At 66.9% G+C, this 56,763-nt stretch carries 51 protein-coding genes (1 of these 51 only partly in view); 40 read left to right on the top strand and 11 right to left on the bottom strand.

The window, feature by feature from the left end:
• On the top strand, positions 1-190 hold the 3' portion of the coding sequence (locus tag ABE957_RS09500) for a 2-keto-4-pentenoate hydratase (protein WP_349758435.1). The gene continues 572 nt to the left of window position 1, outside the view; the window shows 190 of its 762 coding nt (coding positions 573-762); its start codon lies off the left edge, out of view; it ends in the stop codon at positions 188-190.
• A gap of 123 nt (positions 191-313) precedes the next feature.
• Here ABE957_RS09500 and cynS read toward each other — a convergent pair whose 3' ends face one another.
• Both cynS and ABE957_RS09490 read right to left on the bottom strand, forming a co-directional pair.
• Positions 314-784, bottom strand: coding sequence for a cyanase (gene cynS, locus ABE957_RS09495; protein ID WP_349758434.1), 471 nt, complete (start codon positions 782-784; stop codon positions 314-316).
• Between the two features lie 21 nt (positions 785-805).
• Positions 806-1,465 (bottom strand): carbonic anhydrase, encoded by a 660-nt coding sequence (locus tag ABE957_RS09490; RefSeq protein WP_349758433.1) that lies wholly within the window; start codon positions 1,463-1,465, stop codon positions 806-808.
• A gap of 112 nt (positions 1,466-1,577) precedes the next feature.
• Between ABE957_RS09490 and cynR the strand changes: the two genes are divergently transcribed.
• The 11 genes from cynR (at position 1,578) to ABE957_RS09435 (ending at position 13,628) form a co-directional block, all read left to right on the top strand.
• Positions 1,578-2,483, top strand: a complete 906-nt coding sequence (gene cynR, locus ABE957_RS09485) for a transcriptional regulator CynR (RefSeq protein WP_349758432.1) — start codon at positions 1,578-1,580, stop codon at positions 2,481-2,483.
• Between the two features lie 350 nt (positions 2,484-2,833).
• A complete protein-coding gene (gcl, locus tag ABE957_RS09480; protein WP_349758431.1) occupies positions 2,834-4,609 on the top strand; it encodes a glyoxylate carboligase in 1,776 nt (591 codons plus the stop codon).
• An 88-nt stretch (positions 4,610-4,697) separates the two neighbouring features.
• Positions 4,698-5,474, top strand: a complete 777-nt coding sequence (hyi, locus tag ABE957_RS09475; protein WP_349758430.1) for a hydroxypyruvate isomerase — start codon at positions 4,698-4,700, stop codon at positions 5,472-5,474.
• Positions 5,475-5,524: 50 nt separating this feature from the next.
• Entirely contained in the window at positions 5,525-6,412 is an 888-nt protein-coding gene (locus ABE957_RS09470) for a 2-hydroxy-3-oxopropionate reductase (RefSeq protein ID WP_349758429.1), read from the top strand.
• A gap of 202 nt (positions 6,413-6,614) precedes the next feature.
• Complete coding sequence (locus tag ABE957_RS09465; RefSeq protein WP_349758428.1) at positions 6,615-7,955, top strand: glycerate kinase type-2 family protein; 1,341 nt, start codon at positions 6,615-6,617, stop codon at positions 7,953-7,955.
• Positions 7,952-9,442: a pyruvate kinase gene (pyk, locus tag ABE957_RS09460; protein WP_349758426.1), complete on the top strand. Its 1,491-nt coding sequence runs from the start codon at positions 7,952-7,954 to the stop codon at positions 9,440-9,442. The genes ABE957_RS09465 and pyk overlap by 4 nt, the downstream gene beginning before the upstream one ends.
• Positions 9,443-9,526: 84 nt before the next feature.
• Positions 9,527-10,261, top strand: coding sequence for a GntR family transcriptional regulator (locus tag ABE957_RS09455; protein ID WP_349758424.1), 735 nt, complete (start codon positions 9,527-9,529; stop codon positions 10,259-10,261).
• A gap of 111 nt (positions 10,262-10,372) precedes the next feature.
• Positions 10,373-11,179, top strand: a complete 807-nt coding sequence (gene modA, locus ABE957_RS09450) for a molybdate ABC transporter substrate-binding protein (protein ID WP_349758423.1) — start codon at positions 10,373-10,375, stop codon at positions 11,177-11,179.
• Entirely contained in the window at positions 11,179-11,847 is a 669-nt protein-coding gene (gene modB, locus ABE957_RS09445; RefSeq protein ID WP_349758422.1) for a molybdate ABC transporter permease subunit, read from the top strand. The genes modA and modB overlap by 1 nt, the downstream gene beginning before the upstream one ends.
• Positions 11,840-13,075, top strand: a complete 1,236-nt coding sequence (locus tag ABE957_RS09440) for an ABC transporter ATP-binding protein (RefSeq protein WP_349758421.1) — start codon at positions 11,840-11,842, stop codon at positions 13,073-13,075. The genes modB and ABE957_RS09440 overlap by 8 nt, the downstream gene beginning before the upstream one ends.
• Before the next feature lie 10 nt (positions 13,076-13,085).
• Positions 13,086-13,628, top strand: a complete 543-nt coding sequence (locus ABE957_RS09435) for a DUF192 domain-containing protein (protein WP_349758420.1) — start codon at positions 13,086-13,088, stop codon at positions 13,626-13,628.
• On the opposite strand, the gene ABE957_RS09430 is transcribed toward ABE957_RS09435, so the two are convergent.
• Positions 13,629-14,489, bottom strand: coding sequence for a DMT family transporter (locus ABE957_RS09430; RefSeq protein WP_349758419.1), 861 nt, complete (start codon positions 14,487-14,489; stop codon positions 13,629-13,631).
• Positions 14,490-14,697: 208 nt separating this feature from the next.
• Here ABE957_RS09430 and ABE957_RS09425 point away from each other — a divergent pair, with 208 nt between their 5' ends.
• The 3 genes from ABE957_RS09425 (at position 14,698) to ABE957_RS09415 (ending at position 17,591) form a co-directional block, all read left to right on the top strand.
• A complete protein-coding gene (locus ABE957_RS09425; RefSeq protein WP_349758418.1) occupies positions 14,698-15,720 on the top strand; it encodes a DctP family TRAP transporter solute-binding subunit in 1,023 nt (340 codons plus the stop codon).
• 97 nt (positions 15,721-15,817) lie between these two features.
• The gene (locus ABE957_RS09420) at positions 15,818-16,294 is read left to right on the top strand and encodes a TRAP transporter small permease (protein WP_349758417.1); all 477 of its coding nucleotides are present in this window, start codon (positions 15,818-15,820) and stop codon (positions 16,292-16,294) included.
• Positions 16,284-17,591: a TRAP transporter large permease gene (locus tag ABE957_RS09415; RefSeq protein ID WP_349758416.1), complete on the top strand. Its 1,308-nt coding sequence runs from the start codon at positions 16,284-16,286 to the stop codon at positions 17,589-17,591. The genes ABE957_RS09420 and ABE957_RS09415 overlap by 11 nt, the downstream gene beginning before the upstream one ends.
• A 55-nt stretch (positions 17,592-17,646) precedes the next feature.
• Here ABE957_RS09415 and ABE957_RS09410 read toward each other — a convergent pair whose 3' ends face one another.
• Together ABE957_RS09410 and ABE957_RS09405 are read right to left on the bottom strand one after the other, a co-directional pair.
• Positions 17,647-18,186, bottom strand: a complete 540-nt coding sequence (locus tag ABE957_RS09410) for a macro domain-containing protein (protein WP_349758415.1) — start codon at positions 18,184-18,186, stop codon at positions 17,647-17,649.
• Positions 18,187-18,216: 30 nt separating this feature from the next.
• A complete protein-coding gene (locus ABE957_RS09405) occupies positions 18,217-19,041 on the bottom strand; it encodes a carbon-nitrogen hydrolase family protein (protein ID WP_349758414.1) in 825 nt (274 codons plus the stop codon).
• A gap of 289 nt (positions 19,042-19,330) precedes the next feature.
• On the opposite strand from ABE957_RS09405, the gene ABE957_RS09400 reads away from it, so the two are divergent.
• The 6 genes from ABE957_RS09400 to ABE957_RS09375 all read left to right on the top strand — a co-directional run bounded on the left by ABE957_RS09400 (position 19,331) and on the right by ABE957_RS09375 (position 27,505).
• Entirely contained in the window at positions 19,331-20,308 is a 978-nt protein-coding gene (locus ABE957_RS09400; protein WP_349758412.1) for a TAXI family TRAP transporter solute-binding subunit, read from the top strand.
• A gap of 125 nt (positions 20,309-20,433) precedes the next feature.
• On the top strand, positions 20,434-23,028 hold the full coding sequence (locus tag ABE957_RS09395; protein WP_349758411.1) for a TRAP transporter permease: 2,595 nt from the start codon (positions 20,434-20,436) through the stop codon (positions 23,026-23,028).
• A 13-nt stretch (positions 23,029-23,041) separates the two neighbouring features.
• Positions 23,042-23,470 carry a universal stress protein gene (locus tag ABE957_RS09390; protein WP_349758410.1) on the top strand — a complete coding sequence of 143 codons (429 nt, stop codon included), beginning with the start codon at positions 23,042-23,044 and terminating at the stop codon, positions 23,468-23,470.
• Positions 23,471-23,792: 322 nt separating this feature from the next.
• Positions 23,793-24,608 (top strand): DUF2189 domain-containing protein, encoded by an 816-nt coding sequence (locus ABE957_RS09385; RefSeq protein ID WP_349758409.1) that lies wholly within the window; start codon positions 23,793-23,795, stop codon positions 24,606-24,608.
• A 159-nt stretch (positions 24,609-24,767) separates the two neighbouring features.
• On the top strand, positions 24,768-25,331 hold the full coding sequence (locus ABE957_RS09380) for a putative pterin-binding protein (RefSeq protein WP_349758408.1): 564 nt from the start codon (positions 24,768-24,770) through the stop codon (positions 25,329-25,331).
• 23 nt (positions 25,332-25,354) lie between these two features.
• Positions 25,355-27,505, top strand: coding sequence for an ATP-binding protein (locus tag ABE957_RS09375; RefSeq protein ID WP_349758407.1), 2,151 nt, complete (start codon positions 25,355-25,357; stop codon positions 27,503-27,505).
• Between the two features lie 66 nt (positions 27,506-27,571).
• Here the strand turns inward: ABE957_RS09375 and ABE957_RS09370 are convergent, their stop codons facing one another.
• A complete protein-coding gene (locus ABE957_RS09370; RefSeq protein WP_349758406.1) occupies positions 27,572-28,072 on the bottom strand; it encodes a hypothetical protein in 501 nt (166 codons plus the stop codon).
• A 317-nt stretch (positions 28,073-28,389) separates the two neighbouring features.
• Between ABE957_RS09370 and nosP the strand changes: the two genes are divergently transcribed.
• Positions 28,390-29,529, top strand: a complete 1,140-nt coding sequence (nosP, locus tag ABE957_RS09365) for a nitric oxide-sensing protein NosP (protein WP_349758405.1) — start codon at positions 28,390-28,392, stop codon at positions 29,527-29,529.
• A complete protein-coding gene (locus tag ABE957_RS09360) occupies positions 29,459-30,859 on the top strand; it encodes an ATP-binding response regulator (protein ID WP_349758404.1) in 1,401 nt (466 codons plus the stop codon). The genes nosP and ABE957_RS09360 overlap by 71 nt, the downstream gene beginning before the upstream one ends.
• Here the strand turns inward: ABE957_RS09360 and ABE957_RS09355 are convergent.
• Positions 30,851-31,543, bottom strand: a complete 693-nt coding sequence (locus ABE957_RS09355; protein WP_349758403.1) for a response regulator — start codon at positions 31,541-31,543, stop codon at positions 30,851-30,853. The genes ABE957_RS09360 and ABE957_RS09355 overlap by 9 nt on opposite strands.
• Before the next feature lie 162 nt (positions 31,544-31,705).
• Here ABE957_RS09355 and adhP point away from each other — a divergent pair, with 162 nt between their 5' ends.
• The 3 genes from adhP to ABE957_RS09340 all read left to right on the top strand — a co-directional run bounded on the left by adhP (position 31,706) and on the right by ABE957_RS09340 (position 35,242).
• Positions 31,706-32,734, top strand: coding sequence for an alcohol dehydrogenase AdhP (gene adhP, locus ABE957_RS09350; RefSeq protein WP_349758402.1), 1,029 nt, complete (start codon positions 31,706-31,708; stop codon positions 32,732-32,734).
• 188 nt (positions 32,735-32,922) lie between these two features.
• Positions 32,923-34,443: an acetaldehyde dehydrogenase ExaC gene (gene exaC, locus ABE957_RS09345; protein WP_349758401.1), complete on the top strand. Its 1,521-nt coding sequence runs from the start codon at positions 32,923-32,925 to the stop codon at positions 34,441-34,443.
• 172 nt (positions 34,444-34,615) lie between these two features.
• Entirely contained in the window at positions 34,616-35,242 is a 627-nt protein-coding gene (locus ABE957_RS09340; RefSeq protein ID WP_349758400.1) for a methyltransferase domain-containing protein, read from the top strand.
• A gap of 9 nt (positions 35,243-35,251) precedes the next feature.
• On the opposite strand, the gene ABE957_RS09335 is transcribed toward ABE957_RS09340, so the two are convergent.
• Together ABE957_RS09335 and ABE957_RS09330 are read right to left on the bottom strand one after the other, a co-directional pair.
• Positions 35,252-36,193 carry a carbon-nitrogen hydrolase family protein gene (locus ABE957_RS09335; protein WP_349758399.1) on the bottom strand — a complete coding sequence of 314 codons (942 nt, stop codon included), beginning with the start codon at positions 36,191-36,193 and terminating at the stop codon, positions 35,252-35,254.
• 65 nt (positions 36,194-36,258) lie between these two features.
• The gene (locus tag ABE957_RS09330) at positions 36,259-37,641 is read right to left on the bottom strand and encodes an MFS transporter (RefSeq protein ID WP_349758398.1); all 1,383 of its coding nucleotides are present in this window, start codon (positions 37,639-37,641) and stop codon (positions 36,259-36,261) included.
• 140 nt (positions 37,642-37,781) lie between these two features.
• Here ABE957_RS09330 and gcvA point away from each other — a divergent pair, with 140 nt between their 5' ends.
• The 5 genes from gcvA (at position 37,782) to ABE957_RS09305 (ending at position 43,151) form a co-directional block, all read left to right on the top strand.
• A complete protein-coding gene (gcvA, locus tag ABE957_RS09325; RefSeq protein WP_349758397.1) occupies positions 37,782-38,684 on the top strand; it encodes a transcriptional regulator GcvA in 903 nt (300 codons plus the stop codon).
• A gap of 331 nt (positions 38,685-39,015) precedes the next feature.
• The gene (locus ABE957_RS09320) at positions 39,016-39,327 is read left to right on the top strand and encodes a hypothetical protein (protein ID WP_349758396.1); all 312 of its coding nucleotides are present in this window, start codon (positions 39,016-39,018) and stop codon (positions 39,325-39,327) included.
• A 20-nt stretch (positions 39,328-39,347) separates the two neighbouring features.
• Positions 39,348-40,556 (top strand): M24 family metallopeptidase, encoded by a 1,209-nt coding sequence (locus ABE957_RS09315; RefSeq protein WP_349758395.1) that lies wholly within the window; start codon positions 39,348-39,350, stop codon positions 40,554-40,556.
• A gap of 65 nt (positions 40,557-40,621) precedes the next feature.
• Positions 40,622-41,380 carry a creatininase gene (locus ABE957_RS09310; protein WP_349758394.1) on the top strand — a complete coding sequence of 253 codons (759 nt, stop codon included), beginning with the start codon at positions 40,622-40,624 and terminating at the stop codon, positions 41,378-41,380.
• An 82-nt stretch (positions 41,381-41,462) separates the two neighbouring features.
• Positions 41,463-43,151, top strand: coding sequence for a BCCT family transporter (locus tag ABE957_RS09305; protein WP_349758393.1), 1,689 nt, complete (start codon positions 41,463-41,465; stop codon positions 43,149-43,151).
• A 137-nt stretch (positions 43,152-43,288) separates the two neighbouring features.
• Here ABE957_RS09305 and ABE957_RS09300 read toward each other — a convergent pair whose 3' ends face one another.
• On the bottom strand, positions 43,289-44,152 hold the full coding sequence (locus tag ABE957_RS09300) for a LysR family transcriptional regulator (RefSeq protein WP_349758392.1): 864 nt from the start codon (positions 44,150-44,152) through the stop codon (positions 43,289-43,291).
• A gap of 257 nt (positions 44,153-44,409) precedes the next feature.
• Between ABE957_RS09300 and ABE957_RS09295 the strand changes: the two genes are divergently transcribed.
• The 9 genes from ABE957_RS09295 to ABE957_RS09255 all read left to right on the top strand — a co-directional run bounded on the left by ABE957_RS09295 (position 44,410) and on the right by ABE957_RS09255 (position 56,461).
• Entirely contained in the window at positions 44,410-45,873 is a 1,464-nt protein-coding gene (locus ABE957_RS09295) for a sodium:solute symporter family protein (RefSeq protein WP_349758391.1), read from the top strand.
• Between the two features lie 172 nt (positions 45,874-46,045).
• A complete protein-coding gene (locus ABE957_RS09290) occupies positions 46,046-47,068 on the top strand; it encodes a GlxA family transcriptional regulator (RefSeq protein WP_349758389.1) in 1,023 nt (340 codons plus the stop codon).
• A gap of 284 nt (positions 47,069-47,352) precedes the next feature.
• Entirely contained in the window at positions 47,353-48,672 is a 1,320-nt protein-coding gene (gene glyA / locus ABE957_RS09285; RefSeq protein WP_349758388.1) for a serine hydroxymethyltransferase, read from the top strand.
• Positions 48,673-48,710: 38 nt separating this feature from the next.
• Complete coding sequence (locus ABE957_RS09280) at positions 48,711-49,961, top strand: sarcosine oxidase subunit beta family protein (RefSeq protein WP_349758387.1); 1,251 nt, start codon at positions 48,711-48,713, stop codon at positions 49,959-49,961.
• Positions 49,962-49,972: 11 nt separating this feature from the next.
• The gene (locus ABE957_RS09275) at positions 49,973-50,347 is read left to right on the top strand and encodes a sarcosine oxidase subunit delta (protein WP_349758386.1); all 375 of its coding nucleotides are present in this window, start codon (positions 49,973-49,975) and stop codon (positions 50,345-50,347) included.
• The gene (locus ABE957_RS09270; protein ID WP_349758385.1) at positions 50,344-53,391 is read left to right on the top strand and encodes a sarcosine oxidase subunit alpha family protein; all 3,048 of its coding nucleotides are present in this window, start codon (positions 50,344-50,346) and stop codon (positions 53,389-53,391) included. Before ABE957_RS09275 ends, ABE957_RS09270 begins: the two co-directional genes overlap by 4 nt.
• Complete coding sequence (locus ABE957_RS09265; RefSeq protein WP_349758384.1) at positions 53,384-54,034, top strand: sarcosine oxidase subunit gamma; 651 nt, start codon at positions 53,384-53,386, stop codon at positions 54,032-54,034. The genes ABE957_RS09270 and ABE957_RS09265 overlap by 8 nt, the downstream gene beginning before the upstream one ends.
• Positions 54,035-54,077: 43 nt before the next feature.
• Positions 54,078-54,944 (top strand): formyltetrahydrofolate deformylase, encoded by an 867-nt coding sequence (purU, locus tag ABE957_RS09260; protein WP_349758383.1) that lies wholly within the window; start codon positions 54,078-54,080, stop codon positions 54,942-54,944.
• A gap of 137 nt (positions 54,945-55,081) precedes the next feature.
• Positions 55,082-56,461, top strand: coding sequence for an L-serine ammonia-lyase (locus ABE957_RS09255; RefSeq protein WP_349758382.1), 1,380 nt, complete (start codon positions 55,082-55,084; stop codon positions 56,459-56,461).
• Positions 56,462-56,675: 214 nt separating this feature from the next.
• Here ABE957_RS09255 and ABE957_RS09250 read toward each other — a convergent pair.
• The coding region (locus ABE957_RS09250; RefSeq protein WP_349758561.1) for an IS3 family transposase at positions 56,676-56,763 on the bottom strand (88 nt) is incomplete at its 5' end.

Genomic DNA, 56,763 nt, shown 5'->3' with positions numbered 1-56,763 from the left:
TCCTGGCGGCGACCCGGCGCGGCTGCTGGTGGAGATGATCAACGACCACATGGTGGCCACGGGGCAGGGCATCGCGGCCGGCGAGGTGATCACCACCGGCACCTTCAACGGCGTGGTGGAGATGCGCGCCGGCCAGCGGGCCCGGCTGGCCTTCGCCGGCATCGGCGAGGCCACGCTGGCCCTGGACTAGCCGGCGCTCGAGCCGACCCACTCTCTACTTGCCCGACGCAACGAACCGCGGCGCCTTCAGGCGCCGCGGTTCATTGCGTCCTCCTCACGACCCCTTGCGAGTCGCCGGGGAGGGGCCGGCCGCTCAGAACGGCTTGTAGGGCAGGAACTTGCCGTCCAGTGTGATCACCGCGCGCGACCCGCCCTCGGGATCCTCCACCTTCTTCACATCGAGCTTGAAGTTGATGGCGCTGATGATGCCGTCACCGAACTCCTCGTGCACCAGGGCCTTGAGGGTGGTGCCGTAGACCTGAATCATTTCGTAGAAGCGGTAGACGGTCGGATCGCTGGGGATCGCTTCCTCGAGGCTGCCGCGCAGCGGGATGGTCTGCAGCAGCGCCACGTCGTCGGCGTCGAGCTCGAGGGTCTTGCCCACGACCTCGGCGGCCTCGGCGGGCAGCGGGTGCTGGCCGAGCAGGGCGGCGGTGACGAAGGCCACGCTCAGTCCGGTGCCCTCGGTGATCTCGGCGAACGACAGGTCCTTCCTGGCCTTGGCGATCAGCGCGCGGTCGGTGAGTGCCTGACGAGCGGCTTGACGGTTCTGGGATTGCAGCATGGTGATGGCTCCTTGGATGGATCAGACAGCTGCGGGCAGCTGTTCGGGGGTGGCGCGGACCCGGGTGTGGTCCGCGAGGGGAACGAAGGTATTGGTGCGGCCGTCGAGGGCATCGATCTGGCCCGAGGCGATGTCGTAGACCCAGCCGTGCAGCGCCAGGCGCCCCTCATCGAGGGCGAAGCGCACCGAGGGGTGCGTCTTGAGGTTGGCCAGCTGGGCGATCACGTTCTCGCGGACCAGCGCATCGACGCGCTCGCGCTCGCTGGCGTAGTGGCGTGCCCGGTTGACGATCCGCGCGGAGTCGGCGTAGCGCAGCCACTTGTCGACGGCGGGCATGTGCTCCATGCACTGGCAGCTGGCGATGGCCGTCATGGCGCCGCAGTCGGAGTGGCCGCAGATCACGATGTCGGCCACGCCCAGGGCCGTCACGGCATACTCCACCGCGGCGGAGACGCCGCCGGGCTCCGGGCCGTAGGAGGGCACGATGTTGCCGGCGTTGCGGATCACGAACAGGTCGCCGGGCTCGCGCTGGGTGACCAGCTCCGGGACTAGGCGGCTGTCGGAGCAGGAGATGAACAGTGCCCGGGGCGACTGTCGGGAGGCCAGGTCCCGGAACAGGGCGGCGCGTTGCGGGAAGGCGTCGCGCTGGAAGGTCAAGAAACCGTCGATGATGTCCTGCATGGTGGGGGCTCCGTCTGCGCCGTTACGATGCAGCGCAATCTACGCCCGCCTACTAATAAGGTAAAAGACCGATATATAATGATGCACATAAGCACTCATTATGGGTTACGCCATGCTGCTGCGTCATATCCACTACTTCCTCGCCGTCGCCGAGCACCGGGGCTTCACCCGGGCGGCCGCCGCCCTGCACGTCTCTCAGCCGGCGCTTTCCCAGCAGATCAAGCAGCTCGAGGAGCGCCTGGGGGCGCCGCTGTTCGACCGCTCCGGACGCGCGATCCGCCTCACCGATGCTGGTGAGGTCTACGCGCGCTTCGCCCGTCTCGCCCTCCAGGATCTCGAGGCGGGACGTCGCGCCATCCACGACGTCGGCGACCTCAGCGAGGGCAGCCTGCGCCTCGCGATCACGCCGACCTTCACCGCCTACCTGGTGGGTCCGCTGCTCGCGGCGTTCCATGCGAGATATCCAGAGATCACGCTGAGCGTCAGCGAGATGTCCCAGGAGCGCATGGAGGAGCTGATCAACGACGACCGCATCGACGTGGGGATCGCCTTCGACGAGGTGCACTCCGCCGAGCTCGAGGCGACCGAGTTGCTCGTCGAGACGCTGACCCTGGGCGTGGGACGGGACCATCCGCTGGCGGGGCAGGCGCGCATGGCGCTCTCCCAGCTCGACGCCCAGCCGATGATCCTGCTCGACGACGAGTTCGCCACCCGCGAGCGCATCGATCGCTACTGTCGCCAGCACGGCGTCTATCCCCGGGTGATGATGGAGGCCAACTCGATCAGCGCGGTGGTCGAGATCGTGCGCCGAACGTCGCTTGCCACCCTGTTGCCGGAGCCGATCGTCCGGCAACACGACGACCTGCTGGCCCTGGCCCTCGAGCCGGCCTCTTTCTTTCGCACGGCCGTGCTGCTGCAGCGCCGGGGCGCCTATCAGACCGCCGCGGCGCGCGCCTTCGTCGATCTGGCCCTCGAGCACTGCCGGGACCTCGCACCGCCCCGGCCCGAACGGCCCTGAGAGCGCGTCGCTCCGGCGGCTTGCGGCGATTCGTCACCCCCTTCCGGCCTGTGCGGCGATCCTCCTGGCGGCGGCGCCAGGCGCCGTGCGGAAGGCCCGGGATTGCATACATATGCGCTGAACATTTCCCGCCATGGCGGCTCGCGACGCCGCGGGCGGGGTAGCGCGTGATGTTTTTTGCGGGAATTTTTTCCATTTGCACAAGCTTTTGATATGGAATGCTTTTTTTCGGCAAAAAAATAAGCTGGAAATGTTTTCCAGAAAATCTTGACGGACCCCGGGAGTGGCGCCTAGTCTCTGTATACAGAAATATTTTCCAAAGAATAAAACCCGCCACTGGAGGAATCGTCATGGCTCGCATGACCGCCGCGGAAGCTGCCGTTCACGTGCTGCGCAAGGAGGGCGTCGATGTCGCCTTCGGCTTGCCCGGCGCCGCCATCAACCCCTTCTACGCCGCGATGCGCAAGGTCGGGGGCGTCGACCACGTGCTGGCGCGCCATGTCGAGGGGGCCTCGCACATGGCCGAGGGCTATACCCGCACCCAGCCGGGCAACATCGGTGTGTGCATCGGTACCTCCGGCCCGGCCGGCACCGACATGATCACCGGGCTCTACTCCGCCTCGGCGGACTCCATCCCGATCCTGTGCATCACCGGCCAGGCACCGACCGGCAAGCTGCACAAGGAAGATTTCCAGGCGGTCGACATCCAGGCCATCGCCGGCCCGGTCACCAAGTGGGCTATCACCGTGCTGGAGGCCGCCCAGGTGCCGCGTGCCTTCCAGCAGGCCTTCCACCTGATGCGCAGCGCGCGTCCGGGCCCGGTGCTGCTCGACCTGCCCATCGACGTGCAGATGACCGAGATCGAGTTCGATCCGGACACCTATGAGCCGCTGCCGGTCTACAAGCCGGCCGCCAGCCGCGCCCAGGTGGAGAAGGCGCTGGGCATGCTCAACGAGGCCGACAAGCCGCTGCTGGTGGCCGGGGGCGGCATCATCAACGCCGATGCCGCCGACCTGCTCACCGAGTTCGCCGAGCTGACCGGGGTGCCGGTGATCCCGACCCTGATGGGCTGGGGCACCATTCCCGACGATCACCGCCTGATGGCGGGCATGGTCGGCCTGCAGACCTCGCACCGCTACGGCAACGCGACCATGCTCGAGTCCGACTTCGTGATGGGCATCGGCAACCGCTGGGCGAACCGCCACACCGGCACGCTCGAGACCTACACCAAGGATCGCAAGTTCGTTCACGTGGACATCGAGCCGACCCAGATCGGGCGCATCTTCGGCCCCGACTATGGCATCGTCTCCGACGCCAAGGCGGCGCTCGAGCTGTTCATCGAGGTGGCCCGCGAGTGGCAGGCCGAGGGCAAGCTCAAGGATCGCAGCGCCTGGGCCGAGGAGTGCCAGGAGCGCAAGCGCACCCTGCTGCGCAAGACCCACTTCGACGACGTGCCGGTCAAGCCGCAGCGCGTCTACGAGGAGATGAACAAGGCGTTCGGCAAGAACACCCGCTACGTCAGCACCATCGGCCTCTCGCAGATCGCCGGCGCGCAGTTCCTGCACGTCTACAAGCCGCGCCACTGGATCAACTGTGGCCAGGCGGGCCCGCTGGGCTGGACCATTCCGGCCGCCCTGGGCGTGCGTCGCGCCGATCCGGACACCGATATCGTCGCGCTCTCCGGCGACTATGATTTCCAGTTCATGATCGAGGAGCTGGCGGTCGGGGCGCAGTTCAACCTGCCCTACATCCACGTGGTGGTGAACAACTCCTACCTGGGACTGATCCGCCAGGCCCAGCGCGGCTTCGAGATGGACTACCAGGTGCAGCTCGCCTTCGAGAACATCAACTGCCCGGAGATCAACGGCTACGGCGTGGATCACGTCTCCGTGGTCGAGGGGCTGGGCTGCAAGGCGATCCGCGTCACCGAGCCCGACCAGATCGCGCCGGCCTTCGCCGAGGCCCGCGAGCTGATGAAGGAGCATCGCGTGCCGGTGGTGGTCGAGGTCATCCTCGAGAAGGTGACCAACATCTCCATGGGCACCGACCTGGGCGGCATCAACGAGTTCGAGGCGCTGGCCGAGAACGTCGCCGACGCCCCGAGCTCCATCGCCGCCCTGCGTTAAGGAGCGTTAGGCTCGCCGCCGGTGGGGACCGGCGGCGGGCGCTCCGGCAAGACCGCCGACACACACGAAAAGAGACAGGGAGATGCACATGGCCAAGTTTGCCGCCAATCTCAGCATGCTGTTCACCGAGGTCGACTTCCTCGACCGCTTCGAGGCCGCCGCCAAGGCCGGCTTCAAGGGCGTGGAGTACCTCTTCCCGTACGACTTCGAGGCCGCCGAGATCAGAAAGCGTCTCGATGACAACGGCCTGACCCAGGTGCTGTTCAACCTGCCGGCCGGCGACTGGGGCGCGGGCGAGCGCGGCATCGCCTGCCATCCGGACCGCGTCGAGGAGTTCCGTTCGGGCGTCGACAAGGCGATCGCCTACGCCAAGGTGCTGGGCAATACCCAGGTCAACTGCCTGGCCGGCATCCAGCCCGAGGGCGTCAGCGATGACCAGGCGCGCCAGACCCTCGTCGAGAACCTGCGCTTCGCCGCCGAGAAGCTCGCGGCCGAGGGCATCCTGCTGATCGCCGAGCCGATCAATACCCGCGACATCCCGGGCTTCTTCCTCAACCGCACCGCCCAGGCCCTGGCGCTGTTCGACGAGGTGGGCTCGAACAACCTCAAGCTGCAGTACGACATCTATCACATGCAGATCATGGAAGGGGATCTGGCCCCGACCATCGAGGCGAACCTCGCGCGCATCGCCCACGTGCAGTTGGCCGACAACCCGGGCCGCCACGAGCCGGGCACCGGCGAGATCAACTATCCCTTCCTGTTCGCGCACCTCGATCGCCTCGGCTACGACGGCTGGATCGGCTGCGAGTACAAGCCCCGGGCGGGCACCCAGGAAGGCCTGGGCTGGCTGGACGGCGTACGCTGAGCCGGACCCCGACATTCCACGACACGCATCTAGGTGACAGGAGAGATATTATGAGCAAGATCGGTTTTATTGGACTGGGCATCATGGGTCGTCCCATGGCGGGCCACCTGCTGGACGCCGGCCACGAGCTGACCACCGTCAAGCGCGGTACCCTGGACGAGACCCTGGCCTCCAAGGGCATGCAGGCGCTCGCTGATCCCAAGGCGGTCGCCGAGGCCTCTGAGGTGATCATCACCATGGTCCCGGACACCCCGGACGTCGAGACCGTGCTGTTCGGTGAGGGCGGCGTGATCGAGGGCCTCAAGCCCGGCACCCTGGTGATCGACATGAGCTCCATCGCGCCGATTCCCACCCAGGAGTTCGCCAAGCGCGTCAGCGAGGCCGGCGGCGAGTACGTCGACGCCCCGGTTTCCGGCGGCGAGGGCGGCGCCATCAACGCCGCGCTGACCATCATGGTCGGCGCCACCGAGGAGGGCTTCCAGCGCGCCACGCCGATCCTCGAGGTGATGGGCAAGACCATCACCCACATCGGTGGACACGGCGCCGGCCAGACCTGCAAGGTGGCCAACCAGATCGTCGTCGCCCTGACCATCGAGGCGGTCTCCGAGGGGCTGCTGTTCGCCTCCAAGGCCGGCGCCGACGTGGCCAAGGTGCGCGAGTCGCTGCTCGGCGGTCTTGCCCAGTCGAAGATCCTCGACGTTCACGGCGAGCGCATGATCAAGCGCACCTTCGATCCGGGCTTCAAGGTCAAGCTGCACCAGAAGGATCTCAACCTGGCGCTGGAAGGCGCGCGTACCCTCAACCTCTCGCTGCCCGGCACCGCCAACGCCCAGCAGCTGTTCCAGGCCTGTGCCGCGCACGATGGCGCCGACTGGGATCACGCCGGCATGGTCCGGGCCCTGGAGTCTCTGGCCAACCACGAGATCGGCCAGGACTGAGTAACGGCACGTCCATCGACAGGTCGTGAACTCTGCCCGTCGGCTGTCATAGTGGGCCGACGGGTGACAGGGAGGTGACTGCTCCCTGACGGCAGGCGTCGGGTCGTCGCCTGTCGGATCGCCGCTGGCGATCGTTGCCCGGTGGTGGGTTCCCCCTGAAGTACCCTCCCGTCACCGGGCCTTTTTCGTGAAGGAGACTCCCATGAACACACTCAGCCCCCAGGTCGCTCATGGCGCGCTCGAGTCGCCAGCTGCCTGGCTCAGGCAGCTGGCGGATACCGCGATCGCCGCCGTGCATCCCGATACCCTGCTGCCCGACCGGCTCCCCGAGCCGCCCCGCGGGCGCACCCTGGTGGTCGGCGCCGGCAAGGCCGCCGCCGCCATGGCCGCGGCCCTGGAGCGTAGCTGGCAGGCCCATCAGCCCGAGGCGCCGCTCGAGGGCCTGGTGGTGACCCGCTACGGGCATGGTCCACAAGGGAAGGGCCCCCAGGGACCGCAGAGCGAGTGCCGGCGCATCGAGGTCCTCGAGGCGTCGCATCCGATGCCCGACGACCTGAGCGAGCAGGCGGCGCGCCGCATGCTCGAGGCCGTGCAGGACCTGGGGGAAGATGACCTGGTGATCGCGCTGGTCTCCGGCGGCGGCTCGTCGCTGATGACCCTGCCGGCACCCGGCGTGAGCCTGGCCGAGAAGCAGGCGATCAACAAGGCGCTGCTGCGAAGCGGCGCGCCGATTCGCGAGATCAATACCGTGCGTCGCCACCTCTCCGCCATCAAGGGCGGACGCCTGGCGGCCGCCGCGCACCCGGCCCGGGTGCTGACCTGGCTGATCTCCGACGTGCCCGGCGACGAGGCCTCGCTGATCGCCTCCGGGCCGACGCTGCCCGACGCGAGCCGGCCGGCCGAGGCGCTGGCGATCCTCGAGCGCCACGCCATCGAGGTCTCCGACGGCGTGCGCCAGTGCCTGACGGGGCAGGCCACTCCGCCCCGGCCCGACGATGCCGGCTTCGCCCGGGACGAGAGCGAGATCCTCGCCCGTGCCCGGGACGCCCTGGCGGCCGCGCAGGCCGCCGCCGAGCACGACGGCATCGAGGTGCGCCTGCTCGGCGACGATCTCGAAGGGGAGGCCCGCGCGCTGGGCCGCGCCCAGGGCCGCATGGCGCTCTCCGCCCAGGACGGCCTCGAACGGCCGCTGCTGATCCTCTCCGGCGGCGAGACCAGCGTGACCGTCGAGGGCGACGGCCGCGGCGGGCGCAACGTCGAGTACCTGCTGGGGCTGTTCGCGACCCTCAAGGGCGCCCCCGGCATCCACGCCGTGGCCGTGGATACCGACGGCATCGATGGCTCCGAGGACAACGCCGGCGCGCACTGCTCCCCCGAGGATTGGGGCCGGGCGCAGGCGGCGGGACTCGATCCCGACGACTACCTGTCACGCAATGACGCGTATACTTTCTTCGAGGCCCTGGACGACCTGATCGTCACCGGGCCGACGCGCACCAATGTCAACGATTTTCGTGCCATCCTGGTACTGCCGAGGACCTCATGACGCTGCCGACCCACGCCCCGATTCACGCCCCCATCCGTCGCACCAAGATCGTCGCCACCCTGGGTCCCGCCAGCGACCGGGAGGGTGTGCTCGAAGCGATGCTTGCCGCCGGCGTCGACGTGGTGCGCCTCAACTTCTCCCACGGCACCGCCGACGATCACCGCCAGCGCCTGTCGCGGGTGCGCGAGATCGCCGCGCGCCTCGGGCGCAGCGTCGCCGCCCTGGGTGACCTGCAGGGCCCCAAGATCCGTATCGCCCGCTTCAAGGAGGGCGCGGTGACCCTCGAGGAAGGCCAGTCCTTCATCCTCGACATGGGCCTGGACGGCGACCAGGGCGACGCCACCCGGGTCGGCTGCGACTACAAGACCCTGGCCGACGACGTCGCCCCGGGCGATCGCCTGCTGCTCGACGACGGCCGGCTGGTGCTCGACGTCAATCGCGTGGTCGACCACCTGATCCACACCAGCGTGGTGGTGGGCGGCAAGCTCTCCAACAACAAGGGCATCAACAAGCAGGGCGGCGGCCTCTCTGCGCCGGCGCTGACCGACAAGGATCGCGCCGACCTCGCGACCGCCGTCAATATCGGCGTCGACTACCTGGCGATCTCCTTCCCGCGCAGCGCCGCCGACATGCTCGAGGCCCGCGAGCTGCTCGGCGAGGCGGGGGCCGAGATCGGCCTGGTGGCCAAGCTCGAGCGCGCGGAAGCCGTGGCCAGTGATGAGACCCTGGATGGCATCATCCGCGCCAGCGAGGCGGTGATGGTGGCGCGCGGCGATCTCGGCGTGGAGATCGGCGACGCCAAGCTGATCGGCACCCAGAAGCGCATCATCAAGCATGCCCGCACCCTGAACCGCGCGGTGATCACCGCCACCCAGATGATGGAGTCGATGATCGAATCGCCGCTGCCCACCCGGGCCGAGGTGTTCGACGTGGCCAACGCCGTGCTCGACGGCACCGACGCGGTGATGCTCTCCGCCGAGACCGCCGCCGGCGACTTCCCGGTGGAGACCATCGAGGCGATGAACCGGGTGTGCCTGGGCGCCGAGCGCGAGCGTCGCGCCCAGGAGTCCGGCCACCGCATCCACGAGGGCTTCAGCCGCATCGACGAGACCATCGCGCTCTCGGCGATGTACGCCGCCAACCACCTGGCCGGGGTGGCCGCCATCGCCTGCATGACCGCCTCGGGCTACACGCCGCTGATCGCCTCGCGGATCAGCTCGGGACTGCCGATCATCGGCCTGGCCCATAACCCGGTCGCCCAGCGGCGCATGGCGCTCTACCGCGGGGTGGTCTCGCTGCCCTTCGACACCAGCGAGATGAGTGCCTCCGAGCTCAACGACCGCGCCCTGGCGCTACTGGTCGGGCAGGGCATCGCCGTACCCGGCGATCACGTGATCCTCACCCGCGGCGATCACATGAACGCCCATGGCGGCACCAACACCCTGAAGATCCTCGACGTGGGGGCGGAACACCAGGCCGATGCGTGATTCTTGTATACGATAGGTGCGTCTGCTGTGGTCATTCCGGTGACGGGATGAGAAGCTGTCGGCAAACAACCTAGAGGAACGATCATGCACGAGGAGTGGCAGGAGGAGGTGCTGGCCGAGGTCAGGGCCGGGCGTCGCATCAGCGACCGGGATATCGTCGACCAGGTGCGACGCGCCGTGCTGATGCAGCGCCTGCCGCCGGGCACGCGTCTGCCGGAGGTGACGCTGGGCGAGGTGTTCGGGGTCAGCCGGTCGGTGGTGCGCAAGGCCCTCACCCGGCTCGCCTCCGAGCACGTGGTCGATCAGCGTCCCAACCAGGTGGCGCGAGTGCGGGCGCCGAGCATCGAGGAGACCCGCGAGACCTTCGCCGCCCGGCGCCTGGTCGAGGGCGAGGTCGCCGCGCTGTTGGCCGGCGGCCTCGACGCCGCCTCGGCGGCGCGTCTCGAGCAGGAGGTCGAGCGCGAAGTCGAGGCCCACGGGCGCGGCGACGAGCCGGCGCGCATCGAGCACTCCCTGGCCATCCACCACCTGCTGGCCGACCAGTCGCCCAATCGCGTGCTGGGCGCGATGCTCACCGACCTGATCCTGCGTACCTCCATCGTGATCGCCCTCTACAAGCGGCCGAGCCTCGGCTCCTGCTACCTGGAGGGGGATCACACCTCGCTGCTGGCCGCCCTGAAGGCGGGCGAGGGCGAGGCCGCCCGGGGCGCCATCCTGGAACACCTGGAGAGCCTCGAGGCGCTGCTGGACCTGAGCGCCCGGGAGACCCGCATCGACCTGATGGCGATCCTCGGCCAGGCCGGCGAGGTCGAGGCCTGATCCGGCCTTGATGCGCATCAAGGCGGGCGGCGCTCCGGCGCCGCCCGCCTTGTTCCCTCCGCGGACCTGGCCGACAATGCGGGCTCGTTGACTCGGGCTTTGGATCTCTTCATGACCGCTGTGCTCCGCCTCGCCCTGACCGCCTGGCTGCTGGCGATCGCCTCCCCGGCGATCGCGGGGCCGGCCACCGTGGCCGCCGCCTCCTCACTGCAATTCGCCTTCCCCGAACTGATCGAGCGCTTTCGTGCCCAGGGCGGCGCGCCGGTGCGCATCAACTACGGCGCCTCCGGCAACTTCCGGCGACAGATCGCCCAGGGCGCGCCCTTCGAGCTCTTTCTCTCGGCGGACGAGAAGAGCGTGCTGGCCCTCGACGAGGCGGGCTTCACCGAGGATGCCGGGGTGGTCTACGCGGTCGGCCGGCTGGCCTGGATCCAGCCCCCCGGGCGCGGCGCTCTGCCGAGCGAGGAGGACGCGCTCGCCGCCGTCGAGGCGGCCATCGCCACCCACCGGGCGGGGGAGGGGCGCCCGCGGGTGGCACTCGCCAATCCGGAGCACGCCCCCTACGGCATCGCCGCGCGCCAGGCGCTCCAGCAGGCCGGGCTCTGGGAGGGTTCGGCGCCGCTTCGCGTGATGGGCGAGAACGTCTCCCAGGCCGCGCGCTTCGCCCTGGCCGACGAGGCCCGCGGCGGGCTGGTGGCCTACTCGCTGGCCCTGGCCCCCACACTCGCCGAGCGGGCCGAGGTCGTGCTGATCCCCGCCGACCGGCACGCGCCGCTGCGCCAGCGCATGGCGCTGATGCCCGGCGCGGGCGAGTCGGCCCGCGCCCTCTACGCCTGGCTGCAGGGCGAGGAGGCGCGCGAGATCCTGGCGCGCTTCGGCTTCCAGCCGCCGACCCTGACCCAGACGGACGCGCGCTGATGGACTGGACGGCGCTCTCGGTCTCGCTGCGCCTGGCGGGGCTGACCTGCCTGCTGCTGCTGCCGGTGGGGCTGTGGCTGGGGCGTGCCCTGGCGTTGTCGCGCTTTCGCGGCCGCGCGCTCTGCGAGGCGCTGGTGGCGCTGCCGCTGGTGATGCCGCCCACGGTGCTGGGGTTCTACCTGATGCAGGCCTTCGGGGTGCAGGCGCCGTTCGGCGCCGTCTGGCAGTCGCTGACCGGCGGCGGGCTCAACTTCACCTTCACCGGCATCCTGCTCGCCTCGCTGGTCGCCAACCTGCCCTTCGCCGTGCAGCCGATCCAGCGCGCCTTCGAGACGATCCCCCCCAACCTGCGCGAGGCGGCCTGGTGCAGCGGCCTCTCGCCGAGCCAGACGCTCTGGCGCATCGAGCTGCCGCTGGTGTGGCCGGGGCTAATCTCGGCCCTGGCGCTGACCTTCGCCCACACCCTTGGCGAGTTCGGGGTGATCCTGATGGTCGGCGGCGCCATCGACGGCGAGACGCGCACCCTGGCCATCGCCATCTACGACCGGGTCCAGGCCTTCGACGAGGCGGGGGCGGCGGTGATGTCGGCCATGCTGCTGCTGGTCTCCTTCCTGACCATCGGCCTGGTCTACGGGCTGGCCGGGCGACGCAGGTGGCGCCGTGGCTGAGTCGACGCGAGGCGCCCAGCCGCAGGCGAACGGCGAGCGGCTGGCGGTCAGCCTGCACCAGCCCGGGCCGATCCCGCTGGCCGCCGACTTCCACTGCGAGGCCGGGGAGCTGCTGGCCCTGGTGGGGCCCTCGGGCAGCGGCAAGACCACCCTGCTGCGCGCCATCGCCGGGCTCTACCGGCCGGCGGGCGGCGTCATCCGCTGCGCCGGGGAGACCTGGTTCGAGGCCGCGGCGGGGCGCTCGCTGCGCCCCCAGCAGCGCCGCGTGGGGCTGGTGTTCCAGGACTATGCGCTCTTCCCGCACCTGACGGCACGGGGCAACGTCATGGTCGCGCTGGATCACCTGCCTGCCGCCGAGCGGCGCCTGGCCGCCGAGCAGTGGCTCGCCCGGGTACGTCTCGACGGGCTCGCCGACCGCCATCCCGCGGCGCTCTCCGGCGGCCAGCGTCAGCGTGTCGCCCTGGCCCGGGCCCTCGCGCGCAACCCGCGGGTGCTGCTGCTCGACGAACCCTTCTCGGCGGTAGACCAGGTCACCCGGCGGCGCCTGCAGCGGGAGCTGGCCCTGCTGCGCGACGAGATCCGCATTCCCATCGTGCTGGTCACCCACGACCTGGACGAGGCTGCCGCCCTGGCGGATCGGCTCTGCGTGCTGCATGCCGGCCGCAGCCTGCAGCAGGCGCCGGCCGAGGAGCTCTTCCGCCGCCCCGCGAGCCCTGCGGTGGCGCGGCTGCTCGATCGCCACAACGTCTTCGCGGGCCGCGTGGCGGACGACGCGTCCGGGCGCTGGCTGCAGTGGGGCCCCTGGCGGCTGGAGGTGACCCACGGCCTCGAGCGGCTCTCGCCGGGGCAGCGGGTCAACTGGTACCTGCCGCCGTCGGACGTGGTGCTGCACCGTCGCGGCCGTCCCTCGCGGGGCGAGCGCGAGAACCCCGTCCAGGGCCGAGTGGTGGAGATGGCGGTGCTGGGGGGCATCAGCTTCGTGGCGCTGGCCTTCGATCACTGCGACGATACCCTGCGCTTCGAGCTGCCCACCCATGCGGCGCGCCGCAACGGCCTGGCCCGGGGCGAGCGGGTGGGCGTCTCGCTGCTCGCCGCCGGGATCCACCTGATGCCCGAGGCCGGCGCGCCGTCCGTTGATGATGAGCCCGCCGATGATGAGCCCGTCGACGTTGAACCCATCGATGGTGAACCCGCCGACATCAAGCCCGCCGATCTTTCCGACCGCTGAGGAGCCCCCCATGAATGCCACCCGTCGCCAGCTGCTGCTGGGCCTGGCTCTGCTGCCCGCGGCCGGCCTGCTGCCGCGCCCGCTGCTCGCCGCCGAGCCCGATGCCGCCCCGTCTCTCGAGAGCGTGCCGCTGGTCATCCACGGCGCCCAGGGGCCGCAGCGCCTCGAGGTGGAGGTGGCACGAAGCATCCGCGAGCGCAGCCGCGGCCTGATGGAGCGCAACGATCTCGACGAGGGGACCGGCATGCTCTTCCTCTACGATCGGCGCCAGCCCTCGCGCAACGGCTTCTGGATGTATCGCACGCGGATCCCGCTGGACATCGCCTTCATCGATGAGGCCGGCCGCATCGCCGAGATCCACCAGATGACGCCCTGCACCGCCGATGCGCCCGGCGACTGCCCGGTGACCCGCCCCGGCGTGCCCTACCGCGCGGCCCTGGAGGTCAATGCCGGCGCCCTCGAGGCGATGGGCGTGGCGGCGGGGGACTGCGTCAGCTGGCCGGACGGCGGCGGGCTCTGCGCGGGCCAGGCCTCCGAGCCGACGACTCCCTGATCAAGGTGCCGGGCGGCGCGGGCCGAGGCGCAGCACGATCAGCGCCAGCCCGGCGATCACCAGCCCACCGCCGATGAGCTTGTGCGGGCCCAGGCCGTCGCCCATCAGCACCAGCCCCAGCAGCACCGCACCCACCGGCATCAGCAGGGTCAGCGGCACCACGCGGTTGACCGGATGGCGGCGCAGCAGGCCGTACCAGAGGCCGTAGGCCACGATGGAGGACATCACCGCGGTGTAGAACACCGCGCCCCAGCCGGCCCAGCTGGCCGCGGCGATGGCCTGCCACTGATGCTCCTCGAACCACCAGGAACCCAGGGCCACCTGGGGCGTGGCGAACAGTGCCACCCAACCGGCCAGTGCCATGGGCGAGACGTTGGGTCCCTGCTTGATCAGCAGCTGCGAGATGGCCCAGCCCAGGGCGCTGAGCAGCAGCAGGGCGGTGGGCAGCGGCGCCGGCAGCGTCGGGCCACCGGCCAGTACCGCGACCCCGGCGAAGGAGAGCGCCAGGCCGACCCCGCGACGCGGCTCCAGGCGCTCCTTGAGAAACACCACGGCGAGCAGGGTGGCGAAGGGGGTGCCCATCTGCACCAGCAGCGCGCCGGTGCCCGCCTCGGCCTGGCCCAGTCCGATGAACAGCAGGGCGAAGTGCAGGGTGCCGAAGGTCACCGAGAGCAGGGCCAGGAAGGGCAGCTGGTGGCGGGCCACCGGGTGGAACGGCACCAGCAGCGCCGCCACCAGGGCGAAGCGCAGCGTGGTCAGCAGCAGCGGGGGAAGCTCGACCACCCCCAGCTTGATGACGATGATGTTCAGCGCCCAGATGGCGATGACGGCGAGGCCCAGGGCCAGGTCACGAAGCGGCACGATGTCTCCTCGGGGAGGGTCGGCGAAAAGCCTGACAGCATAGCAACTCCGTTGAATGCGGGGACAGCCGGCGGGCTTGGCGTCCCTTGCATGACGCCGGGATGACAGGGCATCTTGAGGCTCGCGGTGTCGATGACGCCCTGCCCACAACGATGCCGGGGTGGCCGCCGACGGGCCGCCCCGCGCCCAGCACAACTAAGGACACGCCATGCCTTCATCACGCCCCGCGCGCAGAGGTGCCGCCGCCCTGGCCGGCGTCCTGCTCGTCAGCGCTGCCTTCTCCGTCTCCTCGTCCGTTCAGGCCCGCGAGCTCTCCGTCTCCACCGTGCTCTCCGACGCCTTCCCCTGGGGGCAGGCCGCCGAGAAGTGGGCCGAGCGGGTCGCCGAGCGCTCCGGCGGGGACCTGACCCTGCGGGTCTACCCCAACTCCCAGCTGGTCAGCGGCGACCAGACTCGCGAATTCTCGGCCATGCGCTCGGGACTGATCGATGCGGCCGTGGGCTCGACCATCAACTGGTCGCCCCAGGTGCCGGAACTGAACCTCTTCTCGCTGCCCTTCTTCATGCCCGACGTCGAGGCGGTCGATGCCGTCACCGGCGGCGCGGCCGGGGAGATGATCTTCGAGGCCATCGCGTCGCGCGGCGTGGTGCCGCTGGCCTGGGGCGAGAACGGCTTTCGCCAGCTCTCCAACTCCCAGGGCCCCATCGACGAGCCGGCCGACCTCGAGGGGCTGAAGATCCGCGTGGTGGGCTCGCCGCTGTTCCAGGACACCTTCACGGCGCTGGGCGCCAACCCCACCCAGATGAGCTGGGCCGATGCCAAGCCGGCGCTGACCACCGGGGCGGTGGACGGCCAGGAGAACCCGCTGTCGGTGTTCGACGTGGCCCGGATCGACCAGGTGGGACAGGAGCACCTGACCCTCTGGAACTACATGAACGACCCCCTGGTCTTCGCGGTGAACCGGCAGGTCTGGGATTCCCTCTCCGAAGAGGAGCGCACCCTCCTGCGCGAAGCCGCCGAGGAGGCCGGTGCCTGGGAGATCGCCATGACCCGCGAGGAGGAGCCCGCGCGGCTGGCGGCGATCAAGGAGCGCGGCGTCACGGTCACCGAGCTCGACGAGGCCCAGCACCAGGCCTTCGTCGAGGCCACCGAGAGCGTTCATGACGAATGGGTGCCGCGCATCGGCGAGGCGATCGTCGAGGCCGCCCGTACCGACATGCAGCCGGACTGACCCCTAGTCCTCAGTCCCTTCGGCCCCGCTCATCGGCCCTTCTCATCGGCCCCTGGCGGGGCCGATCTCGTATCGACTCCGCTGACACCCGACGCCCATGAAACGTCCCGACGCAAGACTCGAACGCCTGCTGGCGACCCTGGCGATCCTGAACATCAGCCTGATCAGCCTGGCCAACGTGGTGGTGCGCTACCTCACCGGCGGCTCCTTCGCCTTCACCGAGGAGTTCTCGGTGTTCCTGCTGGTGGTGCTGACCTTCGGCGGCGCCTCGGTGGCCCTGCGCCGCAATGGCCATATCCGCATCGCCATGCTGGAGCGGGCCCTGCCGTGGGCGCCGCGCCGGGCCCTGATCCTCTTCCAGGGGGCCTGCGGACTGGCCGTGCTGGGGCTGATCACCTGGTACGGCGCCAGGATGACCTGGCAGGAGATCCAGTGGGGCTCGCTCTCGCCGGGACTCGGCCTGCCGCAATGGTGGTACCTGGCCTGGCTGCCGCTGCTCTCGGGGCTGATGTTGCTGCGCCAGGTGCAGCAGACGCTGGATCGCCTGCGCGGGGGGCTAGAGGATGAGTCCTGATCTGTGGATGCTGCTCGCCTTCGTGGGCCTCTTGATCAGCGGGGTCCCGGTGGCCTTCGCGCTGAGCCTGGGCGGGGCCGTGGGCATCTTGGCCGGGCTCTCGCCGGCCATGCTGGCCACGCTCGGCACCAATACCTACAACGGCATCGCCAAGTACCCGCTGATCGCCATCCCGCTGTTCATCCTCACCGGCCTGATCTTCGAGCGGGCCGGGGTGGCGGCGCGGCTGGTACGCTTCGCCCAGGCGCTGATCGGCCCGCGTCACGGCGGCCTGGCCGTGGTGGCGGTGCTGGTCTGCATGATCATGGGGGGCATGAGCGGCTCGGGCCCCGCCGACGCCGCGGCGGTGGCCATGGTGATGCTGCCGAGCATGACCAGGGCCGGCTACCCCAAGCCCTTCTCGGCCACCCTGATCGCCGCCTCGGCGTCGACGGCGATCCTGATCCCGCCCTCGGTGGCACTGATCCTCTACTCCATCGTGGTGCCCGGGGTGGACCTGCGGGCCCTGTTCGCGGCGGGCCTCTTCCCCGGCATCCTGGCCGGGCTGGCGCTACTCGGGCCGGCGGTGCTGGTCTCCCGCCGCCACGGTTGGGAAGGCGGAGTCGGAGGCGGGGAGGCCGCGGCGCGGCCCCGGGTGGGCGAGAGCTTCCGGCAGGCGCTGCCGGCGCTCTTCGCCCCGGTGATCATCCTCGGGGGGCTTCGCAGCGGCCTCTTCACGCCCACCGAGGCGGCGGTGGCGGCGGTGGCCTATGGGGCCCTGGTGGGACTCTTCCTGACCCGGGAGATGCGCTGGCGGGATCTCTGGGAGCTGCTGGGCGAGGCGGCGGTGATCTCCGGGGTGGTGATGCTGATCATCGCCCTGGCCGGCATCTTCGCCTGGGCCGGCACCATGCTCGGCACCTTTCGTCACCTGGCGGAGTGGATCGTCGGACTCACCGACAACGGCACGCTGCTGTTGATCCTGATCATGCTGGCGGTCCTGCTGGCCGGCATGGTGCTGGATGCCATCTCGATCTACCTGATCATGATGCCGATCCTGATCCCGGTGATGCAGCACTTCGGCTGGAACCCGGTGTGGTTCGGCATCCTGCTGGCCATGAACATCGCCATCGGCCAGTTCACCCCGCCGGTGGCGGTGAACCTGATGGTGACCACCGAGGTGGCGAAGATCCGCCTGGAACAGACCGTGGGCTGGGCGCTGCTGTTCGTGGTCGCCATGGCGGTCGCCCTGGCGCTGGTGGCGCTCTTCCCCGAGATCGCCCTGTGGCTGCCCCGGGTGCTGGGCTACAACGTCTGAGGCCGTCGCGGGCGGCTCTCCCGCTGCCCGCGACCGGCCATGCCTGTCGGTGCACTCACTCCCTCTGTGACGCCGTGCCGCTCTCCAGGGTGGCCAGGGTGCGCTGATGCAGGTCCCGGCTGGTGGCGTCGAAGAGCACGAAGCGCACGCGCTCGATGCCTGGGCAGCGGGGCAGGGTGGTGAGCACCGTCGAGATCGCGATCCTCGCCGCCTCGGCCGGCGGGTAGCCGAAGGCCCCGGCGGAGAGGGCGGGGAAGGCGATCGAGCGGACCCCGTGGCGCTCGGCCAGCTCCAGGGCGTGGCGGTAGCAGGCCGCGAGCAGCTCGTCGGCGGGCTCGTCGACACCGTAGACCGGCCCCAGGCAGTGGATCACGTGGCGGTTGGGCAGCGCGAAGGCCTCGGTGATCACCGCCTGGCCGGGGCGGATCGGCGCCAGCGGCCGGCACGCCTCGGCGAGTGCCGGGCCGGCGGCCCGGTGCAGGGCGCCCGCCACGCCGCCGCCGCTTCTCAGCTGGGCGTTGGCGGCATTGACCACGGTATCGATATCGGCCTGGTGGGCGATATCCCCCTGGACGCATTCGATTCGTTCGGTCATGACGCGACTCCTCGATGGCCTGGCCTGCTCTCAGTCTGGCGTCCACATCGGCAGGGCATCAAGGTCCGCCCGCCGGTCCGTGCCCAGCGGCAGGCGGCGGCGCGCCTCGCGAAGCGCCGCCTTGTCCAGGGTCAGCCGTTGCCACTCCTCGCCGGTGCCGAAGGTAAGGGTGGGGTGGTCGTCGTCGACCAGCGGCGGGCAGAACAGCGACTGACCCCACTCGGCGCCGGCGCGATTCAGGCTCAGCCAGTAGAGCTGGTTCTCCATGGCGCGGGTGGTGACGAAGGCGTGCCAGCTGGCGAAGCTGAAGTCGCGGGTGAAGGCGACCGGATGCAGGATCAGCTCGACCCCCTCGTCGGCCAGGCGCCGCGCTAGCTCCGGGAAGCGCAGGTCATAGCAGATGACCACGCCGACCCGCCAGCCGGCGATCTCGGTGACCAGCAGCTGCTCGCCGGGCGAGAAGTGGGCCGCCTCGCCCGAGGCTCCGAACTGGGCGCAGTGGAGCTTGTCGTAGACGCCGGCCAGGCGGCCGTCGGGGCCGACCAGCACCTGGCTGATATGGCGGCGGCTGCCCGCGCGGCGCGCCATGCCGAAGGCGATGGCAGTGCCCAGTTCCCGGGCCAGCTCGGTGAATGCCTCGACCACCGGGCCGCCGAGATCGTCGTCCAGCGCCTCCAGGCAGTCGAAGGCGTCGTCGCTGTATTCCTGGGCGGCGAGCTCCGGCAGCACGATGATATCCGGCACGCCATCGTCACAGGCCACACGCAGGCGATTCGCCAGCTGGTGCAGGTGGGTGAGCTGGTCGGCGCGACAGCGAGTCGTCGGAATGCTGATCTGACCGGCGAGTATCTGCATGGTGTCTCCTGTGGCGGGGCCTGCTGATGGCGGGACTCGGGCCGCTGCTTTTCAATCCATTCGTCAGTCTATTCCCGCGGCAGCCTCGACGCCCATACGTGGACAGCGCCGCGAAAAATTAACGCTCGCGTGATCTACGCTGTGTCTAGACTCCCTCGTAAGCATAAAGGCCGCATCATACGATCGCTTTTTTCGCTAAAGTAGGGGGGAGCGGCTAAGAGCCGTCGGCGGTTCAGGATCGGGACTGCCACTACACGGAATCCGTTTTCACAACACAAGAGGTGTGTTCATGAAACGTCATGCTTTCTCCGCTGCTGCCTTTTCCGGCGCGCTGCTGGGAGCTGCGATGTTTGCATCGCCGGCCATGGCCCAGGAAGAGAAGTACATCACCATCGGTACCGGTGGCCAGACCGGCGTCTACTACGTGGTCGGCCAGTCCGTCTGTCGCCTGGTGAACCGTCTGGAAGACGCCAACATCAAGTGCAACGCGCCCTCCACCGGCGGGTCGGTGGCCAACATCAACGGCATCAAGTCCGGCGAGCTGGACATGGGCGTGGTGCAGTCCGACGTCCAGTACCAGGCTTACAACGGTACCGGGAACTTCGATGGTGATGCCTACGAGGAACTGCGGGCCGTCTTCCGTGTCCACGGCGAGCCGCTGACCATGCTGGCCCGCGCCGATGCCGGCATCGAAGGCCTCGACGACCTGGAAGGCAAGCGCGTCAACATCGGCAACCCGGGCTCTGGCCAGCGCAACACCATGGAAGTGGTCATGGAGGCCAAGGGTTGGACCATGGACACCTTCTCCCTGGCCTCCCAGCTAGGTGCCGCCGAGCAGGCCGCGGCCCTGTCCGACAACAACATCGACGCCATGGTCTATGTGGTCGGCCACCCCAACGGTTCCCTGCAGGAGGCCACCACCACCGTCGATGCCCGCCTCGTTCCGCTGGAGGGTCCTGTCATCGACGAGATCGTCGCGGAGCATCCCTTCTACTCCAAGGTGCTCATCCCCGGCGGCATCTACAAGGGCAACCCGGATGACGTGCCCACCTTCGGCGTGGCGGCCACCTTCGTGACCGATTCCAACACCGACGATGAGGTCGTCTACCAGACGGTCAAGGCGATCTTCGACAACTTCGATCGCTTCAAGCGCCTGCACCCGGCCTTCGAGAATCTCGATCCGCAGGAGATGGTCAGCTCCGGTCTGTCGGCCCCGCTGCATGAGGGCGCCGCACGCTACTATCGCGAGCAGGGCTGGATCGAGTGATCTCCGGTACCTGAGATCACCTCATCCAGGTGTTGAGTGCGCGGTCATCCCGAGCGGTGGCCGCGCACTCTGGTTCTGACGAATGATTACCAGTGTCAATCGATAACTTAGAGCAGGGCTCGCTTATGACCGAGGACAAGATGAGGTCTCCGGGTGATGAGGTCGACCTGGAGGATATGGTCGCCTCTACCGACTCGGGGGCGCGCAAGCCGGCCGGAATGCCGGGCAAGCTGCTGGTCAGCATCGCCGCGGTGTGGTCCCTCTTCCAGCTGTGGATCGCCTCGCCGATCCCGTTCATTCTGGGCTTCGGGGTCTTCAATGCCACCGAGGCCCGATCGATTCACCTGGCCTTCGCGCTCTTCCTGGCCTACATGGCCTATCCGGCGCTGCAGCGCTCGCCGCGAGACCGCATTCCCATCCAGGACTGGGTGCTGGCCGCGGCCGCGGCCTTCTGTGGCGCCTACATGTTCATGTTCTACGAGCAGCTGGCCCAGCGCCCCGGCGCCCCCATCCTGCAGGACGTGATCATCGGGGTGGTCGGTATCGTGCTGCTCCTCGAGGCCACCCGGCGTGCCCTCGGGCCGCCGCTGATGATCGTGGCCAGCGTCTTTCTCTTCTACAGCCTGGCCGGCCCCTGGATGCCTGGCATCCTGGCGCATGGCGGGGTGAGCCTGTTCGGCCTGGTCAACCACCAGTGGCTGACGACCCAGGGGGTCTTCGGCATCGCGCTGGGGGTCTCGACCAGTTTCGTCTTCCTGTTCGTGCTCTTCGGTGCCTTGCTCGACAAGGCGGGCGCGGGTAACTACTTCATCAAGGTCGCCTTCTCGCTGCTTGGTCACTACAAGGGCGGGCCGGCCAAGGCCGCCGTGGTGGCCTCCGGCATGACCGGTCTGATCTCCGGCTCCTCGATCGCCAACGTGGTGACCACGGGCACCTTCACCGTGCCGATGATGAAACGCGTCGGCTTCTCTGCCGAGAAGGCGGGGGCGGTGGAAGTGGCATCGTCGGTCAACGGCCAGATCATGCCGCCGGTGATGGGGGCCGCGGCCTTCCTGATGGTCGAGTACGTCGGCATCTCCTACGTGGACGTGATCAAGCACGCCTTCCTGCCGGCGCTGATCTCCTATATCGCCCTGATCTACATCGTGCACCTCGAGGCCCTCAAGGCCAACATGCAGGGCCTGCAGAGCAGCAATCCGCCCAAGCCCCTGGTGCGCAAGGTGATCGGCTTCCTCGGCGGCCTGCTGCTGATGATGATCACGGCCATGGTGGTCTATTACGGCCTGGGCTGGATCAAGCCGCTGCTGGGCGATGCCACCCCCTGGCTGGTCGCCGTGGTGCTGGCGGCGGTCTACGTGGGCCTCTTGAAGGTGGCCGCCGGCTATCCCGAGCTGGAGCTCGACGATCCCAACGAGCCGGTCTACACCCTGCCCCAGACGCGCCCCACGGTGCTGGTCGGCCTGCAGTACATCCTGCCGGTCGTCGTGCTGATCTGGTGCCTGATGGTGGAGCGCCTCTCGCCGGGGCTGTCGGCCTTCTGGGCGACGGTGCTGATGATCTTCATCATGCTGACCCAGCGTCCGATCACCTCGATCTTCCGCGGCCGCAGCGACATGGCGACGGATCTCCGCGAAGGGGTGATGGACCTGTGGAGCGGGCTGGTGACCGGTGCGCGTAACATGATCGGCATCGGTATCGCCACGGCCACCGCCGGCATCATCGTCGGCGCCGTGTCCCAGACCGGGGTGGGCCTGGTGCTGGCCGACGTGGTCGAGGTGCTCTCCATGGGCAACCTCATGCTGATCCTGCTGCTCACGGCGGTGCTCAGCCTGATCCTCGGCATGGGCCTGCCCACCACCGCCAACTACATCGTGGTCTCGGCGCTGCTGGCGCCGGTGATCGTCCAGCTGGGTGAGCAGAATGGCCTGCTGGTGCCGCTGATCGCGGTGCACCTGTTCGTGTTCTACTTCGGCATCATGGCCGACGTGACACCGCCGGTGGGCCTGGCCTCCTTCGCCGCGGCGGCGGTGTCGGGCGGTGACCCCATGCGCACCGGCTTCCAAGCCTTCTACTACAGCCTGCGTACCGCGGCGCTGCCGTTCCTGTTCATCTTCAACACCGATCTGCTGCTGATCGACGTCTCCTGGCTACAGGGGATCCTGATCTTCGTGGTGGCCACGGTGGCGATGCTGATCTTCGCGGCGGCCACCCAGGGCTTCATGGTGACTCGCAGCCGCTGGTACGAATCCATCCTGCTGCTGCTGGTGGCCTTCACGCTGTTCCGGCCGGGGTTCTGGATGGACATGATCCACGACCCCTATCAGGATATCCCGCCGGCCCAGTTCGTCGAGACGCTGGGTAGCGTCAGCGATGACACCACCCTGCGGCTGCAGATAGCGGGTCTGGACGCCTACGGCGATCCCATGACCACCTACATGACGCTGCCGGTGCCGGAGGGCGAGACCGGCGAGGAGCGCCTGGAGAACCTTGGGCTGGAACTGTTTATCGAAGATGAGAGGGCCGTGGTCGATATGGTCGCCTACGGCAGTCAGGCCGCCGACATGGGCTTCGACTTCGACCAGGAGATCATCCAGGTCCTGGCTCCGGTGGACCGCTGGACCAAGGAGTGGATGTGGATTCCCGCCTTCCTGGTGTTCGGCCTCGTCCTGATGCTGCAACGGCGGCGGCGCGATCGCGATGCCGCCCTGGCTCAAGCCTGAAGGAGGCGCAACCATGTACTCCAAGATCATGTTGCCGGTGGATCTCAACGAGGAGGCGTCCTGGGAGAAGGCGCTGCCCACGGCCCTGGCGCTGTGCCAGAGCTTCGGTGCCTCGCTGCACGTGGTGACGGTGCTGCCCGACTACCGCATGCCGCTGGTGGGCTCCTACTTCCCCAAGAACTTCGCCGAGAAGGCGCATAAAGCGGTCTCCGACGCCCAGCACGAGTTCATCCGTGAACACGTGCCAGAGGACATCACCGTCCAGAGCGTTATCGTCGATGGCTCGCCGTGGGAGGCGATCATCAATGCGGCGAAGCAGCTCGAGATCGACCTGATCGTCATGGCCTCCCACAACAAGCGCAAGTTCGTCGACTACGTGCTCGGGCCCAATGCCGAGCACGTCGTGCATCACTCGAAGATGTCGGTGATGATCGTGCGCTGAGTGGGCATGATGCCATCCTGGCCGATGGCAATAACGTAGCACCCTGCGAACGCCTCTCCTCAGGAGAGGCGTTCGCATTTGGGCGAGTCCTCGCCGCTGGTGCCATGCGGGTGATGATCCTCGCCAAACGCCTGGCCGATCCGTCTCGTGAGGACACTGTGCGTTGAGGGATTCGCGCTTGTGCCCTCTGCGTGAACGGCGGCCGTCGTCTACATTAATCAGACGTTAAGAGATGACGGGCGCCTGTCGGCCACGCGTCGAGATGCGCCCCGAACCGGCCCGGCGGAACCGGGACACCAAAGGCGGAAACAGGGGTGTGACCATGAATGCGGCAACCAGAGAGCAGGACAAGACTGCTGCGCCCAATGTCAGGATCAACATCCGGTCAGTGGGTATGGACAAGCCACGAGCCTGGCTGGCGGCGGGCTTCGAGGATTTTCGCCAGGCCACCTCGGTCAGTCTTGCCTACGGCATGTTCTGGGTGGGGCTGAGTATCGCCATCACCGCCGGTGCCTTCACGCTGGGGCTGTGGCACTGGCTGCTGCCGCTGATTGCCGGGTTCATGTTCCTCGGGCCGCTGGTGGCGGTGGGTTCCTACGGCATCAGCCGGGCGATCGAGGCGGGGCGCGTTCCCAACCTCGGTGATGCGTTCGGCGCCTGGAAGGGGCACGCCGGGCAGCTGGCGATGATGGGCGTGATGATGATGATCTTCTTCCTCGCCTGGATTCGCCTGGCCACCCTGCTGTTTGCGCTGTTCTTCGGCCTCGAGGCACCCAACCCCGAGACGCTCTATGCCTCGCTGCTGACCACCCCCGACGGCCTGATCATGCTGGCCGTGGGTACTGCGATCGGCGCCGTGCTGGCCTTCGGCGCCTTCACCATCAGCGTGGTGGCCATCCCCACCCTGATGGATCAGGATCTCACCTTCATGGAGGGCATCGAGGCCAGCATCCGTTCGGTGGCCAAGAACTTCCGTCCGATGCTGCTGTGGGCGGCCATCCTTACTGGCTGCGTGCTGGTCGGGGTCATGACCTTCTATATCGGCCTGGCCCTTATCCTGCCGGTGCTGGGCCATGCCAGCTGGCATGCCTACGAGGACCTGGTGCGCATCGAACCGCTCGAGAAGCTGGAAAGCTGAGACGATACCCGTCTCGCGGCATGGGTATCGGTGGCATCACATCAATGGAGACAAGAGGGGCGCCCTGGCGCCCCTTTTGCTTTCCGGCTCTCCATGTCCTGACCTCGGGCGCCGAGTGACGTACTCTGTGCCGGTCTTCTTGTCTCAGGAATCCCGCTCATGTCGACCGGATTCATCGTTCGCCTGCTGGCACCACTGTTGTGGCTGCTGTTCGCGCTGCCTCACGCCCAGGCCCACCCCCACGATCAGGACCATCCGTCATCGTCAGACCCAGCCCAGTCGGCGTCCCTGCCCGAGCCCACCGGCAGGGTGATCCTGACCCTCAGCGGGGATATCGCCCATCCCAACGTGGGTGACGAGGCGCACTTCGATCGCGCCATGCTCGAGGCCCTGCCGTCGCGGGTCATCGAGACCCACACGCCCTGGCATAGCGACAAGGGGCGCTTCGAGGGGCCCCTGGTCCGGGCCCTGCTCGAGGCCGTCGGGGCCGACGGCGACTGCCTGCGCATCCGGGCCCTCAACGACTTCGAGGCGCAGGCCCCGCTGTCCGACTTCTATGACCACGACGTGATCCTCGCCATGTCACGCGATGGCGAGCCGCTGGGCATCCGCGACTACGGCCCGCTGTTCGTCGTCTATCCCTTCGATGCGCATCCTGAGCTCTTGACCGAGGCGGTGCGCTTCCGCTCGGTCTGGCACGTCGAACGGATCATCGTGCCCTGAGAGGCCCCGGGCGAGGAGGCCTGATGCTGCACTACCCCCTGCGTCTGAAGCTGGGCGCCATCGCCGCCCTGCTGTTCTTCGCCGCCGCCCTGGTGGTGGTCGGCCTGGTCGCCTGGCGCCAGCACGCCCTCTCCGAAAGCGTGGGTGGCAATGCCGTCTGGCACGCCTACAAGCTCGATCGGGACACTGTGGAGCTGAAAAGCTTCCTGGCCCGCCCCAATCCGGCGGCACAGCGGCCGCTGCTGGCCATGCGCATCCGCCTGGAGCTGCTCTACAGCCGCCTCAACCTGCTGAAGGAGGGCGACATCACCAAGCTGCTCGCCAAGATCGACATCGCCGAGGAGCTGGTGGCGCAGGTCGAGTCGCATCTCGATGCCATGGATGCGCAGTTGCGCAGCCTGGAGCGCCTCGACGGTGATGCCCGGAGCCACCTGATCTCGCGGCTGGGGATCCTGGGGGGCGTCACCGAGCGATTGATCATCGCGATCAATGGCCACCTGGCCGAGGCCACTACCCGGGAACGACGCACGCTGCAGACGCTCTACGGCGTGCTGCTGCTGCTGATCCTCGCGATGAGCCTGGCGGCATCGCTGGTGGTGGTCTTCCTGTTTCGCGAGTCCCGCGACAACGCCGCCGCCCGACGCGAGCTGGAGACCCTGAGCCGCGAGCTCGAGGTCACCGCGCAGCGCGCCGAGTCGTCGAGTCGCGCCAAGTCGGAGTTCCTGGCGACGGTCAGCCACGAGATCCGTACCCCGCTCAACGGCGTGATCGGCATGAGCGACCTGCTGCAGGATCAGCCGCTGCCCGTGAAGGCGCGCCACTTCGCCGACACCATTCACGACAGCGCCCAGCGGCTGCTCGAGCTGATCAACGACATCCTGGATTTCTCCAAGATCGAGGCCCAGCGCCTGGAGTTCGAGGAGCGCCCCTTCGACCTGGCCGAGCTGATCGACGGGGCGGTCGCACTGTTCGCGCCGCGCGCCCAGGCCCGGGGGTTGCGCCTGGAGTGCGAGTTGGATCCTCGGCTGCCGACGCGACTCTTGGGCGATGCCGGCCGCCTGCGCCAGGTGCTGCTCAACCTGCTCTCCAATGCCATCAAGTTCACCGAGCAGGGCGAGGTGCGGCTGGGCGTCCGCGCCCTGGGCGAGGGGCCGGTGCTGTTCGAGGTCGTCGACACCGGGATCGGCATTGCCCCCGAGAGCCAGCGTCAGCTGTTCGAGCCTTTCCAGCAGGGCGACCCCTCCACCGCGCGCCGCTTCGGCGGCACCGGGCTCGGGCTTGTCATCAGCAAGCGCCTGGTCGAGGCGCAGGGCGGACGGCTCGCCTTCGAGAGCGAACCGGGCCGGGGCAGCCGCTTCTGGTTCGTGTTGACGCTGCCGGAGGCGACGGCCGGCGAGGTCGCGGCCGACGTGGCGGTGCCCGCCGCCCAGGGAGGCCTGGCCGACGCCCGGCTGCTGGTGGTCGAGGACGACCCGGTCAACCAGCAGGTGGCCCGCGCCATGCTCGAGCGCCTGGGCTGTCGGGTCAGCGTCGCCGAGGCCGCGGACGTGGCGCTCTCCTGGGCGGCCCGTGAGCACTTCGACCTGATCTTCATGGACGTGCAGCTGCCCGGCATGGATGGGCTGGAGGCGACCCGGCGGCTGCGCGCCCAGGGCGGCTGGTCGGCCGAGGTGCCGGTCGTGGCCATGACCGCCGGCGGACCGAGCGGCGATCAGGCGCGCTGCCTGGCCGCCGGCATGAACGGCTACCTGACCAAGCCGCTCTTCCAGCAGGCCCTGGTGGCGCTGCTGCATCGCCACCTGCCGCGTGGCGAGCCGCCCCCCGCGGCCGACTCGCCGCTCGAGGAGGCGACGCTGTCGTCGCTGGAGGAGAGCCTGGGTCGACAGGGGCTGACGGCGCTGATCACCCTCTACCGGCACCAGGCGGCGGAGCACCTGGCGGGACTCGAACAGGCCCTGGTCGAGGGGGGCGCCCGCCAAGTCGAGTACCTCGCCCATCGGCTCAAGGGAGAGTCCTCGAGTCTGGGGGCGATGCGGGTCGCCGGACTGGCCGGCCAGCTGGAACGGCTCGGCGCACAGGAGCGACTGGAAGAGGTCGCCGTCATCCTGAGCGCGCTGCATCGCTGCCTGGCCATGACGCTGGTGGCGCTGGAGGCCTGGTCGTCAGCCGAGTGAACCAGGTCCGGGACGAGTCGGGCTGAGCCGGGCCGGGTCGTGGCGTCGAGGCCGCCTGGTGGTGGATCAGGTCCCCACGGCCGCACGCTGGGTCTGGTCGCGAACCTCCTCGAGGAGCCGGCATTCATGGCGCTTGCCGTCGACGAAGCGGGTGAGCAGGGCATCGAGTCTCGCTAGCTGGCAGTGCCGGGCCATCAGTTCGCTGAACTGCAGCGAGTGCTGGGCGAAGGCCAGGGCGTAGCTCAGGGTCTGGGAGGCCATGGCGTCGTCGCTGATGAACAGGTGCAGCCGGTACTGCTCCGCGAGGACCCGACGCCGGGCGAGGTTTGCCGGCAGGCAGTGACGCCGCTGCAGCTGCTCGGCGAGGGTCTCCAGGGCGCCCAGGCGCTGCTCGCACTCGATGCCCAGGGCGGCCATCAGGCGACTGATGTGGGGGCGGGTCGGCAGGAAGCTCAGGGCCAGGCCGCGGTAGCGCTCCATCTCGCGCGACTCGTGGTCGTACGTTAGCGACAGCGGCTGATCGGCGGGGCTGGGACGAGCGGGTATGTCGGGCAGGCAGGCAGGCATGGGCATCTCCGTTTTTTTGTCATTCGGGCCTCTTCTGGGCACCGTCCAACTAAGGTAGACGCACGGGGTTCCCTCCCTCCTTGATATCGGTCAATTTCGGTCACGGATCAGCAGAAAGTACCAAGCCGCCTGCGCACCGTAAGACGCGAAACGGCAGCACCATGGCTCGGCGTTGTCGCTCCCGGCCCCGGGGCATACACTGCCCCAAACCCGACAGGCAGGCCGATATGCGTGATCTTTTCCCCGCCAGCCCCGGGCTCGGTGGCGCTTCAGACCAGGGCACGTCAGACCCGGGCCCGGCCGACGAGAGTGTGCCGTTGCGCACGGCCGTCAGCCGCCGCAGCGATCCCCGGGCCGCGGCGCGGGAGCTCGCCGACGCGCTGCGCCACCCCGAGCTCGGCTTCGTGCTGTTCTTCTGCAGCGCCGACTATCCTCTGGCGGCGCTCTCCGAGGCCCTGGACGCGGCCTTTGCCGGCGTGCCGGTGGCGGGCTGCACCACCGCCGGGGAGATCACCCCCGTGGGCTACGGGCGCGGCTGCATCGTCGCCATCGGCCTCGACCGGCGCCACTTCGCGGTCTCCTGTGCGCTGGTCGAGGACCTGACGGGCTTCGACCCGATGCGCGCCCAGCGCCTGGTCGATGGCCTGCTCGACGACTGTCGCGATCGCGCCCTGGCGCCCCTGGCCGAGCACAGCTTCGCCCTGACGCTGCTCGACGGCCTCTCCAGCTGCGAGGAGCAGGTGCTGGCGACCCTGGATGCCGCCCTGGGGCGCATCCCCAGCTTCGGCGGCTCCGCCGGCGACGACAATCGCCTGGCCCATACCCATGTGCATGCCGAGGGGCGCTTCCACGGCCAGGCCGCGGTGGTGGTGCTGATCAACACCCGGCTGCCCTTCGAGGTCTTCACCACCCACCACCTGCGCCCGCGCGGCGAGAAGCTGGTGGTCACCCGGGCCGATCGCGAGCGCCGCCGGGTGCTGGAGCTCAACGCCCTGCCGGCCGCCGAGGAGTATGCCCGGCTGGTGGGCCTGCCGGTCGCGGCCCTGGATGCCGCGGTCTTCGCCCGCCACCCCCTGGCGGTGCGGCTGGGCGAGGCGTATTTCGTGCGCGCCATCCAGCGGGTCAACGACGACGGCAGCCTGAGCTTCTACTGCGCCGTGGAGAACGGCATCGTGCTCACCGCCATGCGTCCGGCGCCCCTGCTCGAGGATCTCGAGGCGGTCTTCGCTGGGCTCACCGAGCGGCTCGGCGACCCGGCGCTGATCATCGCCTGCGACTGCTTCCTGCGTCGGCTGGAGCTGGAAACGCTGGAGCAGGTGGACGCGGCCTCGCGGCTGCTGGCCCGCTCGCGGGTGATCGGCTTCAACTCCTATGGGGAGCAGCATCATGGCATGCACATCAACCAGACCTTCACCGGGGTCGCCATTGGATCTCGACCGGCCGCGGGCGATTCCTGAGGACGCCTCCCCCCGCGAGCGGGAGCTGCTCGCCGAGAACGCACGCCTGCGCCGGATCGCCGCCGCGCTGATGGAGCGGGTGGAGTCCGCCGGGGTGGCGGGCGCCGCCCCCTATGCGGCCTTCGAGCATGCCGTGCTGCTCGCCGAGCAGGTCCGCGAGCGCACCGAGGCCCTGCAGCAGACCCTGGCCGAGCTGCATGCCGCCAAGGCCGAGGCCGAGGCGGCCAACCTCTCCAAGACGCGCTTCCTGGCCGCGGTCAGCCACGACCTGATGCAGCCGCTGAATGCCGCCCGGCTGTTCACCAGCGCCCTTGAGGAGCACGAGCTGCCCGCCGCATCGACCCGCCTGGTGGGGCATGTCGGCCGCTCCCTCACGGACGTGGAGGCGCTGCTCGGCACCCTGGTGGACATCTCGCGGCTCGACGCCGGCGTGCTCGAGCCGGACATCGCCCCGTTCCCCGTCGCCCGGCTGCTCGACGTGCTGGCCGAGGAGTTCCGGCAGATGGCCGCGGCCCGGGGGCTCGCGCTGCACTACGTGGGCAGCGAGGCGGTCATCGCCTCGGACCTGGCGCTGCTGGCGCGGGTGGTGCGTAACTTCCTGACCAATGCCATCCGCTACACCGAGCATGGCCGGATCCTGCTGGGCTGCCGTCGCCGCCCCGGCGGGCTCGAGATCCTGGTGGGCGATACCGGACCCGGCATTCCCGAGGCGCAGCGCGAGGCGATCTTCCAGGAGTTCCAGCGCCTGGGTGAGCGCCGCGACGCCGAGGATCGCGGCCTGGGGCTGGGCCTGGCGATCGTCGATCGCATCGCCGGGATCCTCGATCATCCCCTGCGCCTGGCCTCGGTGCCAGGGCGCGGCTCGCTGTTCGCGGTGCGCGTTCCCTATGGCCGGCTGCCGGCATCGCCGGCGCGCGGCCCGGCCTCGGCGCCGGCCTGGGAGGGCGACATCCTGGCGGGCATGCGGGTCTGGGTCGTCGACGACGATCCCGAGATCTGCGAGGGCATGGCGGCGCTGCTCGCCGGCTGGGGCTGTGGGGTGCGCACCGCCACCTGCCTGGCCGACCTGGAGGTGCAGGCAAAGGAGGAACGTGCCGAGGTGCTGCTGGTCGACTATCACCTGGGGGAGGGCGACCCCGACGGCCTCGCGGTGGCGGCGCGGCTGCGCGAGCGCCAGCCGGGGCTTGAGGTAGTGGTGATCACCGCCAATCACGACGCCTCGATCAAGAGCCTGACCCGCCAGTTGGGCTACGGCTGCCTGCTCAAGCCCGTGAAGCCGCTGCGGCTGCGCATGCAGCTGGTCGGACTGCGAGGCGAAGGCTCAGGGTGACGGGGCGTGGCGCTCGGCCAGCAGGGCCTCGAGATCGAGCGCGCCGGCGGCGAGTATCGCTTGGACGCGGCCCGAGACGTGAAGCTTGCGCAGGATCGCCGAGACGTGGGTCTTCACCGTGGTCTCGGCGATCTCCAGGTCGCGGGCGATCACCTTGTTGGAGGCGCCGCGAGAGAGGCGGATCAGCACCTCGAGCTGCTTGTCGGTGAGCTCGGCCAGGCGCAGCCGCTCGGCGTCCCGCGAATCCCCCTCGCTCGGAGCCGGCGGAGGCGTGGCGGCCGGGGGGCGGCGCATGATGTCCGCCGGCAGGTAGAGCTGTCCCTCCAGCAGGCGGGTCAGGGCCGCCTGCAGCTCCCGGCGCGGCGTCGACTTGGGGATATAGCCCACCGCGCCGAGATCGATGGCCTCGAGGATGGTGCGCCGTTCCTGGTCGGCGGAGAGGATCGCCACCGGCAGCGCCGGATACGCCTCGCGCAGCGCCCGGAGTCCCTCGAGCCCGCTGGCATCGGGCAGGCCGAGATCCAGCAGCACCAGATCGACGTCCGCGTGCTGCTCGGCCTGCTGCAGGGCGTGGGCCAGGCTGTCGGCCTCCAGCAGCCGACTGTCGGGCAGCCCGGCGGCGATCACCGCGCCGATGGCCTCGCGAAACAGCGGATGGTCATCGGCGACCATCAGGGTGTGCATGGCAGTCCTCCTGGCATCGTCTCGCCTCCTACCGAAGGGGGAAGCGCTCTCCTGCCAACGCAGTATGTCCCACAAGGTCCCGCTGACCAAGACTGGAGGGAGGCCGTGAACCATCCCCTTGGCGCGGCCAGTGAACCCGCGACAAGGAAAAGGAGATTCGAGATGGACGCAACGATGAAGGCCGCCGTGGTACGCCAGTTCGGCGAACCGCTGACCATCGAGGAGGTGCCGACGCCCCGACCCCAGCGCGGGGAGATCCTGGTCAAGGTGGCGGCGTCGGGGGTCTGCCACACCGATCTGCACGCCGCCCACGGCGACTGGCCGGTCAAGCCCGAGCCCCCGTTCATTCCCGGCCACGAGGGCGTGGGACACATCGTGGCCGTGGGCGAGGGCGTCACCCACGTCAAGGAGGGCGATCGCGTCGGGGTGCCCTGGCTCTACTCCGCCTGCGGCCACTGCGAGCACTGCCTGGGTGGCTGGGAGACGCTGTGCGAGTCGCAGCAGAACACCGGCTATTCGGTCAATGGCGGCTTCGCCGACTACACCCTGGCGGACGCCGGCTACGTGGGGCGCCTGCCCGATAACGTCGACTTCCTCGAGATCGCCCCGGTGCTGTGTGCCGGCGTCACGGTCTACAAGGGGCTGAAGATGACCGACACCCGCCCCGGCCAGTGGGTGGTGATCTCCGGCATCGGCGGCCTGGGCCACATGGCAGTGCAGTACGCCAGGGCCATGGGGCTCAACGTGGCGGCCGTCGATATCGACGACGGCAAGCTGGCGCTCGCAGAGCGGCTGGGCGCCGCGGTGACGGTCAATGCCATGAAGATCGACCCGGCAGCCTATATCAAGAAGGAGATCGGCGGGGCCCACGGGGCGCTGGTCACGGCGGTCTCGCCCAAGGCCTTCGATCAGGCCCAGGGCATGCTGCGCCGCGGCGGCACCCTGGTGCTCAACGGCCTGCCGCCGGGGGACTTCCCGCTGCCGATCTTCGGCACCGTGCTCAACGGCCTGACCATCCGCGGCTCCATCGTCGGCAGTCGCCAGGACTTGCAGGAGTCGCTGGACTTCGCCGGCGAGGGCAAGGTCAAGGCCACGGTGGCTACCGACAGGCTGGAGAACATCAACGAGGTCTTCCAGCGCATGATCGAGGGCCGCATCGAAGGGCGCGTGGTACTCGACATGACGTCGTGAGACGCCACCGGTAACGCTCATAAAGGCGCGATGCGCATCGCGCCTTCGTGGCGGCGCACCGAGCGCGACGTCTGGGCCTCCTCCCGAAGGAGGAGGCCGGCTCCTGCCACCGGAGTATGTCGCGAACGGCCGCGCTCACCAAGACTGAACGATGAACCTCCACAACGACAATATTCAGGAGTCACGCCATGATCTACGCCAACCCCGGCCAGGCCGGTTCGGTCGTCAGCTTCGAGCCGCGCTACGGCAACTACATCGGCGGCGAGTTCGTGCCCCCGGTGAAGGGGCAGTACTTCGACAACGTCAGCCCGGTCAACGGTGAGGTGTTCTGCGAGATTCCCCGCTCCACCGCCGAGGACATCGACCTCGCCCTGGACGCCGCCCATGCCGCCGCCTCGGCCTGGGGCAAGACCTCGGCCGCCGAGCGCTCCAACTTGCTGCTCAGGATCGCCGATCGCATGGAGCAGAACCTCGAGATGCTCGCCGTGGCCGATACCTGGGACAACGGCAAGGCGGTGCGTGAGACGCTGAACGCCGACCTGCCGCTGGCCATCGACCACTTCCGCTACTTCGCCGGCTGCATCCGCGCCCAGGAAGGCTCCGCCGCGGACATCGACGCCAACACCGTGGCCTACCACTTTCACGAGCCGCTGGGCGTGGTGGGGCAGATCATCCCCTGGAACTTCCCGCTGCTGATGGCCGTCTGGAAGCTGGCGCCGGCGCTGGCGGCGGGCAACTGCGTGGTGCTCAAGCCCGCCGAGCAGACCCCGGCCTCCATCCTCAAGCTGATGGAACTGGTCGGCGACCTGCTGCCGCCCGGGGTGCTCAACGTCGTCAACGGCTACGGCGCCGAGGCCGGCCAGGCGCTGGCCACCAGCAAGCGCATCGCCAAGATCGCCTTCACCGGCTCCACTCCGGTGGGCGCGCACATCCTCAAGTGCGCCGCCGAGAACATCATCCCCTCCACCGTGGAGCTGGGCGGCAAGTCGCCGAACATCTACTTCGCCGACATCATGAAGGCCGAGCCGACATTCATCGACAAGGCCGTGGAGGGCCTGGTGCTGGCCTTCTTCAACCAGGGCGAGGTGTGCACCTGCCCCTCTCGCGCGCTGATCCAGGAGAGCATGTACGACGACTTCATGGCCCGGGTCGTGGACCGCACCCTGTCGATCAAGCGCGGCAACCCGCTGGATACCGACGTCCAAGTCGGCGCCCAGGCCTCCCAGGAGCAGTTCGACAAGATCATGTCCTACATGGACATCGCCCGGGAGGAGGGCGCCGAGTTCCTGACCGGCGGCCATCAGGAGACCCTGGACCCGGCCATCAACAACGGCTATTACATCCAGCCGACCCTGCTCAAGGGCCACAACAGCATGCGCGTCTTCCAGGAGGAGATCTTCGGCCCGGTGGTGGCGGTGACCACCTTCAAGGACGAGGAAGAGGCCCTGGCCATCGCCAACGACACCGAGTTCGGCCTCGGCGCGGGCGTCTGGAGCCGCGACATGAATGTCGCCTTCCGCATGGGCCGCGGCATCCAGGCCGGCCGTGTCTGGACCAACTGCTACCACCAGTATCCGGCCCACGCCGCCTTCGGCGGCTACAAGAAGTCCGGCGTCGGCCGCGAGACCCACAAGGTGGCCCTCGAGCACTACCAGCAGACCAAGAACCTGCTGGTGAGCTACGACATCAATCCGCTGGGCTTCTTCTGACCGGCCTGATCTGACGGCCTGTACTGAAGGCGTAGTCCGGCAGAGGCCTCGGCGATACCCGAGCAGGTAGTTTGGCGCGACGCGAGTCGCGCCTTTTTTTCGTGGCTCGCTACACGCCCCGCCCGCTTTGCGTCATCATCACTCGCCCCGCCTCCGACCGGACGACACGGCGATGACCGACCTCGAAGACCCCGACCTCCACCAGGCGCGCCTCAAGCGCGCGGCGTCGCTGATCCGGCAGAGCGGAGCGCGGCGGGTCCTCGACCTCGGCTGTGGCTCCGGGGGGCTGCTGCAGTACCTGCTGCGCGACGAGCAGTTCGAGCGGGTGGTCGGCCTGGAGCTCAGTGGCGAGCTGCTCGCCCAGGCCAAGCTGAGGCTTGCGACCCTGCCAGCCGCCCGGGCGGGGCGCCTCGAGCTGATCTGCGGCTCCTATGCCGAGGCCCACCCGGCGCTGGTCGGTTTCGAGGCCGCGGCCATGGTGGAGACCATCGAGCACGTGCCCCCCGAGGCGCTCTCCCGGGTCGAGCGGGCGGTCTTCGCCGGCCTGCGCCCGCGGCTGCTGGTGATGACCACCCCCAACGGCGAGTACAACCCGCTCTACGGCCTGGCGCGCGGCGAGTTTCGCGATCCCGATCACAAGTTCGAGTGGGGCCGCGCGCGCTTTCGCGACTGGGGGCAGGGGGTCGCTCGCCGCAACGGCTATCGGGTGCGCTTCTCGGGCATCGGCGAGCTCGACCCCCACCTCGGCCAGCCGACCCAGGTGGCGCTGTTCACGCGCCGCCCGCCCGAGACCGCGTGAGCTCGGGCCTCAGTCGTCCGAGAACGTGACGGGGGGCAGCGGGGCGCGGTTCACCGACAGCGAGAACAGATCGGGCCGGGCATAGTGGCCGCAGACATCCAGCGAGCGGCGCGCGCGTCGGGCGCTCTCGACCTCGATCTCGGCATGCAGGATGCCCTTCTCGCGGTTGAGCGGGCCCGCCACCACCTCGCCCGACGGCGCGATGACCACGGCATTGCCCACGTTGATCCACTCCTCCGGGGTGAAGAGCCGGTCGCGCTCGGGAAAGTCGGCGGGGATGTCGCTGCCCTGAAGGGCGGTGGCCGTGCCGATCACCCAGCAGCCGCCCTCCCGGGCGATGTGGCGCAGGCTGGCGAGGCCGGCATCGCTCGAATCCCAGGTCGGGTTGATGAAGATCTCCAGGTCCTGGGCATAGAGGGCGTAGCGCGCCAGGGGCATGTAGCTCTCCCAGCAGATCAGGCAGCCGATGCGCCCGGCGGGCGTCTCGACCACCCTCAGCCCACTGGCATCGCCCATGCCCCAGACCATGCGCTCGGGGTTGGTCGGCATCAGCTTGCGGTGGCGGTTCAGCAGGCGACCATCCGGGCCGATCACCACCACGCTGTTGTAGAGGGTGGTGCCGCTGTAGCGGCGGTCGATCTCGTGGAGGCCCGTCACCAGGGTCACGCCGTGCCGCGCGGCGGCGTCCTGCAGGGGCTGTAGGGTGTCGCCATCGAGGTCGACGGCATTCTCGCGCAGCCGGGCATGCAGCTCGCTCAAGAGCGCCATGTCGTTACCTGGGGCGAGTCGCCAGACCCAGGTGGGGTAGCCGGGGAGGTAGGCCTCCGGGAAGACCAGCAGGGTTGCCCCGGCGGCGACCGCCGCGTCGATGGAGATCAGCATCTGCTGCAGCGTCTCGTCTCGCTGCAGCAAAACCGGGGGCGACTGGATCACCGCGACGTGGGTGGCCATGGCAGGGTCCTCGTGCGCGCGGCGGGCGCCGAGGGGCGTCACTCACGGGCACTTGCCTGACCTCACTATAGCGGCGAGGGGCGGGGCGCGCCCTGATCCGCCCAGGCGTCGTCAATGTCGGCCGGCGCCTCGGCCTCGGCGGCGGAAAGCGCCTCTCCCTCGAGATCGAGCTCCAGTTGCTCGGCCTCATTGGCGGCCTCCTCGGCCCAGGTGGTGCCCAGTGCCGCGCTGCCGGCCGGCATGGCGACGTAGTGGCCGTAGGTCTCCGAGGCGCGGCTCGGGAAGTGCACCAGGCAGTAGAGGCCGACGACGACGATCAGGGCGTGGATCACCGCCATGTCCCACATGAAGCCGCCGGGGCCGAGCCACTCCATCAGCAGGCCGGTGCTGACCGGGCCGAGGGTGGCGCCGATGCCCAGCGCCAGCACCAGGCTGCTGCTGGCCGCGATCACCTGGCTCGAGGTCAGGTCGTCGTTGGCATTCGCCAGGCATAGCGAGTAGAGGGTCAGGCTGGTGCCGCCGAGCGCTGCCCCCAGCAATATCCTCAGCAGCGGCGAGTCGGCGTCGACCGTCAGGCCGGCCAGCGCCAGCAGGGTGGCGAGGCCGGCCACCACCACGATCACCTTCTGCCGGTCGGTCTTGTCCGACAGCTTGCCCAGCGGCCACTGCAGGAGCGCCCCGCCGAGGATGAAGGCGCCCATGAAGGCGGCGACCTCGTCCACCGCCATGCCCGAGCGGGTGGCGTAGACCGCGCCCATGCCGAACACGGTGCCGTTGGCGATGCCGGTCAGCAGGCAGCCGATGGTGCCCAGCGGCGAGAGGCGGCAAAGCCGCAGCAGGCTCATGGACTCGGGCTGGCTGGTGTCCGGCTGCGGGGTATGGCTCAACAGTATCGGCACCAGCGCCAGCGACACCAGGATCGAGACCAGCAGGAAGAGGATCACGCCGCTGGGATCGGCCAGGTTGAGCATCAGCTGCCCGCCGCCCATGCCGAGGTAGCTGATCACCATGTAGAAGGCCAGCAGCCGGCCGCGCAGCTGGTTGGAGGCGTAGCCGTTGAGCCAGCTCTCGGTCACCACATAGAGGCCGGCGTAGGCGAAGCCGGTGACCAGGCGCATGCCGGCCCAGATCCAGGGATCGATGACCATCACGTGAACCAGGATGGCGATCGAGGTGATCGAGGCCAGCGCCGCAAAGACCCGGATATGGCCCACCTCGCGCAGCTTGCGCGGGGTCAGGGTCGAGCCGGCCAGGAAGCCCACGAAGTAGGACGACATGATGAAGCCGGTGGCGGTATTGCCGAAGGCCTCCTCGGCGGCGCGCATGCCCAGCAGGCTGCCCATCAGGCCGTTGCCGAGCATCAGCAGGCCGACGCCCAGCAGCAGCGCCCAGAGGCTCCAGGCGGCGGAGGCGGTCGTGGTGCCGGGGCGGGGGGCCGTGATCGCCATGGGCAGCTCCTGACGAAAGAAAAAGTGGGGCTTGTCGATTCGGCGCCGGACACGGCGCAGGCAGGTAAAATAGGGCGCCAGTGCTATGCTGGCAAACGCGATTTGCTACATCGATGCACAAGAAAAACTAAGGGTCATCCATGCGCCGACTCCCGCCCCTCAACGGCCTGCGCGCCTTCGAGGCCGCCGCTCGCCACGAGAGCTTCGCCGCCGCCGGCACGGAGCTTCACGTCACCGCCTCGGCGGTCAGCCAGCAGGTCCGTGCCCTGGAGGCCTGGCTGGAGGTGGCGCTGTTCGCCCGCCATGCCCGCGGCCTCGAGCTGACCGAGGCGGGGGAACGCTACCTGCCGGAACTCAGCGAGGCCTTCGACCGGCTGGAGCAGGCCACCCGCGTGCTGCAGAGTCGCGAGGCCGGCCAGGTGCTGACCCTCAACGTCACCCCGTCGTTGGGCACGCAATGGCTGGTGCCGCGGCTCTGGGAGTTCAACGCCCGCCATCCGGAGGTCGACGTGCGCATCGGCGCCACCGAGCGCAACGTCGACCTGCGCCGGGAAGACGTCGATCTGGCGGTGCGCCTGGGGCCGTCGCGCGAAGCGGGCGTGGTCTCGGAGCTGCTGCTGCGCGAGACCCTGGCGCCGGTGTGCGCCCCGGCCCTGCTCGAGGGCGAGGCGCCGCTAGCCGAGCCGGCCGACCTCGACCGCCAGCGGCTGCTGCACATCTTCGACCCGCACCCCGGGCCCCGGGTGACCGGCTGGCGCGAGTGGCTGGCGGTGGCCGGCGCGCCCCAGGTGGACGCCCGCTCGGGGCCGCGCTTCAGCGTCTGGTATCTGGCGATCATGGAGGCGGTAGCCGGGCGGGGCGTGGCGCTGGGTCCCTTCAGCCTGGTCCGCGAGGAGCTCCGGGCGGGGCGGCTGGTGGCCCCCTTCGAGCCCTGGCTGCCGGCCGGCGTCGACTACTACCTGGCCTATCGGGCCGATGCCCTGGGCAACCCCGCCCTGGCGGCCTGCCGCGACTGGCTGCACGAACTCTGCGCCCGGGAGTGAGGCGAGCGTCAGCTTCCCCCCGAGACTCCCTCAACGAAACCCGCCCAGCCAGCTCATCTCGCTTGGGCATCGCCCTCTGCTTTGCTCGATTCCCTGCGACATTTCCCGCTTGCCGTGTGGCCAGCCTGCCAGCCGGGATCGGCCATCGACGGCTATCTGCACGTTTGAGTAAGCATGCCGGCCCGAGACCCGACGCGAAGAGGCGGGAGAATGGCGCACGAACCACTGAAAATCCTCGGCATTACCCTCGCCAATGGGACGATTTGCACTAGTCATTGGTACTGCCTCCCGTCGCTGGCCATATTCTTCGATACCGGCAGGAGGTCACGTCATGAAACATTGGAGACTGGTCTTGCGCATGGCGAGCGCTTGCGAAGCGCCGCAAGACACCAGGGTGTTAAAGCGCGATATCGAAACCTTCATGCGAGTGGCGGAGATCTATGAAGTGACATGTCTCGGGATTCGTATGTTGGGCGTCGATTTTCTCGCCGACGATCACGAATTCGGTCATGTCATGCGGCTGGTGAAGATTCTAGAGTCCAGGTATCGACTTTCCATCATGCAGTTCAGCGAACTGCAGGGTGATAGCGGGCCTGGCATGACCGTAAAGATCGGTTCCAAACCCGCGGCGATAGTCGCTTGAAAGACGAAGGAGATAACAATATGCAACTTCCATCGCTGATCGAGATTCCCAACGGCGACAAGGTCATATCCACGTTCTCAGATGCCGAGATGCAGAGCCGTCTGGATCGTTTACGCCAGTATATGGCGGCCGAAGGTGTCGAGGCCGTGGTGTTGACCTCGTATCACAACATCAACTACTTCAGCGACTTCGTCTACTGTAAGTTCGGCCGCGACTACGGCCTGGTGGTGACTCAGGATCGCTTTACCACCGTGACCGCCAATATCGACGGTGGCCAGCCGTATCGCCGCAATCGACTGGGCGACAATATCGTCTACACCGACTGGCAGAAGGACAACTTCTTCAAGGCCGTCAAGCAGCTCTGCGAAGGCAAGCGTCGCGTCGCAGTCGAGTTCGACCACATGACGCTGCAGAACAAGCAGAAGCTCCTCGATGCGCTGGGTGACGTCGAGCTGGTCGACGCCGGGGTGCCCACCATGCAGATGCGCATGGTCAAGTCGGCTGAGGAGATCGCGCTGATTCGCCAGGGTGCCCGCATCGCCGACGTGGGCGGCGTGGCCGTGCGCGATGCCATCTACGCCGGTGTGCCGGAGTACGAAGTGTCGCTGGCCGGTCAGGCCGCCATGGTGCGCGAGATCGCCAAGACCTACCCGAACAGCGAGCTGATGGATACCTGGGTCTGGTTCCAGTCCGGTATCAATACCGACGGCGCCCACAACCCGGTGACCAGCCGTCGCGTGCAACCCGGCGACATCCTGAGCCTGAACACCTTTCCGATGATCTCGGGCTACTACACCGCCCTGGAGCGCACCCTGTTCCTTGGCCATGCCTCCGACGAGCACCTGCGCCTGTGGCAGGTGAACTGCGAGGTCCATCTCCGCGGCCAGGAACTGATCAAGCCCGGCGTGCGTTGCTGTGACATCGCCCACGAGCTCAACGAGATCTTCGCCAAGCATGACCTGCTCAAGTACCGCACCTTCGGTTACGGCCACTCCTTTGGCACCCTGAGCCACTACTACGGCCGCGAGGCGGGTCTTGAGCTGCGCGAGGACATCGAGACCGTGATCGAGCCCAACATGGTGGTCTCCATGGAGCCGATGATCACTGTGCCGGAGGGACAGCCCGGTGCCGGCGGCTATCGCGAGCACGATATCCTGGTGGTCAACGAGCATGGGGCCGAGAATATCACCGGCTTCCCGTATGGCCCGGAGCACAATATCATCAAGTAATGTTTTAACGACAAAGGGGGAGCTCTGCTCCCCCTTCTTGACGATAGCGTGCGGGGAGAAACGAGATGAGCAGTGTCAAGATAGAGAACCTTGACTGGGTAACCTACAAGTCGCTGACGGAAAGTGGTCAGTGCAGGATCATTCTTCCTGTGGGGGCCATCGAACAGCATGGGCCCCACATGTCGCTTAATCCCGATGTGCTGATTCCCAGCCATATTGGCGAAAAGGTGGCGGAAAGAAGCAGCAACATGCTGGTGGCTCCCGCCATAAGCTATGGATACAAGTCACAGGTGAAGTCCGGAGGAGGCAACTTCTTTCCCGGCACGACCTGCGTATCGGGCGCCTCACTGGAAAACTATGTGTTCGATGTTCTTCAGGCATATGTCAATCATGGGAATCGCGAATTCATCCTTATCAATGGCCACTTCGAGAACTCCATGCACCTCTGTGAGGCCGCCGATAGGCTGGTTAACAAGTGCAAGGGCGAGGGTATTTCGATCAAGATCTACCTGCTCTCCTACTGGGATTTCATCAGTGAGGAGACCATCGAGAAGGTGTTCCCCGACGGTTTCACAGGCTGGGCCGTTGAGCATGGCGGCGTGCTGGAAACATCGATCATGCTCAAGCTTCACCCTGAGCTCGTCGATATGTCGAAGGCTGTCGACGTGGAGCCAGCCACCTTCCCTCCCTACGATGTCTTTCCCCCCGATCCTTCCTGGGTAGCGCCGTCCGGGACCCTGTCCTCTCCGCTCAAGTCGACGCCGGAGAAGGGGGAGATGATCCTTGAGGAGTGCATATCGGGAATCGTATCGCACTTGAACTGAGTCACTGTCACGTGCCCTGAGCAGCCCTCGGGGCCCGAGGTGTCAGGGATGATGCCAAGTACAATAATAGCGAGGTATCAAGATGTCAGATAAAGAACCGGTAACGGTCCCACGGTTCACGGGACGAGACCTACCCCCCTTCGGCCGACTGGTCATCCAGTTTGCCCCTCCCATCGCCATCATTGCGCTGATCCTGATGGTACTTCGTGACCCCGATGGCGTTGCCTCGGTCATCTTCGACATGAGGACCTATGTTACGGGTGGCTTCACCTGGCTGTTTATCCTCTATTCGCTCTTTGCCGTCGCGGTATGCGGCTGGCTGGTGTTCAGCAAGGTCGGAAGCCGGGTCAGGTTGGGCGGCCCCAAGGCGAAGCCCGAATACAGCAACTTCGCATGGTACTCGATGCTGTTCGCCTGTGGTCAGGGGATCGGCCTGATCTTCTGGTCGGTGGCCGAGCCCATCATGCTGCGTGACTCCAGCCCGGTCTTCGAGGCAATGGAAGGCAATGTGGCGGGCGGTGGTATCGTCTGGGCATACTTCCACTGGGGTTTCACCGCCTGGGCCATGTACTGCGTCGTCGCGGTGTGTCTCGCCTATTCGCACCACAACCTGGGCAAGACCCTGACCTTCCGCGAGGCGACGGTGGATCTGTTGCCGCGTTGGGCACGAGGTGGTGCCGGCGTGGTCGTCGAGTTGCTGGCGATCATGGCCACCATCCTGGGGCTTTCTACCTCCTTTGCCTTTGCGGCCATGCAGTTCACCGCGGGCCTCACGTCATTCACCGGCGTGACCTCCGGGCCCACTATCTGGCTGTTTGTCATCGTGGGTCTCGGTACCGCTGCGGCGATCTCGGCCTTCTTCGGTATCAGCAAGGGAATGCGCCTGATCAGTGAGACGAACTCGATCCTGAGTGTCGTGCTGGTGGTGGCCGCCTTCATCTTCGGCCCGACGTTGTTCATCATCTCCAATATCACCCAGACCTTCGGCTCCTACTTCACTAACTTCGTTCCCATGAGTTTCTGGACCGATGCCCCGAGCACGGCCGAGCCGCTGACCTCCTGGCAGCAAAGCTGGAATGGATGGTGGACCGTGTTCATCTGGTGCTGGGTCATTGCCTTCTCCCCCTTCGTGGCCGGCTTTATCGCCAGGATCTCGCGTGGTCGCACGCTGCGTGAATTCGTTATCGGTGTCACCATCATTCCCTCCTTCATCGTCATGCTCTGGATCGGCGTTCTCGGTTCCGCAGCGATCTATTACGACGACAAGAGTGGCCGTGGTATCTCCGATGCGGTGAGTGCGGATGTGGCCAGCGGGCTCTTTGCGATGCTGGAATCCATACCGGTGATTGGCAGCTTGCTGCTGGTAGTGGCGACGGTTCTGGTGGCTACCTACTACGTGACATCGCTGGATGCCGGCACCTACGCCCTGGCGGACTTTGTTTCCGCACCGAAGCGTGCCGGCCCCTGGTTCCGCGTGGTCCTGGTACTCAGCATCGGCGCGGTGGCGACTGTACTGCTCACCCTGGGGGGCAGTGGGGTGGTCGATACGGTCCAGACCGGGACCATCATCGGTGCCTTCCCCTTTTCCATCGTGATTATTCTGATGATCGTGAACACCATACGGCGCCTGCGTAGTCGAGACAGTGCGACCAGGGAGCTGGAGAAGATGGTCAACGATCCCGATCCCAATGTGAAACTCAAGGTTAGCGAGGAGGGAGATATCCGAACGGTATCCGCCAGAGAAATGAAGCCGGGGGCGTCAAGCTCCTGATTCCCGACTGCCCATCACGCCTGTCAATAAGCTCGCTTGGCGATGGGGTGGTGGGTAGCCGTTAGCAGAAGGCAGGTGGCTCGACAGCCGATTGTTATCGCTGTCGGACCATCTGCCTTCGATGGTTCTGGAGTGAGCTAGATATTGGCAATTCCCGTCCTCAGGAAATCGAGCACATGGCGGGACGCGGCATTCAATTCGGGCTCCTTGTAGTAAAGGCCGATGCAGACATGCTCCAGTCCAGGCAGAGAATCTGTGTTTACGGCATGCTTGAGGTGGTCAGGAATGACGGAGCTGGCCATCGCGGTGATGCCGAGTCCCTCCTCCACGGCAGAGAAGATGCCTAGCAGACTGGTGCTGCTATACATGAAGCGATAGGGATGCGCCTGGCTCTGCAGGGCCTCCTCCATGATCGAGCGATAGACACAGCCCTGAGGGTAGGCAATCAGGGGAAGCGGACTATCGGCTTCGCTGACCAGATGGCCTTCACTGAACACCCACTCAAGTTTTTCCAGGCGATAGTCGCGAGAGTCTCTATCTTCATGCTCCTTCTCGCGTTCCATGGCCATGGCGATATCGTAGTGCCCCTTCTGGTAGCGCTGGAGGATGACCTTGCTGATCTCGCAGTCGACCTCGACGATGATATTGGGATAGACGCGCGACAGCTTTCTCAACGCCTTGGGCAGGAAAGCCAGTTCGAAGTCGTTGGGAATGCCCAGTCGAACTTTTCCCGAGATATTCTCGCCCCTTACCTTGGCGATGATCTGGTCATTTATCTCCAGTATCTGTCGAGCCGCCTTGTATAAATACTCCCCATCCTCGGTGAGCTCCAGGCTGGAACCTCTGAGGAAGATCTTGGTGCCGAGGATCTCCTCCAGCTTCTTGATCTGGAGGCTGATGGCGGGCTGTGAGCGACCCAGAAGTTCGCCGGCGCTGGTAAAGCCGCCAAGGTCCTTGATGGTGACGAAGGTCCTCAAAAGGTCGGTGGGTATATTTGTCATTATTGGCTCATTTCGATGTCTGATGTGTGTATTGGTTATACAAATTGGCGCCTTTTATGCATTGAAAATACTTTGAAGGTGCAGAGAGAAAAGCTCGATAACACTTGCCACATCAAGAACAAGAGGAATAGGCATATGGATTCATGGGTGTTGACCACCTTCCTGATACTGACAATGTACATGCTGATACATTCCGGCGCTGCCTACCTGCGAAGGGAGCTGAAAAGAAAGACCACCAATGGATCAGCGAGGCAGTAATGATGGATTCCTACAAGCTATTCAACTGGGGACTTTTGTTTCTCACCTTTGGCCTGATGATTTATCTAGGTCTTCTTTCGTCCAGAATGATGAAGAAGAGCGATGAAGGAGGCTTTCTCGTCGCGGGCCGTTCACTCGGTGCCTTCGTCGGCGCCAGCACTATCGTCGCCACCGGCTTCAGCGGCTGGGGGTTCATGGGCTCACCGGGCGTGACCTACCAGTTTGGCGCTATCGAGGTGCTGGGCAATTTCTTCTTCGCTCCAGCGATGATGATCGCCGTGCTGTATTTCGCGAGTTTCTTGCAGCGCAAGGCCATCGATATGGGCAGCAACACCATTCCCGAGTATATCGCCCAGATTCATGGCGGAGGCAATATGGGCCGACTCGTGCAAGGAGTCGCGGCGCTTATCACCATTTTTCTGCTGCTGGTGTTTCTGACCAGCCAGATCAAGGCCGTCGGCCTGCTGGGGGCGAGTTGGCTGGGCATCGATCTGACTCAGAGTGCCCTGCTGATGGTCGGTGTCATCATCCTCTACACCATGCTGGGAGGCCTCGCGGCGGTGGCCTGGACCGATACCGTGATGGTTTGCGGCATGTCGGTCGCTGCCGTCATCATCATGGTACAGATATTCGGCAGCGTGAACTTGGGGGAATGGGAAGCCACTCTCAATACCATCGACCCGGAGCTTCTGAATCCTACCACCGGGGCACATTATGGCGACAGTCCGGCGACGGTGTTTCTGGTGCTGCCCTATGCCTTCCTGTTTGCCGCGGTGTTACCGTTCATGGCGATACGCTTCCTGGCCTTCAAGCCGGACGTCAAGCTGCACAAGGCGGGCGTGTATGTGGCGATCATAGGTGCCCTGCTGAGCCTGGTGCCAATCGTCGGCCTCTACGTGAGGGCGCAGATGCCGGACTTGGCCGATCCGGACAACGCCATGCCGATCTATCTCGAACACTTTATGCACCCCGCCCTGCAGGGCTTCATCACCCTATTCATCCTGTTCGCCATGAAGTCCACCGCCAACTCCCTGCTGCATACCGTGGCATCGGCAACCTCCCATGACCTGCGTCTCGCCCTATTCAATGACCGTTTCCACAGTCAGCGGCTGGTGCTGTGGATCAACCGTTTAGCCGTCGTCGCCCTCGGCGTCATCGCCCTGTTGATGATGCTCTATGCCCCGCCCTTCATGCTCTCCTGGCTGGGCATTCTCGGCACCGGCACCCTGCTGGCCAGCATGATCGGACCGGTGTTTATTTCCACCTTCTGGCAGGGCTCTGCCTGGGGCGCGCTGGTCGCCATGCTGGCCGGTTTCGGTACCAGCGGCTATATGATGCTGTTCGCCGATGTGGGCTGGCTGGTCGGACCGCTGACGGGCTGCATGGTGTCCTCGATCTGCTATGTGGGAGTGTCGCTGGTTACGCCCCGCTCCCGGTTATATGGCTCGGTGGCTCGCACCTAAACCAGCTTAACCGCTGCCATGGTGGCGCCCGCATACTCTGCGGGCTCCGCTGTTTGCGATGCAGGTAGGACCGCCTGGCTGGTGGCCTCGGGGGGCTAGCGGAGTGAGAGTGGAGCCTGGGCCTTGATCATCCTGGCGATGCGTTTCGCCACCCAGACCCTGGATATTGCCAATGAGCACACACCCTCCGGACGAGTCCCTCTCCGTCGGCTTCGTCCTGCTGCACCGTTTTACCCTGATGCCGTTCGCCGCTTTCGTCGACTGCCTTCGCCTGGCCGCCGACGAGGGCGACCGTAGTCGGCAGCAGCGGTGTCGCTGGACCTTTATGGCCAGTAACAGTGAGGTGGTGCTCTCCAGCAGCGGTGCGGCCATTTCGCCCTGTGAACCCTTCAGTGACCCCACTGAGTTCGACTATATCGTGGTCGTGGGAGGCATCCAGGCCGAGGGCGACCGGCAGGATGCCGCTGCCCTGGCTTATCTCTGCAAGGCGGCCGGTGCCGGGGTTCCACTGGTGGGATTGTGTTCCGGGGTGTTTGCTCTGATCCAGGCTGGCCTCATGAAGGGGCGGCGCTGCTGCGTCAGCTGGTATCACCATCGCGCCATGGTCCAACGTTTCCCGGCCATCGAGCCGGTGGCCGACCGCTTGTTCATCGATGACGGTGACCGGCTCACCTGTGCGGGCGGTGCGGCAGCGGCTGACCTGGCGACTTATCTGATCGAGCGCCACCGGGGCAAGGCCTGGGCCATGAAGAGCCTCAACATCATGCTTCTCGACGAGGCCCGGGCCGGTACCCACCCTCAGCCTCAGCCGGTGGTGTACGGCAAGATCGAGGATCGGCTGGTTCGACGCGCCATCGCCGTGCTCGAGCAGCACTTGGGAGAGGCCATACCGATGCAGGCGCTGGCTGAGCGGGTGGGCATCTCACGACGCAACCTGGAGCGGCGATTCCGCGATACGCTTGGCGTCAGTCCGCTCAAGTTCTCTCGAGACCTGCGCCTGCGCTTCGGGCTCTGGCTGCTGCACTACACCGGCAAGAGCATCACCGAGATCGGCGAGCGTTGCGGTTTCGCCGATACCGCCCACTTTTCTCGTCACTTCCGTAGCGCCTTCGACGTAACACCATCGGAGATGCGCAAACGTAGCGACCGAGTCGATCCCTTCTTCCTGCCTATCGACGGCCGGCCTACGCTCTGAGCTCTCGATCGCACTCCAGGTTTCGCGCGTCCTCACGCTTGCCGGAAGTACACGGCAGCCTGGTGTTTCCCACCGGGCGAGTGGTGGTCAGTGTGCCCGGCGTTCAGGAATCCTGTCGCATCTGTTTAATCCCTACTCTTTGTTGTCGTCTTTGATCGAGTCGTCTTCCGGACGCTTAGCGTGGTGGTTATCCGCGCATAAGGATTTCAAATTTTTTCTTCTGATGGGTAGGCGATAGATTCGAAGTACACCCTGCCCGACATCGATAACAACAGGAGTCAGTCATGAACCAGGTAGGTCTCGCCAACTTCGATTCCCAGATCGCCGCCGCCATCGCCGACGAGGTGGTCCGCCAGGAGGCGCACGTCGAGCTGATCGCCTCCGAGAACTACGCCAGCCGCGCGGTGATGGAGGCCCAGGGCACCCAGCTGACCAACAAGTACGCCGAGGGCTATCCCGGCAAGCGCTACTACGGCGGCTGCGAGCACGTCGACGTGGTAGAGCAGCTGGCCATCGACCGTGCCTGCGATCTGTTCGGTGCCGACTACGCCAACGTTCAGCCGCACTCCGGCGCCCAGGCCAATGCCGCGGCCTTCATGGCGATGGTCAAGCCGGGCGACACCATCCTAGGCATGAGCCTGGCTCACGGTGGCCACCTGACCCACGGTGCCGCGCCGAACTTCTCGGGCAAGCACTACCGTGCCGTGCAGTATGGCCTGAACCCGGAGACTGGCGAGATCGACTATGAAGAGGTCGAGCGCCTGGCTCGCAGCCACAAACCCAAGCTGATCATCGCCGGCTTCTCGGCCTATGCGCGTGTCGTTGACTGGCGTCGTTTCCGCGCCATCGCCGACGAGGTGGGTGCCTGGTTCATGGTCGACATGGCCCACGTGGCCGGCCTTATTGCCGCGGGTCACTATCCGAGCCCGGTTCCCCACGCCCATGTGGTCACTACCACCACCCACAAGACCCTGCGCGGCCCGCGTGGTGGCCTGATTCTCTCCGCCAGCGGCGATGCGGATCTCTACAAGAAGCTCAACGGTGCGGTCTTCCCGGGCCAGCAGGGCGGCCCGCTGATGCACGTGATCGCCGCCAAGGCGGTGGCCTTCAAGGAGGCCATGAGCCAGGAGTTCGTGCAGTACCAGCAGCGCGTCATCGACAACGCCCGCTCCATGGCCGGCGTGTTTCTTGAGCGCGGCTATGACGTCGTCTCCGGCGGCACCGACGATCACCTCTTCCTGGTCTCGCTGATCAAGCAGGGCGTGACCGGCAAGGACGCCGATGCGGCACTCGGCCGTGCCCATATCACCGTCAACAAGAACGCCGTGCCCAACGACCCCCAGAGCCCCTTCGTCACCTCTGGCCTGCGCATCGGCACTCCGGCGGTGACCAGCCGCGGCTTCGACGAGACCGAGTGCTCCGCACTGGCGGGATGGATCTGCGACATCCTCGATGTCCTGGCCAAGAGCCGCAACACCAGTGCCGTGGAGGACGAGGTGCGCGAGAAGGTGACCTCGCTCTGCGAGCGCCATTCGGTCTACGGCGAATCTGCCGCCACGAATCACCAGACCCACGCCCAGGCCGATGCCGCTTCTGCGGTCTGATCGACTTAACGAATCAGCAGCGGCTTTAGGAGAGAGACATGCAACGCTATTCAGGCTTCGGGCTGGCCAAGCACGCGCTCAGCCACCACGAGAACTGGCAGCGCCAGTGGCGCAACCCGACTCCCAAGAAAAAGTACGACGTCATCGTCGTCGGCGGCGGCGGCCATGGCCTGGCTACCGCCTACTACCTGGCCAAGAACCACGGCATCACCAATGTGGCAGTGCTGGAGAAGGGCTGGCTGGGGGGCGGCAATACCGCGCGTAATACCACCATCGTGCGCTCCAACTACCTGTGGGACGAGGCGGCACGCCTCTATGACCATTCGCTGGATCTGTGGAAGGGGCTGTCCCAGGACCTCAACTACAACGTGATGTTCTCCCAGCGCGGCGTTATGAACCTGGGGCACACCCTTCAGGACATGCGCGATATCCAGCGTCGGGTGCATGCCAACCGGCTGAACGGCGTTGACAGTGAAGTGATCCTCCCCGATCAGATCAAGGAGATCGTGCCGGTCATCGACACCTCCAAACGCGCCCGATATCCGATCCTCGGCGCCTCCTGGCAGAAGAGCGCCGGTGTCGCGCGTCACGATGCGGTTGCCTGGGGCTACGCCCGGGCGGCGGATGCCCTCGGAGTGGATATCCTGCAGAACACCGAGGTCACCGGCTTCAAGATTCGCGACGGCCAGGTGTATGGCGTGCACACCAATCGCGGCGATATCGAATCCAAGACCATCGGCTGTGTCACGGCGGGCAACTCCGGCGTGGTGGCCAAGATGGCCGGCCTCAAGCTGCCGCTGGAGTCGCATCCGCTGCAGGCGCTGGTCTCCGAGCCGCTCAAGCCGGTGCTCGACACCGTGGTGATGTCTAACCACGTGCATGGCTACATCAGCCAGACCGACAAGGGCGACCTGGTGATCGGCGCCGGCATCGACGGCTACAACGGCTACGGTCAGCGTGGCAGCTACTCCACCGTGGAGCACACCCTGCAGGCCATCGTCGAGATGTTCCCGATCTTCTCGCGGGTGCGCATGAACCGTCAGTGGGGCGGCATCGTCGATACTTGTGCGGATGCCTGTCCGATCCTCTCCAAGACCAAGGTCAAGGGGCTGTTCTTCAACTGCGGCTGGGGCACCGGCGGCTTCAAGGCCACTCCAGGCTCCGGGCACGTCTTCGCCGCGAGTCTCGCCAAGGGCGAGATGCATCCTATCGCCGCGCCGTTCTCCATCGACCGCTTCAACACCGGTGCCCTGATCGACGAACATGGCGCCGCCGGCGTCGCGCACTAAGGAGAAACACGATGTTCTATATCCATTGCCCTTATTGCGACGAGTACCGCGATGAAGAGGAGTTTCACCCCAAGGGGCAGGCGCATATCGCCCGCCCCGAGGACCCCGAGTCCTGCACTGACGAGCAGTGGGGCGACTACCTGTTCTTCCGTGACAACCCGCGGGGTATCCACCACGAGCTATGGGTGCACGCGATCGGCTGCCGCAAGTTCTTCAACATCACCCGTAACACGGTGAGCTACGAGATCCTCGAGACCTATCGAATGGGTGAGCAGCCTCGCGTCAGCGCCGAGCATCCCGAGGGTAAGGCCGCCGAGCAAGGGGCTGCCGTGAACGTCGCCGACGAGGCGGGAATGGTCGCAGGTCAGGAAGGAGTCAAGGCATGAGCCAGTCGAATCAGCCTAATCGTCTTCGCCAGGGTGGACGAATCGATCGCGCTCGAACCCTGAGCTTCACCTTTAACGGCAAGCGCTATCAGGGCCATGCCGGTGACACCCTGGCCTCGGCACTGCTGGCCAACGGGGTGGATCTCGTCAACCGCAGCTTCAAGTATTCGCGACCGCGCGGCATCGTCGCCGCCGGTGCCGAGGAGCCCAATGCGCTGGTCCAGCTGGGCAGCACCGAGGCGGCCCAGGTCCCCAACGTGCGTGCCACCCAGCAGGCGCTGTTCGAAGGCCTCACGGCGCAGAGCACCAACGGCTGGCCCAACGTGCAGCGTGATGTCATGAGCCTGGTCGGCAAGCTGGGCGGGCGCTTCATGCCGCCGGGCTTCTACTACAAGACCTTCATGGCCCCGGCCTCCATGTGGATGACCTATGAAAAGGTCATCCGCAAGGGAGCGGGCCTGGGTCGTAGCCCGATGGAGAACGACCCCGATAGCTATGATCACCTCCACCAGCACTGCGACCTGCTGGTGGTCGGTGCCGGCCCGGCGGGCCTCGCCGCGGCGCTTACCGCGGCACGCGGCGGGGCCCGGGTGATCCTGGTCGACGAGCAGGAGGAGATGGGTGGCTCGCTGCTTGCCAGCCGTGAGCTGCTCGACGGCCGACCGGCCGCCCAGTGGGCCGAGCAGGTGATCGGCGAGCTGGCCGAGAACGACAACGTCACCCTGCTGCCGCGCACCACGGCCAATGGCTACCATGACCATCACTTCGTGACCCTGCACGAGCGGCGCACCGAGCATCTCGGTGAGACCGCGCCGACGGTCGACGGCGTCCGGCCCGCTCGCTCACGCATGCATCGGGTGCGTGCAGGGCAGGTGCTGCTGGCCACGGGGGCCCATGAGCGTCCGCTGGTCTATGGCAACAATGATGTGCCGGGTAACCTGGTGGCCGGTGCGGTCTCCACCTATATCCGCCGCTTCGGCGTGGTGCCGGGCAACCGGCTGGTGCTCTCCGTCAGCAACGACCACGCCTATCGCGCCGCCCTGGACTGGGATGAAGCCGGCCGTGAGGTGGTGGCCATCGTCGATGCGCGCCGCCATCCGGACGGTGAGCTGGTCGAGCAGGCCCGGGCTCGCGGCATCCGCATCATCGAAGGCTCGGCCGTGCTCGAGGCCAAGGGTGACAAGCGCGTCAGCGGCGCCCGTGTGGCGACCATCGATACCGCGGCCTTCAAGGTCACCGGTGGGGCCGAGGACCTGGAGTGCGACACCATCGCCAGCTCCGGCGGCTACAGCCCGGTGATTCACCTGGCCTCTCATACCGGTGCGCGTCCGACCTGGGACGACGAGATCCTCGGTTTCGTGCCCAGCCTGGTGAAGGGCGTGCACGCCGCCGGTAGCGCCCGTGGCGTGTATGACCTGGCCGAAGGGCTGACTGACGGTGCGGCCAAGGCGTGCGAGGCGCTTGCCGCGCTGGGCAAGTCCGCCAGCGCCATCGAGCCGCCCCGGGCCGATGCCATCCGCGAAGGCCAGGCCTGTGCCCTCTATCAGGTGCCCCACGAGAAGCCGACCCTGCGTGCGCCCAAGCAGTTCGTCGACATGCAGAACGACGTCACCGCGGCGGCCATCGAGGTGGCCACCCGCGAGGGCTTCGAGTCCATCGAGCACGTCAAGCGCTACACCGCCATGGGCTTCGGCACCGACCAGGGCAAGCTCGGCAACATCAACGGCATGGCCATCGCCGCGCGCTGTCTCGGCAAGTCGATTCCTGAGGTAGGCACCACGGTGTTCCGGCCCAACTATACGCCGGTCACCTTCGGTGCCATCGCCGGGCGTCACTGCCGCGATCTGTTCGACCCCGAGCGCTACACCGCCCTGCACCAGTGGCACGTGGAGCACGGTGCCGAGTTCGAGGAGGTCGGCCAGTGGAAGCGCCCCTGGTACTTCCCGCGCAAGGTCAACGGCGTGCTGGAGACCCTGGACGAGGCGGTGGCCCGCGAGAGCCTGGCGGTGCGCACCGGCGTCGGCATCCTCGATGCCACCACCCTGGGCAAGATCGATATTCAGGGGCCCGACGCCCGGGAATTCCTCGGTCGCGTCTACACCAACAAGTGGGCCAAGCTGGCGCCGGGCCGAGTGCGCTACGGCCTGATGTGCAAGGACGACGGCATGCTGATGGACGACGGTACCACCAGCTGCCTGGGCGAGAACCACTTCCTGATGACCACCACCACCGGCGGTGCCGCCGGCGTGATGGAGTGGCTGGAGCTGTGGCACCAGACCGAGTGGCCGGAGCTGCAGGTCTACTTCACCTCGGTCACCGACCACTGGGCGACCATGACCGTGACCGGCCCGGATGCGCGCAAGCTGCTGTCCGAGATCACCGATATCGATCTCGACAGGGAGCAGTTCAAGTTCATGGACTGGCGCAACGGCAAGGTGGCCGATGTCCCGGCGCGGGTGTTCCGCATCTCCTTCACCGGGGAGCTGGCCTACGAGATCAACGTTCAGGCCAACTACGCCATGCACGTCTGGAAGACCCTGTTCGAGCACGGCAAGAAGTATGACCTGACGCCCTACGGCACCGAGACCATGCACGTGCTGCGTGCCGAGAAGGGTCTGATCATCGCCGGTCAGGATACCGACGGCTCGGTGACCCCCGAGGACCTGGGCATGTTCTGGGCCATCGGCTACGACAAGCCGTTCTCCTGGATCGGCAAGCGTGCCCTGACGCGTCCGGATACGGCGCGCAAGGATCGCAAGCAGTTCGTGGGGCTCAAGCCCGTCGACCCGCAGGTGGTGCTGGAAGAGGGCGCCCATATCGTCGTCAACAAGGACCAGCCCATTCCCATGGATATGCTGGGCCATGTGACCTCGAGCTATTACAGCCCGAACCTGGAGAGCGGTTTTGCCCTGGCAGTGATCAAGGGCGGCCGCGACCGCATGGGCGAGAAGCTCTATGTGCCGATGCCGGACGGTCAGGCCCATGAGGTCGAGGTCGTCAGCCCCGTATTCATCGATCCCAAGGGAGAGCGTCAGCATGTCTGATATCACTTACGGCAAGGTTGCGACCTTCAATACCCATCCGGACGCCTCGATTCCCAGTGAGTCACCGCTGTCCGTGGCGTTCAACACGGGCAGCGTGCCGGCCGCGACGCCCGGCAGCCGGGTCCTGTTCAAGGAGCAGGCCTTCCAGGGCCACCTGATCCTGCGCGGCGGTGCCATCGTCCTCGATGAAGCCGTGCGCAAGGTGCTGGGCATCAGCCTGCCCGGCCAGCCCCTGGGGCTGGCGCTGGATGCCAGCGGCGAGCGCAGCGTTCAGTGGTTGTCGCCGGATGAGTGGCTGGTGATCGTGCCCGGTGGCGAGGAGTTCGAGCTCGAGCAGCGGTTGCGCGAGGCCCTGGGCGACGCCCACTATGCCATCGTCGATGTCAGTGGCGGCCAGACCCTGGTCTCCCTGGAGGGGGAAAAGGCCCGCGAGTTGCTGATGAAGTCGACCAACTACGACGTCCACCCGAGCAGCTTCCCTGTGGGCAAGGCGGTCAGCGTAGTGTTCGGCAAGTCCAGCCTGATCCTGCGCCGTCCCAGCGAGGAGCGCTATGAGCTGGTGCTGCGCAGAAGCTTCGCCGACTACCTCTATCGCTGGATCCGGGATGCCGGCGCCGAGTATGGCATCGGCGTGGCAAGGTGACAGCAACGGGCCGGCGTAAGCCGGCCCTTTCGGGAGAGATGAGATGCAAGATAACAATAACCGCTGGATCCTCGCGGCCCAGTGCCCGAGCCGGCTCGGCACCGTGGACGTGGTCACGCGCTTCCTCAAGGAGAGTCGCTGCTATATCACCGAGCAGCACTCCTTCGACGATCGCCTGAGCGGCCGCTTCTTCATCCGCACGGAGTTCAAGCCGGAGGACGAGGGGTTCGACGCCGAGTCCTTCCAGGCCGACTTCGCCGCGCGTGCCGCCGAATTCGAGATGACCTTCGAGCTGACGCCGCCCGGGCGCCGCCTGCCGGTGGTGATCATGGTCTCCAAGGCTGATCACTGCCTGAACGACCTGCTCTACCGCTATCGTATCGGCCAGCTGTCTATCGATATCCGTGCCATCGTCTCCAACCATCCGGACCTGGCCAAGCTGGCGGAGTGGCACGGCATTCCCTACCACCACTTCCCGATCACGCCGGAGACCAAGTCCGGGCAGGAAGCCCAGGTGTGGCGGGTGGTCGAGGAGACGGGCGCGGAGCTGGTGATACTGGCGCGCTACATGCAGGTGCTCTCGAGCGACCTGTGCGAGAAGCTCAGCGGCCGCGCGATCAATATCCACCATTCGCTGCTGCCGGGCTTCAAGGGCGCCAGGCCCTATCACCAGGCCTATGAGAAGGGCGTCAAGCTGGTCGGCGCCACGGCCCACTATATCAACGATGATCTCGATGAGGGGCCGATCATCACCCAGGGGGTCGAACCGGTAAGTCACGCCGACTACCCCGAGGACCTGGTGGCCAAGGGGCGTGACGTCGAGTGCCTGACCCTTTCCAGGGCCGTCGCCCTGCATGTCGAGCGTCGCGTCTTCCTGCACGCCAGGCGCACCGTGGTCTTCGACCGCTAACGACACCGCCAGTCAGCTCACCGTAGGCCTTCATCGCAAGGGCGCCGGGAGCAGCACTAGGTGGAACCGCCACAAGCGATGCTGCTCCGAGGCGATAAGCCCTGACGTACAACGCCTACTCTGCAAGGACCACCGCCATGCCAATCAGCGTCTTCGATCTTTTCAAGGTCGGCGTCGGGCCGTCCAGCTCGCACACCGTGGGCCCGATGCAGGCCGCCTGCAACTTTGTCGCCGAACTCGAGGCCAGGGAACTGGTTGAACACACCAGGCGCATCGAGGTCGAGCTCTATGGCTCGCTCTCCGCCACCGGCATCGGCCATGGCACCGACCACGCGGTGATCATGGGCCTGATGGGCGAGCGGCCCGACCAGATCGACCCGGACGTCATCGTCCCGCGAATCGAGGCCTTGAAGTCCTCGGGTAGCCTGCTCCTGGCCAGCCGCCATGATGTCGCCTTCGACTGGCAGCACGACATGCGGTTGCTCGAGGAGAGCCTGCCCCAGCACCCCAACGCCATGCGCCTGCTCGCCCATGGCGACGACGGCGAGCTCTACAGCAATACCTACTACTCGGTGGGCGGCGGCTTCGTCATCGACGAGACCCAGGCGGAGGAGGGGCAGCTCGATACCGACCATACCGAGATCCCCTACGACTTCCAGACCGGTGACGAACTACTGCGCATGTGTCACGAACACGGCCTGCGCATCAGCGAGCTGATGCTGGAAAACGAGAAGGCCTGGCGCAGCGAGGCGGAAATTCGTGAGGGCCTGCTGACCATCTGGGCGGCGATGCAGGCGTGCATTAAGAAGGGCATGGAAGCCGAAGGCGTGCTGCCCGGCGGGCTCAACGTCAAGCGTCGCGCCAGAAACCTGCATCAGCGCATGCTGGCCAGCAAGGACGACCACTCGCTGATTGCCTCAACCATGTCGGCCATGGACTGGGTCAACCTCTATGCCCTGGCGGTCAATGAGGAGAACGCCGCCGGCGGGCGCATGGTCACCGCGCCCACCAACGGCGCGGCGGGTATCATCCCGGCGGTGCTCCAGTACTATATGCAGTTCCGTCAGGGCGCCTGCGAGCGCGACGTGGTCGATTTCCTGCTCGCCGCCGCTGCCGTGGGCGTCCTGTGCAAGAAGAACGCCTCGATCTCCGGGGCCGAGGTGGGCTGCCAGGGCGAGGTCGGCTCGGCTTGCTCCATGGCCGCCGCCGGCCTCACCGAGGTCATGGGTGGCAGCGTCGACCAGGTGGAGAACGCCGCCGAGATCGGCCTGGAGCACAACCTGGGGCTGACCTGCGATCCGGTGGGCGGCCTGGTGCAGGTGCCCTGCATCGAGCGCAACGCCATCGCCTCGGTCAAGGCGATCAATGCCGCCCAGATGGCGCTGCGTGGCGATGGCCAGCACTTCATCTCGCTGGACAAGGTGATTCGCACCATGCGCGATACCGGCGCCGATATGCAGGAAAAATACAAGGAGACCTCGAAGGGTGGCCTGGCCGTCAGCGCCATCGAGTGCTGATGCTTCAAGCACCCGGTGTCGCCCGGGTGGCCAGCCGTATTTGGCGTCTTCCCTGCGCATTCGCTGTGATCATGTTGGCTGGCAGATGCCCATCAACAGGATAGTGCCCATCAATATGAAACCGCTCGGAAGTCTCCGTCACCCGGCCGGCCGAGTCCGCAATGACAGCGCCCGGCACGTGAACTGACCCCCAATCGTTGGACGGTTGGTTCTCTTAACCGGTAGCCATGGCCTGAGCCCTGTATTGCACGGGGCTCAGGCCTTTTAGTTTCTGCTTGATTCGCTGATGGTTGTAGTAGTGG

Source organism: Halomonas pelophila (assembly GCF_040196315.1).
Classification (GTDB): Bacteria; Pseudomonadota; Gammaproteobacteria; order Pseudomonadales; family Halomonadaceae; genus Halomonas; species Halomonas pelophila.
This window is presented reverse-complemented; position numbering and strand designations above follow the sequence as displayed.

What these genes read in the sequence shown, in the direction of transcription:
- cynS (WP_349758434.1), bottom strand. Translation starts at nt 784, where the DNA reads ATGCTGCAATCCCAGAACCGTCAAGCCGCTCGTCAGGCACTCACCGAC.
- ABE957_RS09490 (WP_349758433.1), bottom strand. Translation starts at nt 1,465, where the DNA reads ATGCAGGACATCATCGACGGTTTCTTGACCTTCCAGCGCGACGCCTTC.
- cynR (WP_349758432.1), top strand. Translation starts at nt 1,578, where the DNA reads ATGCTGCTGCGTCATATCCACTACTTCCTCGCCGTCGCCGAGCACCGG.
- gcl (WP_349758431.1), top strand. Translation starts at nt 2,834, where the DNA reads ATGGCTCGCATGACCGCCGCGGAAGCTGCCGTTCACGTGCTGCGCAAG.
- hyi (WP_349758430.1), top strand. Translation starts at nt 4,698, where the DNA reads ATGGCCAAGTTTGCCGCCAATCTCAGCATGCTGTTCACCGAGGTCGAC.
- ABE957_RS09470 (WP_349758429.1), top strand. Translation starts at nt 5,525, where the DNA reads ATGAGCAAGATCGGTTTTATTGGACTGGGCATCATGGGTCGTCCCATG.
- ABE957_RS09465 (WP_349758428.1), top strand. Translation starts at nt 6,615, where the DNA reads ATGAACACACTCAGCCCCCAGGTCGCTCATGGCGCGCTCGAGTCGCCA.
- pyk (WP_349758426.1), top strand. Translation starts at nt 7,952, where the DNA reads ATGACGCTGCCGACCCACGCCCCGATTCACGCCCCCATCCGTCGCACC.
- ABE957_RS09455 (WP_349758424.1), top strand. Translation starts at nt 9,527, where the DNA reads ATGCACGAGGAGTGGCAGGAGGAGGTGCTGGCCGAGGTCAGGGCCGGG.
- modA (WP_349758423.1), top strand. Translation starts at nt 10,373, where the DNA reads ATGACCGCTGTGCTCCGCCTCGCCCTGACCGCCTGGCTGCTGGCGATC.
- modB (WP_349758422.1), top strand. Translation starts at nt 11,179, where the DNA reads ATGGACTGGACGGCGCTCTCGGTCTCGCTGCGCCTGGCGGGGCTGACC.
- ABE957_RS09435 (WP_349758420.1), top strand. Translation starts at nt 13,086, where the DNA reads ATGAATGCCACCCGTCGCCAGCTGCTGCTGGGCCTGGCTCTGCTGCCC.
- ABE957_RS09425 (WP_349758418.1), top strand. Translation starts at nt 14,698, where the DNA reads ATGCCTTCATCACGCCCCGCGCGCAGAGGTGCCGCCGCCCTGGCCGGC.
- ABE957_RS09420 (WP_349758417.1), top strand. Translation starts at nt 15,818, where the DNA reads ATGAAACGTCCCGACGCAAGACTCGAACGCCTGCTGGCGACCCTGGCG.
- ABE957_RS09415 (WP_349758416.1), top strand. Translation starts at nt 16,284, where the DNA reads ATGAGTCCTGATCTGTGGATGCTGCTCGCCTTCGTGGGCCTCTTGATC.
- ABE957_RS09410 (WP_349758415.1), bottom strand. Translation starts at nt 18,186, where the DNA reads ATGACCGAACGAATCGAATGCGTCCAGGGGGATATCGCCCACCAGGCC.
- ABE957_RS09405 (WP_349758414.1), bottom strand. Translation starts at nt 19,041, where the DNA reads ATGCAGATACTCGCCGGTCAGATCAGCATTCCGACGACTCGCTGTCGC.
- ABE957_RS09400 (WP_349758412.1), top strand. Translation starts at nt 19,331, where the DNA reads ATGAAACGTCATGCTTTCTCCGCTGCTGCCTTTTCCGGCGCGCTGCTG.
- ABE957_RS09395 (WP_349758411.1), top strand. Translation starts at nt 20,434, where the DNA reads ATGACCGAGGACAAGATGAGGTCTCCGGGTGATGAGGTCGACCTGGAG.
- ABE957_RS09390 (WP_349758410.1), top strand. Translation starts at nt 23,042, where the DNA reads ATGTACTCCAAGATCATGTTGCCGGTGGATCTCAACGAGGAGGCGTCC.
- ABE957_RS09385 (WP_349758409.1), top strand. Translation starts at nt 23,793, where the DNA reads ATGAATGCGGCAACCAGAGAGCAGGACAAGACTGCTGCGCCCAATGTC.
- ABE957_RS09380 (WP_349758408.1), top strand. Translation starts at nt 24,768, where the DNA reads ATGTCGACCGGATTCATCGTTCGCCTGCTGGCACCACTGTTGTGGCTG.
- ABE957_RS09375 (WP_349758407.1), top strand. Translation starts at nt 25,355, where the DNA reads ATGCTGCACTACCCCCTGCGTCTGAAGCTGGGCGCCATCGCCGCCCTG.
- ABE957_RS09370 (WP_349758406.1), bottom strand. Translation starts at nt 28,072, where the DNA reads ATGCCTGCCTGCCTGCCCGACATACCCGCTCGTCCCAGCCCCGCCGAT.
- ABE957_RS09360 (WP_349758404.1), top strand. Translation starts at nt 29,459, where the DNA reads ATGGCATGCACATCAACCAGACCTTCACCGGGGTCGCCATTGGATCTC.
- ABE957_RS09355 (WP_349758403.1), bottom strand. Translation starts at nt 31,543, where the DNA reads ATGCACACCCTGATGGTCGCCGATGACCATCCGCTGTTTCGCGAGGCC.
- adhP (WP_349758402.1), top strand. Translation starts at nt 31,706, where the DNA reads ATGGACGCAACGATGAAGGCCGCCGTGGTACGCCAGTTCGGCGAACCG.
- exaC (WP_349758401.1), top strand. Translation starts at nt 32,923, where the DNA reads ATGATCTACGCCAACCCCGGCCAGGCCGGTTCGGTCGTCAGCTTCGAG.
- ABE957_RS09340 (WP_349758400.1), top strand. Translation starts at nt 34,616, where the DNA reads ATGACCGACCTCGAAGACCCCGACCTCCACCAGGCGCGCCTCAAGCGC.
- ABE957_RS09335 (WP_349758399.1), bottom strand. Translation starts at nt 36,193, where the DNA reads ATGGCCACCCACGTCGCGGTGATCCAGTCGCCCCCGGTTTTGCTGCAG.
- ABE957_RS09330 (WP_349758398.1), bottom strand. Translation starts at nt 37,641, where the DNA reads ATGGCGATCACGGCCCCCCGCCCCGGCACCACGACCGCCTCCGCCGCC.
- gcvA (WP_349758397.1), top strand. Translation starts at nt 37,782, where the DNA reads ATGCGCCGACTCCCGCCCCTCAACGGCCTGCGCGCCTTCGAGGCCGCC.
- ABE957_RS09320 (WP_349758396.1), top strand. Translation starts at nt 39,016, where the DNA reads ATGAAACATTGGAGACTGGTCTTGCGCATGGCGAGCGCTTGCGAAGCG.
- ABE957_RS09315 (WP_349758395.1), top strand. Translation starts at nt 39,348, where the DNA reads ATGCAACTTCCATCGCTGATCGAGATTCCCAACGGCGACAAGGTCATA.
- ABE957_RS09310 (WP_349758394.1), top strand. Translation starts at nt 40,622, where the DNA reads ATGAGCAGTGTCAAGATAGAGAACCTTGACTGGGTAACCTACAAGTCG.
- ABE957_RS09305 (WP_349758393.1), top strand. Translation starts at nt 41,463, where the DNA reads ATGTCAGATAAAGAACCGGTAACGGTCCCACGGTTCACGGGACGAGAC.
- ABE957_RS09300 (WP_349758392.1), bottom strand. Translation starts at nt 44,152, where the DNA reads ATGACAAATATACCCACCGACCTTTTGAGGACCTTCGTCACCATCAAG.
- ABE957_RS09295 (WP_349758391.1), top strand. Translation starts at nt 44,410, where the DNA reads ATGATGGATTCCTACAAGCTATTCAACTGGGGACTTTTGTTTCTCACC.
- ABE957_RS09290 (WP_349758389.1), top strand. Translation starts at nt 46,046, where the DNA reads ATGAGCACACACCCTCCGGACGAGTCCCTCTCCGTCGGCTTCGTCCTG.
- glyA (WP_349758388.1), top strand. Translation starts at nt 47,353, where the DNA reads ATGAACCAGGTAGGTCTCGCCAACTTCGATTCCCAGATCGCCGCCGCC.
- ABE957_RS09280 (WP_349758387.1), top strand. Translation starts at nt 48,711, where the DNA reads ATGCAACGCTATTCAGGCTTCGGGCTGGCCAAGCACGCGCTCAGCCAC.
- ABE957_RS09275 (WP_349758386.1), top strand. Translation starts at nt 49,973, where the DNA reads ATGTTCTATATCCATTGCCCTTATTGCGACGAGTACCGCGATGAAGAG.
- ABE957_RS09270 (WP_349758385.1), top strand. Translation starts at nt 50,344, where the DNA reads ATGAGCCAGTCGAATCAGCCTAATCGTCTTCGCCAGGGTGGACGAATC.
- ABE957_RS09265 (WP_349758384.1), top strand. Translation starts at nt 53,384, where the DNA reads ATGTCTGATATCACTTACGGCAAGGTTGCGACCTTCAATACCCATCCG.
- purU (WP_349758383.1), top strand. Translation starts at nt 54,078, where the DNA reads ATGCAAGATAACAATAACCGCTGGATCCTCGCGGCCCAGTGCCCGAGC.
- ABE957_RS09255 (WP_349758382.1), top strand. Translation starts at nt 55,082, where the DNA reads ATGCCAATCAGCGTCTTCGATCTTTTCAAGGTCGGCGTCGGGCCGTCC.